The organism is Rubrobacter sp. M3-4 (assembly GCF_059772285.1).
Genome location: NZ_JCBAJP010000005.1, coordinates 167,033 through 223,912 on the forward strand (window position 1 = coordinate 167,033; position 56,880 = coordinate 223,912).

General features: G+C 65.7%; 53 protein-coding genes, 1 pseudogene and 1 CRISPR repeat array (2 of these 55 only partly in view). Of the genes and pseudogenes, 28 read left to right on the top strand and 26 right to left on the bottom strand.

Annotated features, from left to right (window positions below; all coding sequences use genetic code 11):
* Positions 1–833 carry the 5' portion of an MDR family MFS transporter gene (locus AC6EKW_RS07725; RefSeq protein WP_498514082.1) on the bottom strand. Its footprint begins 706 nt before the window's first position, so only the first 833 of its 1,539 coding nucleotides appear in the window; its start codon is at positions 831–833; its stop codon lies off the left edge, out of view.
* Between the two features lie 112 nt (positions 834–945).
* Here AC6EKW_RS07725 and AC6EKW_RS07730 point away from each other — a divergent pair, with 112 nt between their 5' ends.
* Entirely contained in the window at positions 946–1,761 is an 816-nt protein-coding gene (locus AC6EKW_RS07730) for a dienelactone hydrolase family protein (RefSeq protein WP_498514083.1), read from the top strand.
* A gap of 45 nt (positions 1,762–1,806) precedes the next feature.
* On the opposite strand, the gene AC6EKW_RS07735 is transcribed toward AC6EKW_RS07730, so the two are convergent.
* The 3 genes from AC6EKW_RS07735 to AC6EKW_RS07745 all read right to left on the bottom strand — a co-directional run bounded on the left by AC6EKW_RS07735 (position 1,807) and on the right by AC6EKW_RS07745 (position 4,490).
* The gene (locus tag AC6EKW_RS07735) at positions 1,807–2,385 is read right to left on the bottom strand and encodes a peroxidase-related enzyme (RefSeq protein ID WP_273887969.1); all 579 of its coding nucleotides are present in this window, start codon (positions 2,383–2,385) and stop codon (positions 1,807–1,809) included.
* A 61-nt stretch (positions 2,386–2,446) separates the two neighbouring features.
* On the bottom strand, positions 2,447–3,433 hold the full coding sequence (locus AC6EKW_RS07740; RefSeq protein ID WP_498514084.1) for an aldo/keto reductase: 987 nt from the start codon (positions 3,431–3,433) through the stop codon (positions 2,447–2,449).
* A 70-nt stretch (positions 3,434–3,503) separates the two neighbouring features.
* Entirely contained in the window at positions 3,504–4,490 is a 987-nt protein-coding gene (locus AC6EKW_RS07745; protein ID WP_498514085.1) for a zinc-dependent alcohol dehydrogenase family protein, read from the bottom strand.
* 70 nt (positions 4,491–4,560) lie between these two features.
* On the opposite strand from AC6EKW_RS07745, the gene AC6EKW_RS07750 reads away from it, so the two are divergent.
* Together AC6EKW_RS07750 and AC6EKW_RS07755 are read left to right on the top strand one after the other, a co-directional pair.
* Positions 4,561–5,319 carry a helix-turn-helix domain-containing protein gene (locus AC6EKW_RS07750; protein WP_498514086.1) on the top strand — a complete coding sequence of 253 codons (759 nt, stop codon included), beginning with the start codon at positions 4,561–4,563 and terminating at the stop codon, positions 5,317–5,319.
* A gap of 68 nt (positions 5,320–5,387) precedes the next feature.
* Complete coding sequence (locus AC6EKW_RS07755; protein ID WP_273887964.1) at positions 5,388–5,753, top strand: VOC family protein; 366 nt, start codon at positions 5,388–5,390, stop codon at positions 5,751–5,753.
* A gap of 47 nt (positions 5,754–5,800) precedes the next feature.
* Here the strand turns inward: AC6EKW_RS07755 and AC6EKW_RS07760 are convergent, their stop codons facing one another.
* Positions 5,801–6,760: a helix-turn-helix transcriptional regulator gene (locus tag AC6EKW_RS07760; RefSeq protein ID WP_498514087.1), complete on the bottom strand. Its 960-nt coding sequence runs from the start codon at positions 6,758–6,760 to the stop codon at positions 5,801–5,803.
* Between the two features lie 104 nt (positions 6,761–6,864).
* Between AC6EKW_RS07760 and AC6EKW_RS07765 the strand changes: the two genes are divergently transcribed.
* Positions 6,865–7,068, top strand: coding sequence for a hypothetical protein (locus AC6EKW_RS07765; RefSeq protein ID WP_498514088.1), 204 nt, complete (start codon positions 6,865–6,867; stop codon positions 7,066–7,068).
* A gap of 73 nt (positions 7,069–7,141) precedes the next feature.
* Here AC6EKW_RS07765 and AC6EKW_RS07770 read toward each other — a convergent pair whose 3' ends face one another.
* Positions 7,142–9,670: an ATP-dependent Clp protease ATP-binding subunit gene (locus AC6EKW_RS07770; RefSeq protein WP_498514129.1), complete on the bottom strand. Its 2,529-nt coding sequence runs from the start codon at positions 9,668–9,670 to the stop codon at positions 7,142–7,144.
* A 366-nt stretch (positions 9,671–10,036) separates the two neighbouring features.
* On the opposite strand from AC6EKW_RS07770, the gene AC6EKW_RS07775 reads away from it, so the two are divergent.
* A complete protein-coding gene (locus tag AC6EKW_RS07775; RefSeq protein ID WP_273889305.1) occupies positions 10,037–10,687 on the top strand; it encodes a PRC-barrel domain-containing protein in 651 nt (216 codons plus the stop codon).
* Here AC6EKW_RS07775 and AC6EKW_RS07780 read toward each other — a convergent pair.
* From AC6EKW_RS07780 to mutS, 5 genes are all read right to left on the bottom strand, one after another.
* On the bottom strand, positions 10,684–11,652 hold the full coding sequence (locus AC6EKW_RS07780; protein ID WP_273889304.1) for an LLM class F420-dependent oxidoreductase: 969 nt from the start codon (positions 11,650–11,652) through the stop codon (positions 10,684–10,686). The genes AC6EKW_RS07775 and AC6EKW_RS07780 overlap by 4 nt on opposite strands.
* Before the next feature lie 61 nt (positions 11,653–11,713).
* Positions 11,714–12,118: a preQ(1) synthase gene (queF, locus tag AC6EKW_RS07785; protein ID WP_498514089.1), complete on the bottom strand. Its 405-nt coding sequence runs from the start codon at positions 12,116–12,118 to the stop codon at positions 11,714–11,716.
* 41 nt (positions 12,119–12,159) lie between these two features.
* The gene (ggt, locus tag AC6EKW_RS07790) at positions 12,160–13,752 is read right to left on the bottom strand and encodes a gamma-glutamyltransferase (RefSeq protein ID WP_273889302.1); all 1,593 of its coding nucleotides are present in this window, start codon (positions 13,750–13,752) and stop codon (positions 12,160–12,162) included.
* A 97-nt stretch (positions 13,753–13,849) separates the two neighbouring features.
* Positions 13,850–15,436, bottom strand: coding sequence for a DNA mismatch repair endonuclease MutL (gene mutL, locus AC6EKW_RS07795; protein ID WP_498514090.1), 1,587 nt, complete (start codon positions 15,434–15,436; stop codon positions 13,850–13,852).
* Positions 15,433–17,787 carry a DNA mismatch repair protein MutS gene (mutS, locus tag AC6EKW_RS07800; RefSeq protein ID WP_498514091.1) on the bottom strand — a complete coding sequence of 785 codons (2,355 nt, stop codon included), beginning with the start codon at positions 17,785–17,787 and terminating at the stop codon, positions 15,433–15,435. The genes mutL and mutS overlap by 4 nt, the downstream gene beginning before the upstream one ends.
* Before the next feature lie 91 nt (positions 17,788–17,878).
* Here mutS and AC6EKW_RS07805 point away from each other — a divergent pair, with 91 nt between their 5' ends.
* Positions 17,879–18,721 (top strand): NAD-dependent epimerase/dehydratase family protein, encoded by an 843-nt coding sequence (locus tag AC6EKW_RS07805; RefSeq protein WP_273844476.1) that lies wholly within the window; start codon positions 17,879–17,881, stop codon positions 18,719–18,721.
* A gap of 17 nt (positions 18,722–18,738) precedes the next feature.
* Positions 18,739–19,641: a nucleoside hydrolase gene (locus AC6EKW_RS07810; RefSeq protein WP_498514092.1), complete on the top strand. Its 903-nt coding sequence runs from the start codon at positions 18,739–18,741 to the stop codon at positions 19,639–19,641.
* A gap of 4 nt (positions 19,642–19,645) precedes the next feature.
* Here AC6EKW_RS07810 and AC6EKW_RS07815 read toward each other — a convergent pair whose 3' ends face one another.
* Positions 19,646–20,053, bottom strand: a complete 408-nt coding sequence (locus AC6EKW_RS07815) for an OsmC family protein (RefSeq protein ID WP_420541908.1) — start codon at positions 20,051–20,053, stop codon at positions 19,646–19,648.
* A gap of 10 nt (positions 20,054–20,063) precedes the next feature.
* Complete coding sequence (locus AC6EKW_RS07820) at positions 20,064–21,332, bottom strand: APC family permease (protein ID WP_498514093.1); 1,269 nt, start codon at positions 21,330–21,332, stop codon at positions 20,064–20,066.
* Positions 21,333–21,457: 125 nt separating this feature from the next.
* On the opposite strand from AC6EKW_RS07820, the gene AC6EKW_RS07825 reads away from it, so the two are divergent.
* The gene (locus AC6EKW_RS07825) at positions 21,458–22,249 is read left to right on the top strand and encodes a DUF427 domain-containing protein (RefSeq protein ID WP_273889297.1); all 792 of its coding nucleotides are present in this window, start codon (positions 21,458–21,460) and stop codon (positions 22,247–22,249) included.
* Position 22,250: 1 nt separating this feature from the next.
* Here the strand turns inward: AC6EKW_RS07825 and AC6EKW_RS07830 are convergent, their stop codons facing one another.
* Positions 22,251–22,655, bottom strand: a complete 405-nt coding sequence (locus AC6EKW_RS07830; protein WP_498514094.1) for a TIGR03667 family PPOX class F420-dependent oxidoreductase — start codon at positions 22,653–22,655, stop codon at positions 22,251–22,253.
* A complete protein-coding gene (locus AC6EKW_RS07835) occupies positions 22,652–23,587 on the bottom strand; it encodes an LLM class F420-dependent oxidoreductase (protein ID WP_498514095.1) in 936 nt (311 codons plus the stop codon). The genes AC6EKW_RS07830 and AC6EKW_RS07835 overlap by 4 nt, the downstream gene beginning before the upstream one ends.
* Before the next feature lie 138 nt (positions 23,588–23,725).
* On the opposite strand from AC6EKW_RS07835, the gene AC6EKW_RS07840 reads away from it, so the two are divergent.
* A complete protein-coding gene (locus AC6EKW_RS07840) occupies positions 23,726–24,616 on the top strand; it encodes an alpha/beta hydrolase (protein WP_498514096.1) in 891 nt (296 codons plus the stop codon).
* A gap of 18 nt (positions 24,617–24,634) precedes the next feature.
* Here the strand turns inward: AC6EKW_RS07840 and leuD are convergent, their stop codons facing one another.
* From leuD to AC6EKW_RS07855, 3 genes are read right to left on the bottom strand one after another with little or no spacing between them, the layout of a single operon-like run.
* Entirely contained in the window at positions 24,635–25,222 is a 588-nt protein-coding gene (leuD, locus tag AC6EKW_RS07845; protein ID WP_420542101.1) for a 3-isopropylmalate dehydratase small subunit, read from the bottom strand.
* Positions 25,223–25,224: 2 nt separating this feature from the next.
* The gene (gene leuC, locus AC6EKW_RS07850; RefSeq protein ID WP_498514097.1) at positions 25,225–26,628 is read right to left on the bottom strand and encodes a 3-isopropylmalate dehydratase large subunit; all 1,404 of its coding nucleotides are present in this window, start codon (positions 26,626–26,628) and stop codon (positions 25,225–25,227) included.
* On the bottom strand, positions 26,618–27,403 hold the full coding sequence (locus tag AC6EKW_RS07855; protein ID WP_273889292.1) for a class I SAM-dependent methyltransferase: 786 nt from the start codon (positions 27,401–27,403) through the stop codon (positions 26,618–26,620). Before AC6EKW_RS07855 ends, leuC begins: the two co-directional genes overlap by 11 nt.
* 67 nt (positions 27,404–27,470) lie before the next feature.
* Between AC6EKW_RS07855 and AC6EKW_RS07860 the strand changes: the two genes are divergently transcribed.
* The 16 genes from AC6EKW_RS07860 (at position 27,471) to AC6EKW_RS07935 (ending at position 46,139) form a co-directional block, all read left to right on the top strand.
* Positions 27,471–28,169 carry an IclR family transcriptional regulator gene (locus AC6EKW_RS07860; RefSeq protein WP_498514098.1) on the top strand — a complete coding sequence of 233 codons (699 nt, stop codon included), beginning with the start codon at positions 27,471–27,473 and terminating at the stop codon, positions 28,167–28,169.
* Positions 28,170–28,256: 87 nt separating this feature from the next.
* Positions 28,257–28,691 (top strand): PaaI family thioesterase, encoded by a 435-nt coding sequence (locus AC6EKW_RS07865; protein WP_273888951.1) that lies wholly within the window; start codon positions 28,257–28,259, stop codon positions 28,689–28,691.
* A gap of 235 nt (positions 28,692–28,926) precedes the next feature.
* Complete coding sequence (trpS, locus tag AC6EKW_RS07870; RefSeq protein WP_273888952.1) at positions 28,927–29,922, top strand: tryptophan--tRNA ligase; 996 nt, start codon at positions 28,927–28,929, stop codon at positions 29,920–29,922.
* On the top strand, positions 29,922–30,152 hold the full coding sequence (locus AC6EKW_RS07875) for a hypothetical protein (protein ID WP_273845334.1): 231 nt from the start codon (positions 29,922–29,924) through the stop codon (positions 30,150–30,152). The genes trpS and AC6EKW_RS07875 overlap by 1 nt, the downstream gene beginning before the upstream one ends.
* Positions 30,139–31,827 (top strand): ABC-ATPase domain-containing protein, encoded by a 1,689-nt coding sequence (locus AC6EKW_RS07880; protein ID WP_273888953.1) that lies wholly within the window; start codon positions 30,139–30,141, stop codon positions 31,825–31,827. Before AC6EKW_RS07875 ends, AC6EKW_RS07880 begins: the two co-directional genes overlap by 14 nt.
* Before the next feature lie 118 nt (positions 31,828–31,945).
* Positions 31,946–32,728 carry a CRISPR-associated endoribonuclease Cas6 gene (cas6, locus tag AC6EKW_RS07885; protein ID WP_498514099.1) on the top strand — a complete coding sequence of 261 codons (783 nt, stop codon included), beginning with the start codon at positions 31,946–31,948 and terminating at the stop codon, positions 32,726–32,728.
* 4 nt (positions 32,729–32,732) lie between these two features.
* Positions 32,733–34,706, top strand: a complete 1,974-nt coding sequence (locus AC6EKW_RS07890) for a TM1802 family CRISPR-associated protein (protein WP_498514100.1) — start codon at positions 32,733–32,735, stop codon at positions 34,704–34,706.
* Complete coding sequence (gene cas7b / locus AC6EKW_RS07895; RefSeq protein ID WP_498514101.1) at positions 34,703–35,710, top strand: type I-B CRISPR-associated protein Cas7/Csh2; 1,008 nt, start codon at positions 34,703–34,705, stop codon at positions 35,708–35,710. Before AC6EKW_RS07890 ends, cas7b begins: the two co-directional genes overlap by 4 nt.
* Positions 35,700–36,470 (top strand): CRISPR-associated protein Cas5, encoded by a 771-nt coding sequence (gene cas5 / locus AC6EKW_RS07900; RefSeq protein WP_498514102.1) that lies wholly within the window; start codon positions 35,700–35,702, stop codon positions 36,468–36,470. Before cas7b ends, cas5 begins: the two co-directional genes overlap by 11 nt.
* Complete coding sequence (gene cas3, locus AC6EKW_RS07905; RefSeq protein WP_498514103.1) at positions 36,467–38,803, top strand: CRISPR-associated helicase Cas3'; 2,337 nt, start codon at positions 36,467–36,469, stop codon at positions 38,801–38,803. Before cas5 ends, cas3 begins: the two co-directional genes overlap by 4 nt.
* Positions 38,800–39,297: a CRISPR-associated protein Cas4 gene (cas4, locus tag AC6EKW_RS07910; RefSeq protein WP_498514104.1), complete on the top strand. Its 498-nt coding sequence runs from the start codon at positions 38,800–38,802 to the stop codon at positions 39,295–39,297. Before cas3 ends, cas4 begins: the two co-directional genes overlap by 4 nt.
* Positions 39,294–40,289, top strand: coding sequence for a type I-B CRISPR-associated endonuclease Cas1b (gene cas1b / locus AC6EKW_RS07915; protein WP_498514130.1), 996 nt, complete (start codon positions 39,294–39,296; stop codon positions 40,287–40,289). Before cas4 ends, cas1b begins: the two co-directional genes overlap by 4 nt.
* 6 nt (positions 40,290–40,295) lie before the next feature.
* The gene (cas2, locus tag AC6EKW_RS07920) at positions 40,296–40,565 is read left to right on the top strand and encodes a CRISPR-associated endonuclease Cas2 (RefSeq protein WP_498514105.1); all 270 of its coding nucleotides are present in this window, start codon (positions 40,296–40,298) and stop codon (positions 40,563–40,565) included.
* A 158-nt stretch (positions 40,566–40,723) separates the two neighbouring features.
* A CRISPR array of direct repeats spans positions 40,724–43,384; the repeat unit is 30 nt; unit sequence GTTTTGAGCCTACCTATGAGGGATTGAAAC.
* A 109-nt stretch (positions 43,385–43,493) separates the two neighbouring features.
* Positions 43,494–44,351, top strand: a complete 858-nt coding sequence (locus AC6EKW_RS07925) for a putative RNA methyltransferase (protein WP_498514106.1) — start codon at positions 43,494–43,496, stop codon at positions 44,349–44,351.
* A gap of 68 nt (positions 44,352–44,419) precedes the next feature.
* Positions 44,420–45,469, top strand: coding sequence for a M42 family metallopeptidase (locus tag AC6EKW_RS07930; protein ID WP_273888965.1), 1,050 nt, complete (start codon positions 44,420–44,422; stop codon positions 45,467–45,469).
* 4 nt (positions 45,470–45,473) lie between these two features.
* Entirely contained in the window at positions 45,474–46,139 is a 666-nt protein-coding gene (locus AC6EKW_RS07935; RefSeq protein WP_273888966.1) for a TrmH family RNA methyltransferase, read from the top strand.
* Between the two features lie 4 nt (positions 46,140–46,143).
* Here the strand turns inward: AC6EKW_RS07935 and AC6EKW_RS07940 are convergent, their stop codons facing one another.
* The 6 genes and pseudogenes from AC6EKW_RS07940 to arsM form a co-directional block, all read right to left on the bottom strand.
* Positions 46,144–46,890, bottom strand: a complete 747-nt coding sequence (locus AC6EKW_RS07940) for a type 1 glutamine amidotransferase (protein WP_273888967.1) — start codon at positions 46,888–46,890, stop codon at positions 46,144–46,146.
* Positions 46,887–48,296, bottom strand: coding sequence for a MurT ligase domain-containing protein (locus AC6EKW_RS07945; RefSeq protein ID WP_273888968.1), 1,410 nt, complete (start codon positions 48,294–48,296; stop codon positions 46,887–46,889). The genes AC6EKW_RS07940 and AC6EKW_RS07945 overlap by 4 nt, the downstream gene beginning before the upstream one ends.
* A 20-nt stretch (positions 48,297–48,316) precedes the next feature.
* A pseudogene (locus AC6EKW_RS07950) lies at positions 48,317–49,305 on the bottom strand (nitrilase-related carbon-nitrogen hydrolase).
* Between the two features lie 16 nt (positions 49,306–49,321).
* Positions 49,322–49,474 (bottom strand): nitronate monooxygenase, encoded by a 153-nt coding sequence (locus tag AC6EKW_RS07955; protein WP_498514131.1) that lies wholly within the window; start codon positions 49,472–49,474, stop codon positions 49,322–49,324.
* A gap of 122 nt (positions 49,475–49,596) precedes the next feature.
* Positions 49,597–50,070 (bottom strand): ArsR/SmtB family transcription factor, encoded by a 474-nt coding sequence (locus tag AC6EKW_RS07960; RefSeq protein ID WP_498514107.1) that lies wholly within the window; start codon positions 50,068–50,070, stop codon positions 49,597–49,599.
* Positions 50,057–50,863, bottom strand: coding sequence for an arsenite methyltransferase (gene arsM / locus AC6EKW_RS07965; protein WP_420542091.1), 807 nt, complete (start codon positions 50,861–50,863; stop codon positions 50,057–50,059). The genes AC6EKW_RS07960 and arsM overlap by 14 nt, the downstream gene beginning before the upstream one ends.
* A gap of 144 nt (positions 50,864–51,007) precedes the next feature.
* On the opposite strand from arsM, the gene AC6EKW_RS07970 reads away from it, so the two are divergent.
* The 3 genes from AC6EKW_RS07970 to AC6EKW_RS07980 all read left to right on the top strand — a co-directional run bounded on the left by AC6EKW_RS07970 (position 51,008) and on the right by AC6EKW_RS07980 (position 55,047).
* The gene (locus tag AC6EKW_RS07970; protein ID WP_273888974.1) at positions 51,008–51,964 is read left to right on the top strand and encodes a S1C family serine protease; all 957 of its coding nucleotides are present in this window, start codon (positions 51,008–51,010) and stop codon (positions 51,962–51,964) included.
* Positions 51,965–52,373: 409 nt separating this feature from the next.
* Positions 52,374–53,798: a pyridoxal phosphate-dependent decarboxylase family protein gene (locus AC6EKW_RS07975; protein WP_273888975.1), complete on the top strand. Its 1,425-nt coding sequence runs from the start codon at positions 52,374–52,376 to the stop codon at positions 53,796–53,798.
* A 28-nt stretch (positions 53,799–53,826) separates the two neighbouring features.
* Complete coding sequence (locus AC6EKW_RS07980) at positions 53,827–55,047, top strand: MFS transporter (protein ID WP_498514108.1); 1,221 nt, start codon at positions 53,827–53,829, stop codon at positions 55,045–55,047.
* A gap of 401 nt (positions 55,048–55,448) precedes the next feature.
* On the opposite strand, the gene AC6EKW_RS07985 is transcribed toward AC6EKW_RS07980, so the two are convergent.
* Both AC6EKW_RS07985 and AC6EKW_RS07990 read right to left on the bottom strand, forming a co-directional pair.
* Complete coding sequence (locus AC6EKW_RS07985; protein ID WP_498514109.1) at positions 55,449–56,366, bottom strand: pseudouridine-5'-phosphate glycosidase; 918 nt, start codon at positions 56,364–56,366, stop codon at positions 55,449–55,451.
* A gap of 4 nt (positions 56,367–56,370) precedes the next feature.
* On the bottom strand, positions 56,371–56,880 hold the 3' portion of the coding sequence (locus tag AC6EKW_RS07990) for an ABC transporter permease (protein WP_498514110.1). Its footprint extends 414 nt past the window's final position; the window shows 510 of its 924 coding nt (coding positions 415–924); its start codon lies beyond the right edge, outside the window; its stop codon occupies positions 56,371–56,373.

Sequence of the window (56,880 nt, forward strand, 5' to 3'; positions counted from 1 at the left end):
TTCGCCCCGACGAGGAGCCGGCGCCCGAAGACCCAGGGCGGGAGCGTGGGCTCGGCGGCGCGGCGCTCGCGCCGGACGAAGGCAGCCAGGAGCAAAGCGGCGAGTGAGAACACCCCGACGATCTGGGGCGAGAGCCAGGGCCAGCCGACCCCGCCCTCGAGCAGCCCGAAGATGACGAGCCCCACCCCGAGCGCGAGGAGCGCCGCCCCCTGGTAGTCGAGTTCATGATGCGTCTTCTCGACGCTCTCCTTCAGATAGATCCCGACGACGAGCAGCGCCAGCGCGCCCACGGGGAGGTTTATGTAGAAGATCCAACGCCACGAGGCATACTCGGAGAGCAGCCCGCCGAGCGCCGGGCCCACGACCGCAGAGATGCCCCACACGCTGGAGAGAGCGCCCTGGATGCGGGCCCGCTCACGCACGTCGTACATGTCGCCGGCGAGCGTGGTGACCGTCGGCTGTATCGCCCCGGCCCCCACCCCCTGCACAGCCCGGAAGGCGATGAGCGCGGGCATGCTGAAGGAGAGACCGCACAACACCGACCCGAGCAGGAACACCCCGGTCCCGAAGAAGAGCACCGGCTTGCGACCGTAGAGGTCGGAGAGCTTGCCGTAGATCGGCACCATCACCGCCTGCACGAGCAGGTAGATCGAGAAGATCCAGGTGAAGAGCGAGAAGCCCCCGAGGTCGCGCACGATCGAGGGCACGGCGGTCGAGACTATCGTCGCATCCATCGCCGCGAGCCCCATCGCGAGCACGAGCCCGAAGAGCACCCGTCCCCTGTGCGGGTACCCGCCGGCAGCCTCCCTTTGCGTCCGTGATCCCGTATCCAATCCGCTCCTCGTACGCCGATGCGCTTACGTCCACAAATATTACTGTTCGTATACGTGCGCGTACGGGTTCCGGGGATAAAATCTTCACGGAGCTTCACGGGAGGTGAAAAGCTTGGCTTACGGCATCGAGGAGTCGCGGGTTTCCTTCAGGGGTGACGGCAGGGCTCTCGAGGCGTACCTCGCGGTCCCGGAGGGCGCGGGAGATGGGTTGCCCGCGGTCGTCGTGATCCAGGAGATCTGGGGCCTGGAGGAGCACATCAGGGACGTGGCGCGGCGTTTCGCCGCCGAAGGGTACGTGGCGCTCGCGCCTGATCTCTACACCGGGGAGTGGAACGAGAAGCTCACCCCGGAGCGCGTCGCGCGGGCGATGGGCTTCCTGCGGGGGGCTTCTCAGGAGGTCCAGCGCGACCCGGAGAAGCTCGAGAATGCGCTCTCGGAGAAGCCGCAGGAGGAGAAGGATGCGGTCATGATCCTGCGGCGCCTGCTCACCCCCGAGCAGCGGATGGCTTTCGCCCGGGATCTCGTCGGCGCGGTGCGCTACCTGCAGAAGAGGCCCGAGGTGGACCCCGGGCGCATCGGGAGCGTGGGGTTCTGCATGGGCGGGGGCATCTCGGCCGATCTCGCCGTGGTGTGCCCGGAGCTCGCGGCGGCGGTCATCTTCTACGGGCAGAACCCGCCGCTCGATCGGGTACCGGAGATAAACGCCCCGGTGCTCGGCATCTACGGGGAGGAAGACAAAGGCATCACCGGGGCCGTCCCGGAGCTGGAGAGGGCCATGAGGGAGGCGGGCAAGGACTTCCGCTACCACGTCTACCCCGGCGCCCCGCACGCCTTCTTCAACGACACCCGCCCCAACTACCGGAAGGAGGCCGCCGAGGACGCCTGGCGGCGCACGCTCGAGTTCTTCGGGGAGACGCTGGGCCGCTAACCCGAGGGATCGTCCCTCGTCGGGCTCTCGATCCCCGCACCGCCTTCAGCGAAACAGGGCGTGGTACTCCTCGTTCGGGATCATGCCGCAGGCGAGCGACATCCGGTTGGTGAAGTTGTACATCGCGGCGATCTCGGCCACGTCCCACACCTCCTCCAGCGTGAGCCCGTAGCCCTGCAGACGCTCGATGTCTTCCGGGGTGCACTCGAGCGGCTCCTTCGTTACCTTGACCGCGTAGTCGAGGATCGCCCGGGTGCGCTCGTCGAGCCCGGCCCGGCGGTAGTCGAGCGTGATCCTGTCGGCCGCAACCGGGTCTCCGAGCGCCCGCCGCAGCTCGGCGCCGTGCGCCACCAGGCAGTAGAGGCAGCCGTTCTCCATCGAGACGGCGACCGCGATCATCTCGCGCTCGGCCTCGCTCAGGTTGTCCGTGGGGACGTGGAGCTGTTTGTAGTGGTTGAACCACGCCGAGAGACGCTCGGGCCGGAAGCTGTACGCCCGGAAGACGTTGGGTACGAACCCCACGTTCTCCTTCGCCTTGCGGAAGAGCCCCTGCAGGTTCTCCGGCAGCTCGGATTCGTCGGGCACCGGGAACCAGCTTATCGGGACGCTGGTCTTCTGGGCCATCTCTCTAGCACCGCCTTTCTCCTCTCCTGCGACAGCGGCCCTATCTTACCCTCCCTAAACCTCAGCGGTTCACCGCGCGCATGGCGTCCTCGGGATAGCGCTCCCCGGCCGCGGCGCCCTTCGGAGCGACCTCGTCGATGCGCCGCAGATCCTCCTCCGTCAGCTCTATCTCGACGGCCGCGGCGTTCTCCTCCAGGTAGCGGCGGCGCTTGGTGCCGGGGATGGGCACGATATCCTCCCCCTGGTGCAACAGCCAGGCCAGCGCGAGCTGGCTCGCGGTGACGCCCTTCTCGTCGGCGATCTGCCTCACCCTGTCGACGAGCTGGAGGTTCTTCTTGAAGTTCTCGCCCTGAAAGCGCGGGGAGTTGCGCCGGTAGTCGCCTTCGGGAAGGTCCTCGAAGCGGCGGAACCGCCCGGTCAGGAAGCCGCGCCCGAGCGGGCTGTAGGCGACGAATCCTATCCCGAGCTCGCGGCAGGTGGGCAGGATCTCGTCCTCCGGATCCCGGCTCCAGAGCGAGTACTCGGTCTGAAGGGCGGTGACCGGGTGTACCGCGTGCGCTTTGCGGATCGTCTCCGGCGCGGCCTCGGAGATCCCGAGGTAGCGTACCTTGCCGGCCTCGACGAGCTCCTTCATCGCCCCCCAGGTCTCCTCTACGGGGGTGTCGGGGTCGACCCGGTGCTGGTAGTAGAGGTCTATGTGGTCGACGCCGAGGCGCTGTAGCGAGGCGTCGCAGGCCTTCCTCACGTAGTCGGGCTTGCCGCTGATGCCGAGCCGGGTCCCGTCCTCGGCGCGCACGTTTCCGAACTTGGTCGCGAGGACGACCTCCTCCCGCCGGCCCTTTATCGCCCGGCCGACGAGCCGCTCGTTGGTGAACGGTCCGTACATGTCCGCGGTGTCCAGGAAGTTTATGCCGAGGTCGAGCGCCCGGTGGATCGTGGCGATCGACTCCTCCTCGTCCGGGGTGCCGTAGAACTCGCTCATCCCCATGCATCCGAGCCCGATCTCCGACACGACGAGCCCCTGGCTGCCCAGAGCGCGTCTCTCCATATCACCCTCCTTCGAAAAGGCTTCCGCAAAACCAGGGTATGTTTTCCCGGGGTAAGCTCCTCCCGAAACCTCAGCCCACGGTGACGACCGCGGAGCCTTCGATCCTGCCTTCGCGGAGCGCATCGAGCGCCTCGTTGGTCCGCTCGAGCGGGAAGGTCTCCACGGTGGTGCGGATCGGGACCTTCGGCGCCAGCTCCAGGAACTCCTCGCCGTCGCGGCGGGTGAGGTTGGCGACCGAGCGCAGGACGCGCTCGCCCCAGAGTATCTCGTAGGGGAAGGAGGGGATGTCGGACATGTGGATCCCGGCGCACACCACCACCCCGCCCTTCGCCACCGCACGCAGCGCCGCCGGAACGAGGCTCCCCACGGGGGCGAAGATGATCGCGGCGTCGAGCTCCTCCGGCGGCCGCTCGTCCGAGCCTCCGGCCCACCCGGCTCCCAGGCTGCGCGCGAAGCGCTGCGCCTCCTCGTCCCCGGGTCGGGTGAAGGCGAAGACCCGCCGGCCCTGGTATACGGCGGCCTGGGCGATCATGTGCGCCGAGCTCCCGAAGCCGTAGAGCCCGAGCCTCTCCGCGTCCCCGGTCATCCTGAGAGAGCGGTACCCGATGAGCCCGCCGCACAGAAGCGGCGCGGCCTGCAGGTCGGGATAACCCTCGGGGATGGGGAAGCAGAAGCGTTCGTCGGCAACGGTGTACTCGGCGTAGCCGCCGTCTATCTGGTAGCCGGTGAAGCGGGCACCCTCGCAGAGGTTTTCCTGTCCCCTCCGGCAGTAGCGGCACTCCCCGTCGGTCCACCCGAGCCAGGGCACCCCTACCCTATCCCCCTCGGAGAAGCGCCCGGTCCCCTCCCCCATCGCCACGACCTCCCCGACGATCTGATGCCCGGGGATGAGCGGCAGCTTGGGCCCGGTCAGTTCACCGTCGACGATGTGCAGGTCCGTGCGGCACACCGCGCACGCCCTGACCCGGATCAGAACCTGCCCCACCCCCGGCTCGGGAACGGCGACATCCTCCATCCGCAGCGGCTCGCGCTGCCTCTCCAGGACCATCGCGCGCATATCTTTAGTCTACTACGTACCTCCGGAACCGCCTCTGGGAAGAGCCTGCAACCGGCCGTACAATCCCTGGATGGAGGAGGTTCGTGTAGAGGGCGCCCACGCGGTGGAGCGGGTGATCGCACGGATGCGGCGGGTGGAGGACGGCCCGCTCTCGCTGGAGGAGATGGCCGGGATTGCACACCTCAGCCCCTTCCACTGCTCGCGCCTCTTCAAGCAGGTCACCGGCGTCCCGCCCGGCACGTTCATGGCAGCCCTGCGGCTGGAGCGGGCCAAGCGGCTGCTTCTGACCACGGAGCTGGACGTCGCGGAGGTCTGCTACGAGGTCGGCTACGAGAGCCCCGGGACGTTCGCCACGCGTTTCTCGCGCCTGGTCGGCGTCTCTCCGGGGCAGATGCGCCGCCTCCCCGAGATGCTGGAGGGAGCGACCGAACGCCTCCGGGTGCCCGCGCTCCCGCCCGCGCCGGGGGGTGTGGTCTTCCGGGTGGGCGGAGAGCTCCCCGCCGGGGCGCTCGCCTTCGCCGGGCTCTTCCCCGCCGCGATCCCGCAGGGCCGCCCCGCAGCGTGCACGTTGATCGGAGGACCGGGCGAGCACCATATCCCACCGGCCCCCGACGGGCTCTACCACCTGATGGTCGCCGCGCTGCCGCCCCATACATCACCTCTGGAGATGCTGCTCCCCGGCCCCGAACTGCGCGTCGGGCACGCTCCGGTGGCGGTGCGCAGAGGTTCGTCCGCCAGCCCCGCAGACATCGCGCTGCGCCCGACCCGGCCCACAGACCCTCCGCTGCTCCTCGCGCTCGCTGCGCGCCTGCTGAAGAGAGCAAGATAGGAGAGGTCGAGGCGGCGTGCGGCGGCTATCTTCCTTGAGTACAAGGCAGGTCGGACGAAAGGAGAGCCGTGATCACGAAGGCGTATGTGGTGAGCGTGCACGTGGGCGACCAGGAGAGGGCGCTCGATTTCTACACGAACGCTCTGGGCTTCGAGAAGCGCTCCGACGAGCCGATGGGCGAGGGTGCGCGCTGGCTCACGGTGGCCCCCGAGGGCGCCGAGACCAGCATCTTCCTCGAGCCTGTCGGCTCCGAAGGCCGCGCCGGAGGCTGGGCGAACGTGATCTTCGAGTGCGACGACATCCACGCCACCTGCAATAAACTCCGCGATAAGGGGGTGGAGTTCTCCGAGGAGCCCACCAGGCAGCCGTGGGGGATGTGGGCGCGGTTCAGGGACCCCGACGGTAACGAGTTCGGGCTCTACGGCAGCAGGTAGAAGGATTCCCCCTCCCCCGGCGGGTCCCGATGCCGGGGCCCGCCTTTCTACCTGCGCCGGGCGAGCGCGGCAAGCTCCACGGCCCTCTCCTCCAGCGCGGATCTCAACTCCTCCGGAGCGCGAACGATGAAGGGGCAGTCGAGGGCGGCCAGCACGCGCGCCATCCAGCCCAGATCGGGCGTCGAGCACCGCAGGAGCGTACCCTCCTCCACCTGATCTAACGAAATTCCTATCGGCGGAAGCTGCCTGCGTGCTTCGCCCGGCTCCGTCTCGAGCAGCACCTCGACCGACCACTCCTCTCCCGGCGCGGCGGCCACCGCGTCTAGCAGCGCCTCCGGTGAGTCCAGCCCGGTCGGTGTCTCGAAGCCCTCTTCGAGCGGTCTCGCCTCCAGCACCCTATCCACCCGAAACAGGCGCAGCCCCCGCCGCAGGTGGCAGTATCCCGCCGCGTACCAGTATCCTTCCCGGTAGAAGACCCCGTAAGGATCGAACTTTCGCTCCGTCGTCCCCGACGAACCGGAGCGGTAGCGCATCCAGACCCTCCTCTCGCCTACGGCGGCGGCGAGCGTCAGGAGCGCCTCGCTCCTCGCAGATACGGCGGGTCTGTCTATCGCGATCGAGAGGGCCCGCTGCAGGGCACCGACCCTCTCCCGCAGCCCCCCGGGCATCACCAGCTCCAGCTTGGCCAGGGCGCCCTCCGCGGCCGGCGCCGCTCCCGAGAGCCCGAGCCTGCGAGCGGCCAGCAGCCCCAGCACGAGCCCCAGCGCCTCCTCATCGGTGAACATCATCGGCGGCAGCCGGTAGCCGGGCTGGAGCACGTAGCCCCCGTAGCGTCCACGCTCCGCTTCGACCGGGACGCCCATCTCCCGGAGCATCGCCGCGTAGCGCCGCACCGTCCGCTCCCCGACCTCGAGCCTCCTCGCAAGCTCCGGGCCCCCCATGCGCCCGCGGGATTGCAGGATCTCGAGCATCGAGAGCAGCCTGGTGGTCGGCCGGTAACCGTACACGACTTTCTCCCTTCCAGAAATTCGCAGAAGATTCTACCCGAAACAGGAACGCCACTGACCTGTTTCGGACGTATCTTCAGCCGGCAGGCGAAAACGGGAGGATCATGTACGGAGCATGGTACGGCGAAGCGCTGGCAAGAGAACGGCAGGAGCGACTTCTCGAGGAAGCACAGGAATGGCGGCTGGCGCGCATGGTCGCGGGGCCGGGACTGCGGGCGCGGGCGGCGCGCTGGCTCTTCGGGCTCGCACTCCTGCTGGAGCGGCGGGAGACCTGGCGGGCCGTGTGGGAACGCCTGGAGGCACCGTGATGAGAAGAAAGAAGAATCCCCTCCCGATGGCGGGAGGGGATTCTCTCCTGTTTCCGGTTTCAGCCTCTCCGGCTCAGGAGGCGGCGTGGACCTTCGTGGTGAAGGAGAGCTCCTCGCCGGAGCGGTCCACGAGGACGGTATCGCCCGCGGAGAACTCGCCGCCGATGATCCCGCTGGAGAGCGGGTTCTCGATGTAGCGCCGGATCGTGCGGGCGAGCGGACGGGCGCCGAACTTCTGGTCGTAGCCGCGCTCGGCGAGGAACTCCTTCGCCGCCGGGGTGACCTCGACCGAGACCTTCTGGTTCTCGAGGTTCCTGTTGAGCCGTCCGAGCATGATGTCCACGATCCTGAGCACGTCCTCCTTGGTGAGCGGCTGGAAGACGATGATCTCGTCGATCCGGTTCAGGAACTCGGGCCGGAAGGTGCGCTCGAGGGCGTCGCGGGCACGCCGCTCCATCTCCCGCGCGTCGATGCCCTCGCGGGCCGTGAACCCGAACTGACGCTCGGAGACCAGGTGCTGGCTGCCGACGTTCGAGGTCATGATGACGATCGTGTTCTCGAAGGAGACCGTTCGGCCCTGGGCGTCGGTCAGCCGTCCGTCGTCCAGCAGCTGAAGCAGCGTGTTGAACACGTCCGGGTGGGCCTTCTCGATCTCGTCGAAGAGGACCACGCTGTACGGGCGGCGCCGGACGGCTTCGGTGAGCTGGCCGGCCTCCTCGTAGCCGACGTACCCCGGCGGAGCCCCGACGAGCCGGCTCACGGTGTGCTTCTCCTGGAACTCGCTCATGTCGATGCGGATCATGGCGTCCTCCTCGCCGAAGAGGTACTCGGCGAGCGCCCGGGCGAGCTCGGTCTTGCCGACGCCCGTGGGCCCGAGGAAGATGAAGCTCCCCACCGGCCGCTTGGGGTCTTTGATCCCGGCGCGCGAGCGCCTTATCGCCTCGGCGACGGCCTTCACCGCCTTGTCCTGGCCGATGACCCGCTCGTGCAGCACGTTCTCCAGGTTCAGCAGCCGCTCGCGCTCCTCCTGGACGATGTTGGTCGCGGGCACGCCGGTCCACTCCTCGAGGATGCGGGCGATGTCCTCCCTCGTGACCTCGGGGGCGTTGGACTCGCGGCTCGTCGCCCAGCCCTGCTGCTGCTCGCGCAGCTCGGCCTTGAGCTGCTCGATGCGCTGCTTGAACCCGGCGGCCTTCTCGTAGTCCTCGGCCCGGACGGCGTCCTCCTTCTGGCGCTCGAGCGAGGAGATCTCATCCTCTATCCTCTTAACGTCCACCGGCGGGACCGTCGAGCGCAGCCGCACCTCGGCCGCCGCCTCATCCAGCAGGTCTATCGCCTTGTCCGGCAGGAAGCGGTCGGTGATGTAGCGGTCGCCGAGCTGCGCCGCACCGATGATCGCCTCGTCGGAGATCCTCACGCGGTGGTGCGCCTCGTAGCGGTCCCTGAGCCCGAAGAGGATGCCGATGGTCTCTTCGACCGTGGGCTCGCCGACCATCACCGGCTGGAAGCGGCGCTCGAGCGCGGTGTCCTTCTCTATGTTCTTGCGGTACTCGTCCAGCGTGGTCGCCCCGACGACCTGCAACTCGCCGCGGGCGAGCGCGGGCTTGAGCATGTTCGAGGCGTTCACCGCCCCCTCGGCGCCGCCGGCCCCGACGATCTGGTGCAGCTCGTCGATGAAGAGGATTATGTTCTTCTCCTCGGAGCGCAGCTCGCGCAGCAGCTGCTGCATCCGCTCCTCGAAGTCGCCGCGGAAGCGGGTCCCGGCGACCAGGCTCCCGACGTCGAGCGCGACGACCCGCTTGCCCTTCAGCGACTCGGGCACGTCCTCGGAGACGATGCGCTGCGCGAGCCCCTCGGCGATCGCGGTCTTCCCGACGCCGGCCTCCCCGATCAGAACCGGGTTGTTCTTGGTGCGGCGGCTGAGGATGCGGATGACCCGCGCGATCTCACCCGCCCGCCCGATGACCGGGTCGAGCTCCCCATCACGCGCCATCTGGGTGAGGTCGCGGCTGACCTGGTCGAGCGTGGGCGTCCGGCTCTGGCCCTGCGGACCGCCGGGGAACCCGCCGCCGGCGCCGCCGGCGCCCATCCCGGCGCCGGCACCCACGCCGGGGCCCATCTGCTGCCCGCCGCGCTGCTGCAAAAGACGCAGGATCTCCCGCCGCAACGCCTCGGCGTCCCCGGCACCGTTCTGCGAGAGGATGCGGTACGCGTTGCCATCCCCCTCGCCCAGAAGCCCGAGCAGCAGGTGCTCGGCACCTACCTGGCTCGCGCCCATCTGCCTCGCCGCGGTGAACGAGAGCTGCAGCGCCCGCTTGGCGCTCGGCGTGAAGGTGTACACCCGGTTCCCGGGGTCACCCCGCTGCTCCTCGAAGCGCCGCCTCATCCCCTCGACATCCGCCCCGGCTCGCCGGAGCGCCTCGGTAGCGACGTTCTCCCCCGAGACCACCCCGGCGAGCAGATGATCTGTGCCGATCGCGTCGGTCTCGGTCGTCCCCGCGGCGACCTCCCGGGCGCGCATGACGGCCTCCTGCGCCTCCTGCGAGAGCGCCTCGAAAAGTCCCGCCGATTGACTGTGCTGCTGGATCAAATTCTGCAACATCTCAAACGGTCCGAACCCGCCGCCCGACCCACCGAACATCCCGAGCTGCCTGGCACACTGATTGCACAGGTAGGTCGTCGTGCGGCGGTCCCCACTCTGCTGAAATACCTGCACGCTCGCGGGCCTCACCCCGCAGTTCTCGCATATCATCGATACAACGCCTCCAGACCTGTGTGCGAACCAAAACCCTTCTTATCTTCCCCGTTCCGGGGAAACCATAACCGTCTAGCAAGATCTAAGCCTGTCACGCTCATATTTTATTACTATGTCTCAGTAGATCAAGTAGATGTGCGAAGGTTCGGGGGGTGGTCGGGTGGGTAAGAAACGTTCCCGATGGCAGAGCGAAGAGAGGGAGGTTCTCAGGGCATGGAGGCGCGGGACACGATAGGTCTGGAGGCGCGGACGGCCGACGGGACGGGGATCGGCAGGGTCTCCGATGTTCTCTACGACGAGGAAAGCGGCGCGGCGACCCACCTGGTCGTCGAGCGCGAAGGGGAGAGCTTCGAGGTCCCCATCTCCGGGATATCCCTCGACGAGGAGGCGGACTTCGTCACCCTCCGGACCGACCGCCCGGACGCGGAGCCAGCCGGCCGGGTGGGGCAGGAGGAGTACGCCCCGGACGAGTCGGACGAGGAGGACCACCCGCACGAGGGTCAGTTCGTCACCGAGCCGCAGAGCGAGCCGGAGGCGCTCTCTCCCGAGGATCTGGCGCGCGAGGACTGGGAGGACGAGACCTACACCCCGGACTCCGGCTACCCCAGGAACGACGTCTACATAGACCCGGACACCGGCGAGGAGGTCACCGACCCGTACCTGGAGGACAACCGGGACCTCGGGGACGACGTGGAGGACCTGCTCGAGGACACGGAGCTCACGGTCCGCTCCGTGAAGGAGGGCGTCGTCGAGCTCTCGGGGAGGGCAGCCTCGCAGCAGGACCTGGAGGATACGATAGAGGAGATCATGGGGCTCGAGGGCGTCCGGGAGGTGGACGCGACCGACGTCGAGGTCTCCGGCTAGCGCAGCCGGGGGACGACCTCCTCGGCGAAGCGGTGGAGCATCGAGTGGTCGTAGGCGAGGCGCGGCAGGTAGACGATGATGTAGTCCGCCCCCGCCTCGACGCACCGCTCCAGACGTGATGCGACCTCGTCCGGGGTGCCGACGACGAACTCTTTGGCGTACTCCTCGTAGCTGCGGCCCATGCGGGCCTTCCCGGTGGCCCGCTCGGGGTCCTCGCCCTCCTCGAGGAGGTGGACGTTCACCGAGGTGGAGCGTGTGATCTCCTCGAAGTCGCGCCCCTCGCGCTCGCAGTGGCCGCGCAGGACGTCGAGCTTGTGCCGGATCGCCTCCGGGTCCCCCCCGCCGACGTTGCAGGCGTCGCCCCAGCGGGCGACCAGGCGCAGCGTCACCCTCTCGCCGCCGCCCCCGATCCAGAACGGCGGGTGCGGCTTCTGCGCGCTCTTGGGCTCGTTGATCGGGCGGTCTATGTGGTAGAACTCGCCGTCGAAGACGACGTCGTCCTCGGTCCACAGGCGGTGGATGATCTCGCACGCCTCCCGGAAGGCGCGCATCCTCTCGGGGACTTCGGGGAAGCCGTAGCCGTAGGCACGCCACTCGTGCTCGTACCAGCCCGCCCCGAGCCCGAAGAGGAGCCTGCCGCCGCTCATCACGTCCGCGGTGGAGGCCATCTTCGCCAAGAGCGCCGGGTTGCGGTAACCGTTGCAGGTGACCATCTGCCCGATCTTCACCCGCCTCGTGTCGCGGGCGAGCCCGGCGGTGGACATCCAGCACTCGAAGACGGTGTTCTTCGTCGGCTCGGGTACGGTGTGGAAGTGGTCGTAGAGCCAGATCGAATCGAACGCCCCGCTCTCCTCTGCGGCCCGGGCGACGGAGGTCATCGCTTCGTACTGCTCGACCGGGTCCTCTATCTCGACGAGGTCCATCCTCCACCCCTGCGGCACGAAGACGCCGAACTCCACCGGCATGAACACCCCTCTCTCTCGCTCCTGCAACCAGGGAAGCATAACCCCCGGCGGGGCGTAAAGTCTAACCCCTGCGGTCCGGGTAGCGGGCGACGGTCCGGATCTGCAATCCCCCGCGCACCCGCTGGGTGAGATCGACGGTCATCTCCTCCGGTCCGCAGGCGCGGACCAGATCCTCGAGGAGCGTCGCCGCGAGTTCCTCGGCGAAGATACCCCGATCCCGGAAGCCCCACAGGTAGAGCTTGAGGGATTTCGATTCGATCAGGCGCTCCCCCGGACGGTAGCTGAGCTTCAGGTCGTAGAAGTCCGGCTGGCCGGTCACCGGGCAGAGGGCCGTCAGCTCCTGCGTGGTGAACTCGACGGTCGCGTCGGTCGCGCCGTGGCTCCAGGGTACGGTATCCAGCTCGTCGGCGCCTATCGGGCCGCGCACGTCCCGCCCGAGCACCCGCCTGTCCGCAGCGTCGGACAAGGTCAAAACCTCCTCTGTTCGCCTCTTCCGGCGGACAGATGTTACTGCGCGAGCGCGCAGCCGTCCTTGCGCGGGTCGCTCCCGCAGGCCCTCACTCCTCCTTCGAGGATCCTGATGACCTGCGCCCCGCCGGTGGGAACCGCGTAGTCCGGCCCCACCTCGACCGCATGCCCCATCCGGCGCAGCTCCTCAACGGTCCTCTCCGGGTAGCGGCCCTCCAGAAGAAGGGTCTCGCCGTCGTGGAAGTGGCGCGGATGGTCGGCGGCCTCCTGCGGGCTCATCCCGTAGTCGAGGAGGTCGGCGAGGAGCTGGGCGTGTCCCTGCGGCTGCATCGGCCCGCCCATCACCCCGAAGACGGCCCAGAGCGCACCCTCTCTGGTGGCGAGCGCCGGGATGATCGTGTGCAGCGGACGTTTCCCGGGCGCGAGCTCGTTGGGATGCCCCTCCTCGAGGGTGAAGCACGCCCCCCGGTTCTGCAGGCAGACCCCGGTCCCTCCGGCGACGATGCCGCTCCCGAAACCTTTGTAGAGGCTGTTTATGAAAGAGCAGCCGTTCCCCTCCTCGTCCACCGCGCAGAGGTAGGTGGTGTCGCTCCCGAGGGAGAGCTCTCGAGAGACTCCCGCGGCCCGCTCCCGGGAGATCTCCTCCCGCAGGCCGGCCGCGTACTCCTTCGAGAGCATCCGCTCCACCGGCACCTCGCAGAAATCCGGGTCGCCCACCCTCTCCCGCAGATCTCTGAACGCGAGCTTCTTGGCCTCGACCTCGAGGTGGACGCGCCCGGCGCCGAGGGGGTCGAGCTCCGCCAGCTCGAAACCCTCCAGGATGCCCAGCATCTCGAGCGCCGCTATCCCCTGGGTGGGCGGCGGGATCTCGTAGACCCTCACCCCGCGGTAGTCGGTCGAGATGGGCTCGACCCATTCGGTCTGGTGCTCCGCGAGATCCCCCTCGGAGAGGAATCCCCCAGCCTCCCGCACCGACCGGGCGATGCGCCGGGCGATCTCACCCTCGTAGAAGGCGTCCGCCCCGCCCTCGCAGAGGACCTCGAGCGTGCGGGCGAGGTCGGGCTGCAGGAACCTCTGCCCGGCCCGGGGCACCCTCCCACCGGGAAGGAAGCAGCGCGCGGCAGCCTCGTCCTTGCGCAGCAGCTCCCCGGCCGTCTCCCAGTAGCGACCGACCACCTCGGCCACGATACACCCTTCCCTGGCGTAGCGGAGCGCGTTCTCGAGCAGCCGCCCGAGCGGCAGCCGCCCGAGCTCCCTCGCGGCATCCTCCCACAGCCTCACCGCCCCGGGCACGGTCACCGTGAGCGCCCCACGGTCGGGCATCCGCGAGAGGCCCATGTCGCGCAGCTTCTGCGCGTCGATCCCGCGCGGGGCACCACCGGCGCCACAGGCCCCCACCACCCTGCCGCTTTTGGCCTCGTAGAAAAGGAGGAACGCGTCCCCCCCCATCCCGGTGGTCATCGGCGCGACGACGGCCAGGGTGGCCGCCATCGCGACGCACGCATCGACCGCGTTCCCCCCCTCCTCGAGTACCCGGATGCCAGCCAGGGCCGCCTGCGGGTGCTCGCAGGCCACCGCCCCCCGCATCCCGTAGACCGTCGATCTCCCCCCAGCATCTGGTCGTATCGGCATCTCTACCCCCTCTCCCGATGGTAATACCAATTATACGCCCCTCTCAGGCGCCGCGGGGTCCGTGGGTACGGGGCGCATGCGGCGTATCCGAGAGGGACTAGCGCCTGAACTCGCGCAGAAGCTCCGCGAGGTTGATGCGCTTCACTATCGGGCGTCCGTGCGGGCAGACATCCCCGAACTCGCACGACGCCCACTCTTTCAGCAGCCGGGCCATCTGGTCCTGGCTGAGTCTCTCTCCGAACCTCGTCGATCCGCGGCAGGCGAGGGCTTTCGCCAGATCCTCGCCCCCCGCGAGCGTCTCTATCGCGGCGAGGAAAGCCTCGGCCGCATCAGCGGTCCCTTCGGGGACGCTCGTGAGCTTCACCGCGTCCGTCCCGAACGTCTCGAACCGGAAGCCGAGCGCCTCCAGCTCCCCCTCGAAGCCCCAGACCTCAGCCGCAAGGCCCTCCGGAAGGTGCACCGGGACGGGCTCTCGCAGCGGCGTGGGATCGCGCCTGAGGTCCCTCTGCAGACGCTCGTAGAGGATGCGCTCGTGCGCCCCGTGCTGGTCGAGGACGAGGAGCTCCTCCCCCCTCTGGGCGACGATCATGCGCCCGGCGAACTGACCCAGGAGCTGGAGATTCGCCGGTCCGTCCTCCCCCCGTCCGGCGCCCCGCTCGCGGCGCTCGAGGGAGAGGGCGCCGCGGATCGCGCCGACCACCAGCGGGTACACCGATCGTCCGCCGCGCAGCCTCACCGCGCTCTTGGCCGGATGGACGTTCACGTCCACCTCGCCGGGGCCGAGCTCGAGCCGCAGGAAGGCCGCCGGGTGGCGGCCCTTCGGCAGCAGGTCGGCGTAGGCCCGGAAGACCGCCGGAGCGAAGGAGTCCGGCTCGACGACCCGTCCGTTGACGGCGACGTGCAGGTAGCGCCGGGTCGGGAAGCTCACGTGCAGCGGGCTCACCAGGCCCCCGACCACCTCGTCGTCGAGCGGGACGAGGCTCCCCGCCAGCCCGAGACCGTAGAGCTGGGCGACCCGTTCCCGCAGGTCCGCGGCGGGCGGCAGCGCGAGCGCCCCGCGGCCGTCCGAGCGCAGGCAGAACCCCACCCCGGGCCATCCGAGCGCGAGCGAAGAGACCACCGAGACGACCGCGCTCGCCTCGGCCCGCGGGCTGCCCAGAAAACCCCGGCGCACCGGCAGGTTCAGGAAGAGGTCGCGCACCTCGACCGTCGTGCCCGGTGGGTGCGCGGCGGGGGCGGAACGATGCACCTCCCCGCAGAACGCCTCCACCCGCCAGCCCCGCCCGCCGCACCTCGAGGTGGTGAGCGAGAGCGAGGAGACCGAGGCCATCGAATGCAGCGCCTCGCCCCTGAAACCGAGGGAGGTTATGCAAGAGAGATCCTCCGGGCGTTCGATCTTGCTCGTCGCGTGCGAAAGCAGCGCCCTCTCCGCGTCCTCCGGGGACATCCCCTCCCCGTCGTCCTGGACCCGGATGAGGGAGGTCCCGCCGCGTTCCACCTCTATCGAGATCCTGCAGGCCCCGGCGTCGAGCGCGTTCTCGACGAGCTCCTTCACGGCGGAGGCCGGCCGCTCTATGACCTCCCCGGCCGCGATCCGGCGCGCCACCTCGGGAGGCAGGATGCGCACCCTCCCGCCGTAGGGAGCCGTCCCCTCGCGGAGGACCGCCTCCGGCAAGACCCTCACCCCGCGAACCCCTTTATCCCCTCGGCCTCCAGGCGCGAGAGTATCTCCCCGGCCCGCTCGACGACCGGCCGCGGGAGCCCGGCGAGCCGCGCCACGTGCACCCCGTAGGAGGAGGACTCCGAGCCCTCCTCGATCCTGTGCAGGAAGACTATCTCGCCGCCGACCTCCTCGACGGTCGCCTTGAGGTTGCGGCAGCCGGGGAGCGTGTCGGCCAGACGGGTCAGCTCGTGGTAGTGGGTGGCGAACAAAGTGAGCGACTGCACCTCGTCGTGCAGGTGCTCGGCGATCGCCCAGGCGAGGCTCATCCCGTCGTAGGTCGAGGTCCCGCGCCCGACCTCGTCCAGGATCACGAGCGAGCGCGAGGTCGCCGAGTTGAGGATCGTCGCCGCCTCGGTCATCTCGACCATGAAAGTCGACTCCCCGCTCGCGAGCCTGTCCTCCGCGCCGACGCGGGTGAAGATCCTGTCCACCACCCCCAGAGACGCCTCCCCGGCCGGCACGTACGAGCCGGACTGGGCGAGCAGGACGATGAGCGCGGTCTGCCTGAGGTAGACGGACTTTCCGGCCATGTTGGGTCCGGTTATGATCTGCAGGCGCGAGGAGCCGTCTATGCTCACGTCGTTCGGGACGAAGGGGGTGTCGGTGGCGTGCTCGACGACCGGGTGCCGTCCGGCCCTGATCTCGATCCCGCGCCCCTCGGTGATGCGCGGCCGGCAGTAGCGCAGCTCGCTGGCCGCCGCGGCGAACGAGGCCACGACGTCGACGACCGCGACCGCCCGGGCCAGCCGCTGGAGGTCCGGGGCAGCCTCCTTGACGGCGGCCCGGATCTCGCCGAGGATCCTGCGCTCCAGGCGCTCGACCTCCTCGCGGGCCCCGAGCATCCTGGACTCGTGCTCCTTGAGCTCGACGGTGACGTAGCGGGCGTTGTGCTTCAAGGCCTTGCGGTGCTCGTAGTGCGGCGGGACCTGGTTCGCCTCCCTGCCCGCAACCTCGATGAAGTACCCTTCTCCGTCGCGGTAGCCGACCTTGAGCGACTTGAGCCCGGTCTTCAGGCGCTCCTCGGCCTCGAAGCGGGTGAGCCACTCGTGCGCCCCGTCGCGGAAGGAGCGGGCCTCGTCGAGCTCCTCCGAGTAGCCGGGCTTGATGATCTCACCCTCCTCCTCGCTGATCGCGGCCTCGATCAGCCCGCGCACCCCCGGCGGCTCCTCCATCGCACCGAGCGCCCGCGCGAGCAGTTCGCTCCCCTCAGCGGCGGGGCCGAGCGCCTCCCTCAGGGGGCCGACGGCCGCGAGCGCGTCCCGGAGCGAGAGCAGATCCGAGGGCGAGGCGGAGAGCCTCACGATGCGGGTCGCGATCCGCTCGATGTCCGGGATGCGCCCGAGGATCTCCCTCACCCCCTCCCTCAGCATGTAGTCCGAGGCGAGGGCGTCGACGGCCCGCAGACGCTGCTCGATACGCCCCGCGTCGAGCAGCGGCCGCTCGAGCCACCGCCGGTGCGCCCGCCGGCCCATCGGGGTGCGGGTGCGGTCGACGGTCTCGATGAGCTCCTCGAGCCCCAGATTACGCCGGGTCGCCGCGTCGAGCACCATCCCCGAACCCGGCGAGTAGGGCCGGAAGGTGACGATCTGCTCCGGCGGGCTCCCCCCGCGCAGCGTGGAGAGGTAGTGGATGAGCGCCCCGGCCGCCCCGACGAGCGCCGCCCGTCCTTCGAGCCCGTAACCCTTGAGGCTCTGCACCCCGAAGTGCCGCCTCAGCGCCTGCTCCCCGGCCGAAGGCTCAAAAGTCCAGCGCGGCGCGGGGCTCACCGCAGCCCGCACCTTCGGGAGATCCTCCGCGGGCGTCCTCTCGGGGACGACGATCTCCCGCGGGGACCACCGCTCGAGCTCGGAGGCCACCTGATTCGCGGGAACCTCCGTCCCGGTGAACTCCCCCGTCGAGGCCTCGGCCACGGCGATCCCGGCCCTCTCCCCGCGCACGCAGACGGCGGCGAGGTAGTTCGCCTCCCCGGCGGAGAGGACGTTGTCCTCTATGACGGTTCCGGGGGTGAGGATGCGCGAGATCTCACGGGTGAACTGCCTGGGTTTGGTCGGGTGCGGCCGTTGCTCGGCGACCGCGACCGAGTATCCCTTCTTCAGGAGCAGCGCCAGATGCTCCTCGAGCGCGTGCCCCGGGACGCCGGCGAGCGGCACCCGCCCCTCACCCGCGGCCTCCCGGCTCGTGAGCCGCAGCGAGAGCTCGCGGGAGATGGTCTTCGCATCCTCCTCGAAGGTCTCGAAGAAGGTGCCCACCTGGTAGAAGAGGATCGTACCCGGCGGAAGCTGTGCCTTGAGCTCTGCGTATCTCCCCAGCATGCAACCATTCTACGGCCCGACGCCCGACACGTCAGCCCCGGAGGTCTATCATTGACGCTGGAACGCCGGCGAAACATCGGAGGTGCGAAGGATGAGGAAGGTGCTGGTCACCGGGGGGAGCGGCAAGGCGGGCCGGGCGGTCGTCCGGGAGCTCATGGAGCACGGATACGAGGTGCTCAACGCAGACGCCCTCCCCCCGAGAGAACCCGCTTCGGAGTTCATCCGAACCGACCTCACCGACCTCGGCCAGACCATCGAGGTGATGTCCGGCTGCGAGGGCGTCGTCCACCTCGCCGCCATCCCCGCCCCCGGCCTCCAGCCCGAGGGGAAGACCTTCGAGAACAACACCTTGAGCACCTACAACGTCTTCTCCGCCGCCGTCGCGCTCGGCGTGGAGCGGGTGGTGTGGGCCTCGAGCGAGACGACGCTCGGGCTGCCGTTCGAGCGGGAGAAGCCGGCCTACGCCCCGATAGACGAGGAGCACCCGCTCTACCCGGAGTCGAGCTACGCGCTCTCGAAGGTGATCTCCGAGGAGATGGCCCGTCAGATGAACCGCTGGAGCGGCATCCCCTTCGTGGGGTTGCGCTTCTCGAACGTCATGGAGCCCCCGCACGACTACGAGATCTTCCCCTCTTTCCAGGACGACCCCGAAATACGCCGCTGGAACCTCTGGGGCTACGTCGACGCAAGAGACGTGGCCCAGTCCTGCAGGCTGGGCCTGGAGGCCGACATCTCCGGAGCGGAGGCATTCATCATCGCCGCCGCCGACACCGTGATGGAGCGCCCGAGCACCGAGCTCATGGCCGAGGTCTACCCGGACGTGCCGCTGAAGAGGGAGCCCGCGGGCAACGAGACGCTCCTCTCGATCGAGAAGGCCCGCAAGGTGCTCGGCTACGAGCCGCGCCACTCCTGGCGCGAGGAGGTGTCGAGATAGTCCCCGTCATCCTGGACATGGACCCGGGCCACGACGACGCCCTCGCGCTGATGCTCGCGCTGGGCTCCCCGGGCCTGGAGGTGCTCGCGGTCACCACGGTCGCCGGGAACGCGCCGCTCGAGAAGACCACGAACAACGCGCTGCGCCTCCTCTCCTTCCTGGGGAGGGGGGACGTTCCCGTCGGGGCCGGAGCGAAAAGACCGCTCTCGGGACGTCTGGTGACCGCGGAGTCCATCCACGGCCCGAGCGGTCTCGACGGGCCGGAGATACCCCCCGCCGGCTTCGGCCCGGACCCGCGCGGGGCGGTGGAGCTCATCGCAAAGACGCTGAGGGAGGCGAGGCGGCCGGTTACCCTAATCCCCACCGGACCCCTCACCAACGTGGCCACGCTGCTGCGCGAGCACCCGGAGGCGAAGAAGAAGATCGCACGCATCTCGCTCATGGGCGGGAGCATCGGACCCGGCAACACCACCCCCGCGGCGGAGTTCAACGTCTACGTCGACCCGGAGGCGGCAAAAGAGGTCTTCGGGTCGGGGCTCCCGGTCACGATGTGCGGCCTCGACGTCACCCACCAGGCGAGGGTCACGCCGGAGCGGAGGGAGATCCTGCGCCGTACGGGACGCGCCGGTGAGCTCGCCGCGGACCTCATGGAGTTCTACGCCTCGACCTACAGGAAGACCTACGGGCTCGACGCCCCGCCGCTGCACGACCCGGTCGCGGTCGCCGCGGTGCTCGCCCCGGAGCTCGTCGAGACCCGCCGGATGCGGGTGGACGTCGAGTGCCGGGGGGAGTTCACCCGCGGGGAGACCGTCTGCGACCTGCACGGCGTCACCGGGCGCGAACCGAACGCCGATGTCGGGGTGGGGCTGGACGAGGAGGGGTTCTTCGATCTGCTGCGCACGGCCTTCGAGAGGCTCTAGGAGCTTACTCCAGCAGGACCGCCTCGCTCTCGATCTCGCAGTCGAGCGTCGCGGCGACCGAGCAATATTTCTCGTGCGAGAGCGTGACCGCTCTATCGAGCACCTTCTGCGTGATCCCTTCCCCGCGCACGAGGTGGCGCACGGTTATGCGGGTGTAGCGCCGGGGATGTTCCTCAGCCCGCTCCCCCCGGAGCTCGATGCGGTAGCTCTCCGGTGGGGTGCGGCGCTTGTGCAGGATCTCCACCACGTCGAACGCCGTGCAGGTTCCCAGGGAGACGAGCAGAGCCTCCATCGGACGCATGCCCAGGGAGAAATCCTCACTGCCGTCTATCAAGAGTTTGTCACCCGAGGGGTTCACCCCGGCATAACGCTGCCCGCCCAGGTGGTGCACTGTGACCTTCATCTCAGCCATGATCATTACTCTACACCCTCCGGGACCCCGCGGCGTACAACAAGAGGCCGGCGGCGAGAGCACCGGCGGTCGCCAGCAGGTTCACGGCCGGCTGTCGGGAGAGGAGGAACAGGCAGAGCATCCCGGCGACGGCAGGGATCGCCGGCCCGAACGGCAGCCGGAACGCGCGAGGCGCCTCAGGCTCACGTAGGCGCAGTACCCCGGCCGAGATGCAAACCATCAGGTACTGGTACAGTCGAGCCGCGACGTTGAGCAAGATGAGCGAGGAGACAGAGCCGCTGACGGCGAGGACCGCCACCAGAACACCCGTCACCCAGATGGAGACCACAGGCGTCTTGAATCGGGGGTGAACGCGGCCCAGGACCTCGGGGAGCATCCCCTCCCGGGCCAGAGAGTAGAGTGTGCGCGGAGCGAGGAGCACGACCCCACTCTGGGTGCCGAAGATGGAGACGAGGGCACCCACGGTGAGCAATGCGAGCCCACCGGAGAAAGCCGCCTCCCCGGCGGAGGCGAGCGGGGAACCGGCCGAGGCGAGGTTCGGCTCTATGCGCAACGCGGCGTACTGGACGAGCATGTAGAAAGTCGTGACCGCCGCGAGCGTGCCGAGCACCGCGACGACCACCGCTCGCCGTGGATTCACCATCTCCCCCGCCGGTATCGCCGTTCCCTCGAAACCCCCGTAGGCGAAGACGATGATCAGGACCGCCCCGAGAAAGCTCCCCCGACCGCCCGGGACCAGGCTCAGGTCCGCGTTTCCGACCGCTCCGGCGAAGGTCAGGCCGGCGAAGACGAGCACCGCGAGCGGCACCAGCTTGGCGATGGTGAAGAGCTGCACCACGCGGGCTCCCAGCCGCACCCCGACCGTGTTCAGCAGGCAAAGAACGAAGATGAGCGCCGGCACGATCCAGACCTCGCCGTCCTTCGCCGCCGGCCACAGCGATCCCAGATAACTCACGAAACCATCGGAGAGTGCGGCCAGCCCGACGAGATAGGTCAACCATACCGCCCATCCCACGGTGAAACCAGCGGTGCGGCCCAGCGCCGCTCGTGCGTAGAGGATCGGACCACCAGTGCGGTCGAACATCGTAGAGAGCTCGGCGAAGCACAGACCGATCAGGCCCACCACGATCCCCGCCGCCAGATAGGCCCACACCGAGGCCGCTCCAGCCTGTGCGGCCGCCTGCCCGGGGAGAAGAAAGATGCCCCCTCCGACCACGGCGTTTATCCCTACGAACAACATCTCGGGTGTCCTAAGTACCCGGCGTAAATCCTCGTTCATGACATGCGCCTCGAATCCCTCGGCTTCTACACACAACAGGCGGATAGCATACTTCACACGTCTCCACCTCCACGCTGGGGTACCATTACCTCATCGGCCCAGAGATCCAGAGGAGGCAGGGAGTCATGTCGCTCACGATGGGAACGGGTCCCTTCGGCCCCAAGCGGAGCGGAGAGTTCAACTTCGACACCTCTATCCTCAAGCCCCACACCCTCTACTTCGAGGACTGTCCCAAGCGGGTGCGTACGTTCTTCGGCGGCGAGACCGTCGCCGACAGCCGCCGGGTGAAGGTCCTGCACGAGACCGGGCTCCTGCCCGTCTACTACTTCCCCGAGGAGGACGTCAGGACCGATCTGCTGGAGAAGACCGACCACAGAACGCGCTGCCCGTTCAAGGGCGAGGCCGTCTACTTCTCGGTGCGGGCGGGAGGCAGGCTGGCCGAGAACGCGGTCTGGAGCTACCCGGAGCCGCTCGAGGACGCCCCGCCGCTCTCGGGGTACCTGGCCTTCTACCACGACCGGATGGACCGCTGGATGGAGGAGGAAGAGGAGACGATCGGACATCCGCACGACCCCTACCATCGGGTGGACGTGCTCCAGAGCTCCTTACACGTCAGGGTCTCGGTGGGCGGCGAGGTCGTCGCCGAGACTAGGAGACCGCTCGTCCTCTTCGAGACCAGCCTCCCACCACGCTACTACATCCCACCCGAGGACGTGCGCGAGGATCTTCTGGTTCCGAGCGACACCCATACGGTCTGCCCTTACAAGGGGGTCGCGTCCTACCGCTCGCTGAAGGTCGGGGACACCCTCATCGAGGACGCCGCCTGGCTCTACCCCGATCCTCTCCCGGAGGCGCAGAAGGCGAGGGGGTACCTGTGCTTCTACGAGGAGAAGGTCGAGCAGGAGGTAGAGGGTTAGCCTACCAGCTCTGCCAGCGGTCGGGCGTGACGCGCACGGCCACGGAGTAGTCGCGGGCGAAGCCCTCCGGGTCGTAGCCGATGCGGGAGATCGGCTCCCGGTACTTCTCCAGATACTCCGGGACCTCCGTCGCCGGCGGGAAGCCCTCCAGGATCCCGGCCCTCCCTTCGATCCGCACCACCCCGCCTCCGTGGGCGTCGCTGTTGAGGTTGAGCGCGACGCGGGGGTTGCGGGCGATGTTGCGCAGCTTCTGCCGGTCGGGCTGCGAGTAGATCAAAAACGTCTCCCCCTCCCACAGAAACCACACCGGGACCGGCTGCGGCTGCCCGTCGCGGCGCACGGTGGTCAGCCAGATCACCTCCTCCGTCCGCAGCCTCTCCTCCACCCTTCGATCCGGTCCGCTCATCGATCCTCCCTTCCCCCGAGCTGCGGCAGCACCGAGCCCGCGAGCGCCTCGAGGCCGTCTATGTCGTCGGCTTCGAGCCACTGCAGCATCACCCCCTGCGCCCCGGCCTCCGCGAGCCGCCCGAGCTGCTCGACGAACTCCGGGGCGGTGCCCACGACCGCCCCCTCCCGCCGCAGCTCGTCCGCGCTCTGCCCTCCGAGTTTGCGCCGCACCTCCCCATCGGTGCGGCCGAAGACCGCGCGGGTCATCAGCGTGCGGCGCACCTCCTCCGGCGGACGGCCCGCCTCCTCCAGGAGCTCGTCGAGGCGGCGGTTGAGCCGGGAGAACTCCTCCAGCGTCGGGAAGGTCGCGTTCCACTCGTCGGCGTAGCGGACGGCGAGCGGCAGCGTCCTGCGGGGACCGTTGCCCCCGATGACGATCGGGGGACCGCCGGGACGGGGCGAGCGCAGCTTCAGCTCGGCGTCGTGCAGCCGGTAGAAGCGGCCCTCGAAAGAGGCCGGCCCCTCCCCCCGCAGCAGGCGGGTCACGACCTCAAGCCCCTCCTCGAAGCGGGCGAAACGCTCCGGTACGTCGAGCAGGTCGAACCCGAAGGCCTCGTGCTCGCGCTCCTGCCAGCCGGCCCCGAGCCCGAGCCTGAGTCGCCCGCCGGCCAGGTCGTCCACGGCCGCGGCCTGCCAGGCCGTGATCACGGGGTGGCGGAACGAGACCGGGGTCACGAGAGGCCCGAACTCGATGCGCCCGGTGTTGTCCGCGACCCAGGCGAGCGAGGACCACAGCTCGAGCGACTCCAGCACGGGTCCGGAGGGGTTCGTGAAGTGGTCCGAGCGGAAGATCCCGTAGAACCCGAAGTCCTCCGCCGCCCGTACCAGCCGCTTCCAGCGCTCCCAGCTGATCCCGTTCTGCCCCTCGACCATTATCGCAACGTCGAGCATCCGCCCTCCTCTCATAAGATCATGCCCATCGTATCGCCGCCTCAAAGCTACGACAAAAGTCATGCCAATCACTATACAAATTCATGTAGCATGAATTATTTCTGATATATTTTGATTGTATTTGGGAAAGGAGGTACGGTGCGAAGGAACGTGGAGTTCGAGAGCGGGGGGCTGACATGCCGGGGGTGGCTATACGCGCCGGACGATTCCGGCGACGAAGGAGCGCCCACGATCGTCATGGCGCACGGGTTCAGCGCGGTCAAGGAGATGTACCTGACGCGTTTCGCTGAGCATTTTGCGAGCGCAGGTTTCACCGTACTCCTCTTCGACTACCGCTACTTTGGAGACAGCGATGGGGAACCCAGGGGACGGCTCTTCCCGTGGGAACAGATCGAAGACTACCAGAACGCCATAACCTTCGCCCGCCGACAACCCGAGGTGGACGGGGAACGCATCGGCATCTGGGGCACCTCATACAGCGGCGGTCACGTACTGGTGGTCGGAGCGCTCGACCGGCGGGTGCGCTGCGTCGTGGCTCAGGTGCCGCTCATAGACGGCTGGAAGAACCTGCACCGCATAGTGGTGGACGAAGACGTGGCCGCCCTACTCAAGGCCCTGGAGCAGGACCGCGAGCGGCGCTTCACCTCCGGTGAGATCAACTACGTGCCGGTGGTCGCCGAAGACCGCAACTGCGCCCTCCCCACTGCTGATTCGTACGAGTGGTTCACCCGGACCCACGAGGAGATGGCTCCAAACTGGGAGAACCGGGTTACCCTGGAGTCCATAGAACAGTTTATCGCCTACAGCCCGGAGGCGTACATCCGGCGGATCTCACCGACTCCCCTCCTGATAGCGGTCGCCGAGAACGACATCCTGACGCCTACCGACCTCGCGATCGAAGCCTACGAGCAGGCGCTGGAACCGAAGAAGCTCGTGATCCTGCCCGGGGGACACTTCGACGCCTATACCACGGGGTTCGACGAGTCCGCCGGAGCCGCTCTCGACTGGTTCCAGCGCCACCTCTCGTAGAAGTCCAAGGTCCGTGAGCTACCTGATACTCGGCATGTACCCCGGGCGGTGCTTCTCGTAAGCCTCGATGTCCTCCTCGTGCTGCAGGGTGAGCCCGACGTCGTCGAGGCCGTTTAAGAGCCGGTAGCGGACGAAGTCGTCGACCTCGAAGCTCTCCTCGAGGCCGGGCCCCTTCACGGTGCGGCTCTCGAGGTCGACGGTCACCTTCGCCTCGGGGTCTTCTCTCACCGCTTCGAGCAGGGCCTCGACCTTCTCTTTGGGGAGCTCGATGGTGAGGAGGCCGTTCTTGGTGCAGTTGTTCTTGAAGATGTCGGCGAAGGAGGGTGCGATGACGGCCCCGAAGCCGTAGTCCTTTATGGCCCAGACGGCGTGCTCGCGGCTCGAGCCGCACCCGAAGTTCTCCCCGGCGATGAGGACGACCGCTCCTTCGTGCTCGGGTTTGTTGAGGACGAAGTCGGGGTTCTCACGCCACTCGGAGAAGAGGAACCTGCCGAAGCCGGTGCGCTCGATGCGCTTGAGGGCGTCGGAGGGTACGATCTGGTCGGTATCCACGTCGGAGTAGCCCAAAGGGAGCGCCTTGCCCTCGACCTTCTTCACCGGATCCATCATCACACTCCTTCCAGTACGCCGAGCTCGCTCGGGGAGGCGAAGCGCCCCATCACCGCCGTGGCCGCCGCGACGACCGGGCTCACCAGGTGCGTCCGGCCGCCCTTGCCCTGCCTCCCCTCGAAGTTGCGGTTGGAGGTCGAGGCACAACGCTCGCCGGGGGAGAGCTTGTCCGGGTTCATCCCGAGGCACATCGAGCACCCGGCGGCCCGCCACTCGAAGCCGGCCTGCTTGAAGATCTCGTCGAGCCCCTCCTCCTCGGCCTGCTTCTTGACGCGCATCGAGCCGGGGACGACCATCGCCCGGATGCCTTCCTTGACCTTGTGTCCTTCGAGGACGCGAGCGGCGGCGCGCAGGTCCTCTATCCGGGCGTTGGTGCACGACCCGATGAAGACGGTGTCGACCTCGATCTCTCTCATGGGCGTACCCGGTTTCAGGCCCATGTACTTCAGGGCCCGCTCGTGGGCTTCGTTCTCGGGCTCGGGGACGACCCCGTCGAGCGGGACGGTCTGCGCGGGGGTCGTGCCCCAGGAGACGTAGGGCCGGAGCTCGGCGGCGTCGATGACGACCTCCTTGTCGAAGGTCGCTCCCTCGTCTGTCGGCAGGGTCTTCCAGTACTCGACGGCCTCCTCCCAGGCCTCACCCTTCGGCGCGTACTCGCGGCCCTCCAGGTACTCAAAGGTCTTCTCGTCCGGGGCGATCATGCCGGCACGCGCCCCGCCCTCGATGGACATGTTGCACACGGTCATCCGGCCCTCCATCGAGAGCGAGCGGACCGCCTCGCCGCGGTACTCGATGATGTGCCCGACCCCGCCGCCGGTCCCGATCCTGTTGAGGATGCCGAGCATGAGGTCCTTGGCGGTCACGTCCGCCGGAAGCTCTCCCTCGACCGTTACCGCCATCATCTTCGGCCGGCGCTGCGGCAGCGTCTGGGTGGCCAGGACGTGCTCGACCTCGCTCGTGCCGATCCCGAAGGCCAGCGCCCCGAAGGCGCCGTGGGTGGCGGTGTGCGAGTCGCCGCAGACGATGACCATCCCGGGCTGGGTGAGGCCCATCTCCGGCCCGATCATGTGCACTATCCCCTGTTTCGGAGTGCCCCACGCCTCGAGCTCTATCCCGAAGTCCCGACAGTTCTTCTCGAGCGCCTCCATCTGCTTGGCGGAGATCCTGTCTTTGACCGGGAGCCCCAGACCCTCGGTCGGGACGTTGTGGTCCATCGTGGCGAGCGTGAGGTCAGGCCTCCTGACCTTCCGCCCGGCGAGCCTCAGGGCCTCGAAGGCCTGCGGGCTCGTGACCTCGTGCACGAGATGAAGATCCACGTACAGCAGGTCGGGCTCCCCCTCGCCGCTCCTCACCACGTGCCGCTCCCAGACTTTCTCCGCGAGCGTCTTCGGCCTACTCATCATCTGCCTCCTTCTTCCTCGCCAGCATGTTGAGGCGAACGTAGTCGATCTCGAGCCCCTCTTCTTTGGCCATCCTCCCCGCCACGGCCTGCGCGAAGGGACGGCGCATCCCGCGGGGTAGCCGCATCAGGTGGGCGCGCAGGATGACCGCCTCCAGATACCGCGCGAGCGCCTCCTCGCCCGCAAAAGGCGTCGGCTTCTCCAGGAGCCGGGCCTCGACCTCCACGAACCCGCTCTCTTGGAGCAACGCCCGCTCTTCCTCCGGGGCCGGGTAGTGCTTGGTGTCCTCCCAGCCTTCGAAGTACCCCCGGAACGGCTCCTCCTCCATGACCCCCCGCAGCGCCCTCCCGACCCGCGAGATGTTGCCCGCCCCGCCGCACTGCGCGGCGAGCGTCCCGCCGGGCTTCAAATTGCGCGCGAGGGCGCGGAAGAGCCTGGCGTGGTCCGGGATCCAGTGAAAGGTCGCCGTCGAGAAGATGACGTCCGCCTCCTCCCCGATATCCAGCTCCAGCAGATCCTGCCGCAGAACCCGCACCCTCCCCTCCCCAGCAAAGCGCCTCCCCGCAGCCTCGACCATCTCCCGCGAGGCGTCTACCGCGACCACCCGCCCCTCCGGCAGCCGCCCCAGAAGAAGCTCCGTGACACGCCCGGTCCCGCACCCGGCGTCCACGACCACCTCGTCCCCCCGCAGCGCGATCCCCCCGAGAAACTCCTCCCCCCAGCGCGTCATCGGGTCCGCCAGCGCCTCGTAGGAGGCCGCGTCCCACTCAAGCGCCACCGCCGGCCCTCTTGATCCGTCTCACATAATGAGATAGTCTGTCCATCACATGGACAGTTTAGAGAAGGTGGTTGGAGAAAGCAAGAGCGGGGTCGGGGTTCTGGACCGGGTGGTGGCGATCCTGAGCTTCCTTTCGGAGGAGGGACCGGCGAGCCTCGCCGGGGTGGTCGGGGGGACGGGTCTGCCGCGACCGACGGCGTACCGGCTGCTCTCGGCGCTGGAGGCGCACCATCTGGTGGTACGCGAGGAGGGGCGGTACGCTTTGGGGATGCGGCTCCTCGGGTGGGGGAGCCGGGCGGTGGGGAGCGTCGGGCTGGTCGAGGCGGCGGGGCCGGTGCTCGCGAGGCTGCGGGACGAGACGGGGGAGAGCACGCAGCTCTACGTGCGGGAGGGGGACCACCGGGTGTGCGTGGCGGCGGCCGAGCGGGAGAGCGGGCTCAAGGATGCGGTGCCGGTGGGGGCGGTTTTGCCGCTCGGGCGGGGCTCGGCGGGGAAGGTGCTGCTCGCGTGGTCGGAGGACGGAGAGAGGTATAGAGAGGCCGGCGAGCTCGCGGAGGTTCGGGAGCGCGGGTGGGCGGAGAGCACGGCCGAGCGGGAGGAGGGGGTGGGGAGCGTGAGCGCGCCGGTCTTCGGGGAGGGGGGCAGGCTGCTCGCGGCGGTGTGCGCGAGCGGCCCGCTCTCGCGGCTCGGGGAGCGGCCCGGGGAGCGGCTCGCGGGGTCGGTGGTTGCGGCGGCGCGGGAGATCGCGGCGTCGCTCGGGGGGTAGGCCTCCTGCAGGCCGGGGTGGTTTCTGGTATATCCGGACGGGCTGGTTTTCGAGGAGAAGAAGCTTTTTCGAAGAGAAGGTGTATCGGTGGCGCAAGAGTACAGGACCTATTCTCCGGCGTACTGCTTCGGGTGCGGGGCCGAGAACCCCATCGGGCTGCACCTGGATATAGAGTTCGAGGAAGGAGGGGTGGCGCGGGCGCTCTTCACCCCGGAGAAGCCGCACTCGGGCTATCCGAACATGGTGCACGGCGGGATCGTGGCGACGCTTCTGGACGAGGTGCTGGCGCAGGCCGTCTACAACGAGCGGGAGGGTGCGGTGACGGCGAAGATGGAGACCACCTTCCGCCGGCCGCTCGAGCCCGGCGAGACGGTGGAGGTCAGGGGGTGGGTCGAGAGCAGCCGGGGGCGCAGAATAATCTCGCGCGGCGAGATCCGGCGGGCGGAGGACGGGGCTCTGATCGCCGAGGCGCGCGGGGTCTTCATGAGCCTGAGGGGCGGAGATACGCCCGGACAGGGATGACGCTGAGGCCGGCCGAAGTTATACTCGTGTGCTGCACGCTCCGCGAGAGTTTCGAGGAGGACGTTTTGGATCCGACCCCGCCGAAAGACGAGAGGCACCCGCGCCGGTGGCCGCGCTAGCGGCCGGTCATCCCACACCTCCGAAGGAAGAAGTCTCATCGAAGAGGGAGCGCGAACGTCCACGGCGCTCCCGGTGAATCCGTAGAACAGAACACTTGGAGCACTCTGGAGAGAAGATGGAGCGGGAACGGAGAGCGCGGGTCTTCAGCGGGATACAACCGAGCGGGAACCTCCACATCGGCAACTACCTGGGGGCGCTCAAGAACTGGGTCGCCATCCAGGACGACTACGAGAACTACTTCTGCATCGTCGATCTGCACGCGCTCACCGTGCCGCAGGACCCCAAGGAGCTCAGGAGGAAGATCCGGGAGGTCGCCGCGATATACCTGGCGGCCGGGCTCGACCCCGAGCGGTGCGTCATCTTCCGGCAGAGCAGGGTCCCGGCGCACGCCGAGCTGTGCTGGCTGCTGAACGGCATCGCGCGCTTCGGGGAGCTCTCGCGGATGACCCAGTTCAAGGACAAGACCAGGAAAGAAGGGACAGAGAGCGCGAGCGCGGGCCTCTTCGATTACCCGGTGCTCATGGCCGCGGACATCCTGCTCTACAACGCCCAGCTGGTGCCGGTCGGCGACGACCAGAGGCAGCACCTCGAGCTCACCCGCACGCTCGCCCGCAGGTTCAACCACCTCTACGGCGAGACCTTCGTCGTGCCGGAGCCGATGATCATGAAGAGCGGGGCGCGGGTGATGGCGCTCGATGATCCGACCGAGAAGATGAGCAAGAGCTCCCCGCGGCCGGGGAGCTACATCTCCATCCTGGACGAGCCGGATGCGATCCGGCGCAAGGTCCGCCGCGCCGTCACCGACTCGGGCAGCGAGATCAAAGCGTCCCCCGAGAAGCCAGCAATAACCAACCTCCTCGACATCTACTCGGCCACGACCGGCCGCCCGGTCGAGGAGATCGAGGATGAATACCGGGGCAGGGGCTACGGCCAGTTCAAGCAGGATCTCGCCGAGGCCATCGTCGAGGTCCTCTCCCCGGTGCGCGAGAGGGCGCTCGCGCTGCTCGACGATCCGCGCGGGCTCGATGAGTTGCTCGAGCGCGGGGCGGAGAAGGCCCGGGAGGTCTCCCGTCCGATCCTCGCGAGCGCGCAGGCGAAGATGGGCCTCTGATGGCGGGGGACGTCAGGGGCAAGATCCTGCAGGTGCTGCGGGCCATCCCCAAAGGCGTGCTCTACTCGACGACCGACTGGCACAGGATCACGGGTGAGGACAAGCGTGAGATCCGACGCACGCTGGACGACCTGGAGCGAGAAGGCGTGATAGAGCGGCTCGAGAGCGGACGTCCGGACAAGCCGCTCTACCGGCTCAAGGGAGGCTCAGGAGGAGATGAACCGGCTTAGGAGCATACTCGACCGGATAGACCGCAGAGGGTACGGGGCCTACAAGGACCTGCAGGGCTCCTACGACTTCGAGCGGTTCACCCTGACGATAGACAGGGTACAGCGCGACCCCTTCGCCCCGCCCTCGCTCATCCGCGTCCGCACCCGGGACAACCGCTTCGACCCGGCGCTGTTCTCCAACCCGGTGCGCAAATTCGCCCTGGAGGACTTCCTGACGCGCAGGGTGGACGCGGCCATCCGCAAGATCGTGCGCGGGAACCGCGGCTCGGGCGGTAGCGGCCGGGTCGAGATACAGCGCCCCTCGCAGGTGGTGCTGCCGCGCACCTCGATGGTCGTGCACAGAGACTACGTGGAGGCGCGCATGGCGGTGGGCCTCCCCGCGCGCGGCCGCACCGTCGACGCCCGCGCCGCCCGTGCGGTCCTGCTCGACGAGCTCCCCAAGGTGGTGGGAGCCTCGCTCGTCCCGGCCGGGGTGGACGAGGAGGCGGCCCGCTTCCACGTCGAGACGATAGAGGACGCCGAGCGCCTGCGCGGCATGCTCCCCTCCCTCGGGCTCGTGGCTTTCGTCGCCGACGGGGCCGTACTGCCGCGGGAGAGCGGGGCGAGCGACAGGCCGCTCACCGGCGGCGCCGTACCCTTCGAAAGCCCGGAGGAGCTCAGGGTGACCGTCGAGCTCCCCAACCGCGGCGAGATCACCGGGATGGGCATCCCGGAGGGGGTCACGCTCATCGCGGGCGGGGGTTTCCACGGCAAGAGCACGCTGCTCGAGGCGCTCTCCTGGGGCGTCTACGACCACGTCCCCGGTGACGGGAGAGAGCTCGTGGTCACCCGCGAGGACGCGGTGAAGATCCGGGCCGAAGACGGCCGCAGCGTCGCCGGGGTGGACATCTCCGGGACCATCGGCGAGCTGCCCGGCGGGCGCACCACCGAGAACTTCTCCACGCCGAACGCCTCCGGCTCGACCTCCCAGGCGGCGAACATCGCCGAGGCGCTCGAGGTGGGAACCTCGCTGCTTCTGGTCGACGAGGACACCAGCGCGACGAACTTCATGATCCGGGACGAGAGGATGCGCGAGCTGGTGCGCAAGGAGCCCATAACCCCCTTCGTCGACCTGGCGCGCCCGCTGTACAACACCCTGGGCGTCTCGACGGTCGTGGTCATAGGCGGCGTCGGGGCGTACCTCGACGTGGCCGACCGCGTGATCCTGATGGAGGATTACCACCCCCACGACGCGACCGACCGGGCGCGCGAGGTGACCGAACGCTTCCCGGTCAAGATCGAGGGCGACGGACACGTCTCGCTCCCGAAAGGTAGGCGCGTCCGGGCCACCTCCATAGACCTCAGGCGCGGCCGGCGCGAGACGGCGCGCGGCAAAGGACTCTCCACCATCGAGCTCGGCCGCGAGCGGGTCGACCTCTCCTACGTCGAGCAGCTCGCCGAGCCCGGCCAGACCGAGGCCATAGCACGCATCATCGGAGAGTTCGCCTCCTCCGGCAAGAGCCGGGCGGTAAGGGAGGTCGTCGAGGCGGCGATCACGGGCCTTGAGACCGGAGGACTCGATTCCCTGGGCGGCTTCCGCGGCCACCCCGGCCAGATGAGCCTCCCCCGCCCGCAGGAGATAGCCGCGGCGATAAACCGTATCCGCTCGCTCGAGGCCACGACCGAACGACACTGAACCCCTGGCCACCTGGCCATTTTTCCCGCCGCACCCCGCAAAACCTCTTGTGCGGGGTGCTCCGTTACGCATAATTACCGGTAAATAAATAGTTTGACTCCCAAAGAGGAGGGGGCTTTTGAGACTCAAGATTGCTCTTTCGCCTGAAGATGGCATCCTGTGCCTTCCCCTGCAGTACAACAGCACCCTGCAGGGGTTCATCTACGCTAACCTCGACCGGGCCCTCTCAGGCTGGTTGCACGAGGAGGGACACGCCTACGAGAAGCGACGCTTCAAGCTCTTCGTCTTCTCCCGGCTCTTCGGGAAGCGTGAGATCTCGAAGGGCAAGGTACGCTTCTTGCGGGGAGCCCATTTCTACCTCTCCTCGGCCGACCCGGACGTGCTCTGCTCGCTGGGGGAGCACCTGCTGAGGAAACCATCCGTGGAGCTCGGCAGGAGGAGTTGCCTCGTGGAAGAGGTCGCCGTGGAGCCCGAGCCAGAGATGAACGGGGGGAAGCCCGTGATCGTCAGGGCCCTCTCCCCCATCACCGCCTACACGACGCTCGCCGCACCCGATGGCAAAAAGAAGACCTATTACTACTCACCTTACGAAGAGGAGTGGCGCAAGTCCCTGGTGGACAACATCAAACGCAAGGTTTTGGCGCTGGGCTGGGACACAGACCCCGAGGAGGATCTGAAAGAGGCGAGCATCAGGCCGTACCGGGTGCGGAGCGCGGACCAGAAGGTCCTGCGCTTCAAGGGCACCGTCGTCAAGGGTTGGATGGGCCTCTACGAGCTGAAGATGCCCCGTCCGTACCTGCAGCTCGCCTACGACACCGGCTTGGGAAGCAAGAACTCGGCGGGGTTCGGGATGTTTGAAGTGATCAAACGGAACAACCAGGAGGACAAGAGGATTGCTTGAAGCCATGAGCCGTATCGCGCTGGATTACCTGCGCGAACGCTTACCCTACGACAAAAACGAATCCGAGCCGTGGGAATGGTATCTGCGTGTGCGCAAAAAGAATCCGGAGCTTCTGTTTCCGTATCTCATAGAAGCGGCGCGCGATTCGATGTCTCCCAACTTCTACGTGCTCAGGCCGGATCCCTGCGATTCGCAGGTATCCGTTCTGGAGCAGCGCGAACGCAGAGAAGGAGACGAACTGCGCCTGCCCTTCGTTCAATCCACCGGTTCACAATCGGGTGCGTTGGGCCCGGTGATCAAACGCACCCACGACAAATCCAAAGGCCCTGGTCCATCACAGAAGATCAACGACACCACGCTGAAGGACTTCCGCGAAATAGCGGATTCGGGTGAACCGTGGGCCGACTACTTCAAATACGTGACCACGGTCCTCTCGCGACCCAAGCTACGTTTCCGGGGAGTAGTGTTCGAGGACGGTACCCACGCTCTCGGCCTGGCGATCCGTGAGATTCCGGAGCGTCAAACCTGCTTCCTCAGCGTATTGGACCCCGAAGGAAGGCTTCCCGGCGAGGTCGACGCGTACATCGAGTACCTGAGATCCATCCTGGCAAGAGAGAAGTACTCGACCGGCAAGCTAAAGCCCGTGGACGACGGACGGTGCGCGCTGAGCAACATGCGCGGGACGGTCTACCCCAACGCCCTGGCCGGTGCCGGGCTGAACCTGAGCAACGCGGATCGCCTCGGCGTTTTCCCGGGCCTCGACGATGGAGCCGCGTGGAAGAAGTTCGCGCTCTCTGCGGAGGTCGCAGATCTACTGTACGTATTTTCCTACCACGTGCGCGACCGCTTCCTGGCCCGTGTCGCCGGGGAACGCGCCCTGCTCGTGCCCTATACCACCCTGGACCCTGATAAACGCCTGAGATTCATACGATGGGTCGAAGACAACTACGTCCCGAAAGTCAGCAAGGGAGAACCACTTGTCCGTCAGGAGAGGAAGCTCGAAAGCATGGCGAACGAGGAGGACGTGGTCACGAGCATAACCATCCTGTGGGCGGACTTCGGACAGAAGCTGGAGAACGTGCGCGGGATGGTTACGGACGTATTACCCTCACGGCTGCGGGCCATCTCCGAGGTGGTCAACGAGGTGAACAAAGACCGGTCTGCACCGTTTCCCGAGCTCGAGTACGGAGAGCAGCTGAGGCTGGACGTCGCTTTCAACTACCTGAACGAGCTGCTGAAACACCCCGGTGGCAAACGAACCGAGAAGGCCAACAAAGGCTCAAGGCTCTTCGAGCTCAAGAGAGACACGGCAGCCGCGGCTTACCACAGCCGTCAGGTTCCGGTCGAGAGGTTCTGGGAGGAAGTCCGAGACATCTCCGAAGCGTATCTGTTGGATGCGCTGGAGCGAGGTTCTTACGGTCTGATCAACGAAGGGAGGAGCAAGAAGGGAGATGCCTACCTCACGATGGCCGGCTGGGTGCGACACCTGTGTCGCTTCATCTACTTCCTGCGAAGACTGGGGGTGTACCCGATGATGGATGGATGGCGGTACGAGCCGCAGACCGAACGGCTCCGCGGGTTCTTCGCCGATGCCGACGGGCGCACCGGCATAGACACGCCAGAGAAAGCGTACGCGTTTCTTCTGGGGGCGTTGTTCGGGAAGCTCATGCAGGTCCAGGCCGCGCGCGGGGTCAACGTCGGAGCCAACGCTCTACCCTGGCTCAAGCGCTTCACCCTGACCGGCAGAGACCTGCCCGAGCTGTACGTCAAAATCCGGGAGAAACTCCTGACCTACGGCACCGAGTCGAGCCCCGACGTTCGAGACATAATCGAGGAACTGGGACACCTGGGCACCATCCTCGGCACCGACATAAAGCTGAACCAGACCGAGACCGGTTACTTTCTGCTGCTCGGCCAATCGCTGAGCAGGACATTCATGCCGACCAGGACCAGCGACGAGAGAGAGGAGATCGCGTGATCGCGCAAGACACCCTTACTTCCCGACGGGAGTTCCTTTTCTGCTACGACATCCGCATGGGCAACCCGAACGGCGACCCGGACGAGAACCGCCCGCGCATCCTGCCCGACGGCACCTACTACGTCAGCGACGTGCGGCTCAAGCGTTTCGTCCGGGACTTCCTCAAGATGCAGGGCCACGACATCCTCGTGGACAGCATCGAGGGCCGGACGACCAACCTTACCGGGCGTGTCGGGGCCTACCTGGAGCAGAAGGGGAAGCGGGAGGCGGACGGACAAGAGTTGGTGCAGATCATCCTGGATTCTTTCATCGACGCCCGGATGTTCGGCAGCACGCTGGCCTTCAAGAAAGGCGAAGAGAAGGAGGCGGGCGTCAGGCCTCGTGAATGGAAGCCGGAACCCAAAACCCTCACGGGCGCTGTTCAGATCGAACAAGGAGAAGTGATCCATCCAGCCCAGGAAGTGGACATCCGCGGAACCAGCATCTTCGGTAGCGCCGAGGAGAAACGGCAGGGTACCTTTACCGAGAATTTCGTGTTGCGCTACGGCCTCATTGGCTTCAACGGGATCGCCAACGAGCACAGCGCCGCGAAGTCGCTCTTCACCGACGAAGACTACGCAAAGCTGCTGCACGCCCTGTGGAAGGGCGTACGCTCCGCAGGCAACACCCGCACGAAGGCCGGCCAGGTGCCCCGGTTGCTGGTGAACATCGTATACAAGCCCGGCTCGGAGTTTCAGCTCGGCAGACTGCTGGATTACGTAAGGCTCGAGGCTGTAGACGGCCAGAAGGCACCCGAATCGTGGAGCAGTCCGCTGGATTACGTCGTGGATCTCGCGCTCCTGCGGGATCGTCTGGAAGAATATGCGCACCACGTCGAGCGGGTAGAGTACGATGTACATCCCGATCTGCAACTCACACCCGGGGACGAGGACTTTCTCAAAGGTTCTGCAAGTTTTGAGGTGAGGCACATCAACTTCGACGGCCCGGGAGAAGATGATCGATAGCCAGGACACCAGGCCGGTTGTTGTCCTCAAGTATACGGGGCGGTTCGGTCACTTTCTGAGGGCCGAGGCGAGCGCCAGCGCCCTGAGTTATCCGGTGCCACCCCGTACAGCGTTGCTCGGCATGATCGGTGCGGTCCTGGGGCTCGAGAAGGATACGCCGCAGGTCGAGTTGAAGGACGCGATGATCGCCGTTTCGGGGCGCATCCCACGAACCCACTGGCACCGGGTAAAACTTCGCAAAGACCCGCCGGCTCTGCTGCCCAGAAAGGTAAAGGCCGGAGCCAAAGGCAGCTCCACCGGCGAGAAGGCCACCTTGATCAAGCAGGAGTGGCTCCTCAACCCCGCTTACACCGTAACGGCCTGTCTACCCGAAGAGCATCACGAGGAGTTCGTGCTCCGGATGCGAGAGCGCCGCTGGCACTACTCGCCCTGCATGGGCCTCAGCGAGATGATCGCCCGGCTCGAGTTCGTTGCAGAGGGAACGGCCCGCGCTTTGCCGGCAGGCAGCGAGATCCTTTGTTCCAGCGTAGCCAGAAGAGAAGGCGCGACCCTGGACGGTCGACGGATGCTCGAAGCTTCAACCAACGGAGAGCCCATGGCAATCCTGCCCCTTCGAATGCCGCGCGCGGTCACCGAAGACCGGGTCTTCACACATGCAGAATACCTGATCGAAAGGTCCGGCCTCCCCATCCCGGTGCGTGCCGATGAAGCCTACGAGGTGCGCACCCCCCGAGAAACCAAGACGGTGATATTCCTGTGACAGAGAAGCGCGCCCAGGAATTTCTATCTCACCCAGACAAGCTACTGTCCGAACACGTCGCGGAGGTGAGAGAGGCGGCGAGGTCAATACTTTGTCTGCACGCACCCGACCCTGCGCGTGAGCGATTGATCTCGGAAATCGTAAGCCTGCACGACCTCGGCAAGGCCAGCCCTGCCTTCCAGGAGTACATCCGAGCCCCTGAAGGTTACCGTGGCGAACGCAACAAGAAGGCCCATACGCCCGTCGGGTTCGCCGTGACCCTATTGCTGGGAGATGGCATGGGTCGCGACCCGTTCTGGACGCTGTGCGTGGCCGCGGCAGTGCTCGGCCATCACTCGGGTTTTCCGAACGCCCACCGCCTCACCGACCACTTCCTGCTGAGCGACGAGTGGGCGGAAATAATCGAAGAGCAGGCGGCCGGGATACCGGCTCGGGAAATCTCTGAATTCACGGGCTTTTCACTAGAAGAGATACTGGGCAACCCAGGGCTCTGCGATGATGCTTATGACGTGGCGGAGAGGCTCATCGAAAACCTGCGGGAAAAAGCACGCACGCATCTTCGGGAAGCGGTCGCGGACCGGTTGAAGATGCAGTTCGCGTTCAGCGTCTTGCTGGAAGCGGACAAGGCCTTTCTGGTACTGTCCGCCGACAGAAAAACCGATTACAGGAGCGTCCCAAAGGAATACCTGCCTCCCACGCTGGTGAACGACTATCTGCGAGGCTCTGGGGAATCACCGATCAATGCTCTGCGCTCACAGGCTCGAGAGGAAACCTTGAAGAAGATCCGCGAAAATCCCCATCAGCGCTTGTGGACTCTGGCTTTGCCCACGGGTCTGGGCAAGACGTTGACGGCGGCGAGCCTGGCCCTGAGCCTGCGCGAAGCTGCCGCATCAGAAGGTCGAGCCCGGCGCATCTTCGTGGTTCTGCCCTTTCTCTCGATCATAGATCAAACAGCGCAGGTCTACGGCGAGCTACTCGGGCACCCTCCCCCTTCCACGTTAATGCAAAGCCACAGCCTCAGCGAGCGCATCTACGACACCGAGAACGAGCGAGATGCCGAGTTCTTCCTGGACACCTGGAACTCGGAGATAGTCATCACGACCTTCGATCAGTTTCTTCTTTCCCTGTTCGACGACCGCACCAGATATCAGATGAGATTCCACAACCTGGCGGATGCCGTGCTCGTCTTCGACGAGGTGCAGACCCTACCCACGCAACTGTGGGATCCACTCGACCACGCGCTGCAAGGTCTGACACAGCATCTGAACAGCACCGCCATCCTCATGTCCGCCACACAACCAGGCTTCGTAACGGGAACCGAGAACCTGATCGAAGATCCCACTCTCTACTACAGGGCTTTCGGCCGCTACCGTCTATCGCTCAAACACAAACGCTCTATGACCCTGAACGAGTTTGCAGAGAGCTTACTCGCACGTCAGAACGAACTGGAAGAGGAACGTGTTTTGATCACGCTGAATACAAGAGCCAGCGCTCGAGATCTCTGGAAGATCCTCTACGAAGAATGGAAGACCCCAATCCATCTACTCTCCGCAGACATAACGCCGAAAGACAGACTCGCCGTCATAGAAAAAATAAAAAGTTCGCGAGATCCCTGCCTGGTCGTTTCCACCCAGGTCATAGAGGCCGGGGTGGATATAGACATGGGATTGGTGATGAGGGACTTCGCGCCGCTGGACAGCCTGATCCAGGTCGCGGGCCGTTGCAATCGGAACGGGGCCGAGCCGCGCAAAGACGTGGAAATATACCATCTGACCAACGACGCGCACCGACCTTTCGCCGAGATGGTGTACACGGTGGGCCGCGGTAGCCCGGACGTGAGGCTCGATGAAACGCGCAGTGTTCTCGAACCTTATGACAGCATACTCGAAGAGGATGTGCTCTGTGTATGTGAAGAATACTTCTCGCGATTGCGAAGTGGGAAGAACCTCGGGTCGACACATACCCTTAACTGGGCCTCTCTGGCCAAGCAACAACCCAACATACAGGTTCTTCTGCGAGGTGAGAGGGACTGCCAGGTACGTCTGATCGTGGCAGAGAGAGACGAAGGCGACCTGCAATCAGAGCTGGAAGAAGCACTGAAGATCAAGGACCGCTGGGAACGTCGCCGCTCGCTACGCAAGCTTGCCGGACGAATCGCCCGGGTTACGGTATCGGTCTGGGCAAGAAACGACTGGCATCCGGGTGAAATAGCCGAACCCATCGGCAACTACAATCCAGATGAACCGTACTGGAGACATCCATGGTGGATCGTCCGCCCGGGCAACTACGATCCCGAGACCGGACTGATCCTGGAGGGAGACATCTTCGTTTGAAAGCCGAGATCACAGGCACGCTGGTCTGGTACTACGAGATTTGTCCACGCGAGGCCTGGTTGATGGCTCATCAACTGGAGCCGGAGAGGGAGTTCGAGCTTCTATCCGAAGGGAGACTCAACCAGCTCGAACACTACGAGCGCTCGATGAAGGAATTGAGCCTTCCGGGCATGAAGCTGGACCGGGTCCGCAGGGAGGGAGACCGGCTCGTCGTCTCCGAGGTGAAGAAGTCTTCCCGCTACCTGTCCGCAGCCCGTTTGCAGCTCGGCTACTATCTATGGCGTCTGTCCCGGCAGAACATGGTGGTTTCGGGAGAGATCCTCATCCCCAGTGAACGCAAGAGGGAAGTGGTCGAGCTGACGGACGAACTGATTGCAAGGATCGAACGCACGCTCTCGGAGATAGAGGAACTGCTCGAAAAACGAACACCTCCTCCAGCCAGGAAAATCCCGTTCTGCAGAAGGTGCGCATACGCGGAGTACTGCTGGTCGTGAGGAAGCCAATCTACATCTTCAACGCCGGAGAGCTGCAACGTCAGCAGAACACGCTGCGCTTCACGCTGGCGGACGGAGGCAGGCGATTCGTGCCGGTGGAGACGACGGGTGAGATCCACGTCTTCGGCGAGATCTCGGTGAACACGAAGCTCCTGGTCTTCCTCTCGCAGAACGCCATCCCGCTGCACGTCTACAACTACTACGGCTACTGGTCAGGCTCGTACATGCCGCGCGAGCAGTATTCCTCGGGATACATGACGCTCCAGCAGGCCTCCCACTACCTCGATCCGGAGAAGCGCATCGAGCTGGCCCGAACCTTCGTGCGCGGGGCGATATCGAACATGGAGCGGGTGCTCGGCTACTACGCGCGGCGCGGCGTACAGCTGGAAGACGCCCTCTCCGGGCTGGCGGCGAAGAAGGAGGCTCTCCCGCTGGCTCTCACGACGGAGGAACTGATGGCGCTCGAGGGCGGTTGCCGAGATCTGTACTACGGTTGCTGGGACGAGATCGTAAAGAGCGGAGACTTCCGCTTCGAGAAGCGCACCCGCCGCCCTCCGGCGAACAGGATCAACGCGCTCGTCTCCTTCGGCAACAGCCTGCTCTACGTCACCGCGCTCTCCGAGATATACCGCACACACCTCGACCCGCGCATCGGGTACCTGCACACCACCAACCAGCGCCGCTACACGCTCAACCTCGACGTGGCCGAGATCTTCAAACCCATCATCGTGGACCGGGTGATCTTCTCCCTGCTCAACCGGGGTACGATACAGGCAAAGCACTTCCTGAAGGGAACGGAAGGGGTCTTTCTGAACGAAAACGGACGCAAAACGTTCATCGAAGCGTACGAGGCGCGCCTGAAAGAAACCATCAAACACCCGAAACTCGGTCGCCCGGTCTCCTATCGGCGCCTCATACGGATGGAGCTCTACAAACTCGAGAAACACCTGATGGGTGACGAGCCTTACGAGCCGTTCGTAAGCCGGTGGTAGGAGCGCGTGTACGTGATCATGGTATACGACGTCAACGTAAAGCGCGTGGTCAAAGTGCTCAAGATTGGCCGCAAGTACCTCGAGCACGTCCAGAACTCCGTCCTCGAAGGTGAACTCAGCCCCGCACAGTACAAGAAGCTCAAGCACGAGGTGAGCAAGGCCATAGACCCCGAGGAAGACGCCGTGCGCTTCTACCTGCTCCGCAGCACGAGATATCTCTCCACCGAAGAGCTCGGACTCCCCTCCCGCTCAGAGCAGGAGACCAGCTTCCTGTAGTCGCGTCGACCTCCGATAGCGCATCACCCTCCGGAGATCGACGCACGAAGATCTGGCTTACCCAAGCGCTTTGCTCTATAATCAGGTTTAAGAGCAAGAAAGTCGCGGGAGAAAGGAGGAATCCGCAAAATAGCTGCAAAACCGGCATTTGGGCGTTGGTTTTGAGCCTACCTATGAGGGATTGAAACCGGTGGACGAGAGGACGTGTCTTTCCATCGACCACGAGGTTTTGAGCCTACCTATGAGGGATTGAAACGGTGGTATCCGCCGCGACGGAGACCTTCTGGAACGGACGTTTTGAGCCTACCTATGAGGGATTGAAACTAGCGGTCCCAGGCGCCCACGGCCCGGAGCGTGGCCCGTTTTGAGCCTACCTATGAGGGATTGAAACGAAAAGCTCTCCTCGCGCGTCCCTGTCCTCCCCTCTCGCGTTTTGAGCCTACCTATGAGGGATTGAAACTGTACTCGTCCTGGCCCACCACCTCCTTGAGCTTCGTTTTGAGCCTACCTATGAGGGATTGAAACGAGTCCCGGAGGATATCAGGACCTGGCCCGGAGACGAGTTTTGAGCCTACCTATGAGGGATTGAAACTAGAGCGTGAGGATCCCGCTGCGCGGATGATAAACCGCGCGTTTTGAGCCTACCTATGAGGGATTGAAACCGGCGTGGACCGTCACGGCGGGGCAGGCCATCATCGCCGTTTTGAGCCTACCTATGAGGGATTGAAACCGGATGCCACCGGCCGGATCAAGGCCGTGAACGAGGCGTTTTGAGCCTACCTATGAGGGATTGAAACGAAAAGCTCTCCTCGCGCGTCCCTGTCCTCCCCTCTGTTTTGAGCCTACCTATGAGGGATTGAAACTAAGAGACTGCAGATACTCTTTCGCTGCTTCCCCCGTTTTGAGCCTACCTATGAGGGATTGAAACCGGTGGTATCCCATCCCCGTGTCCACCGCTGGCGCGGGGTTTTGAGCCTACCTATGAGGGATTGAAACTGTGGCTCACCTCACCGCCACAGGATGAGCCAGAGGACGACTAGTTTTGAGCCTACCTATGAGGGATTGAAACTCTGAAATAATGCGGGCGCTCGCAAGAAGATTGGCCACGTTTTGAGCCTACCTATGAGGGATTGAAACTCTGCACCTCGAACTCAGGCTCCCTGGCGGAAGCCTGTTTTGAGCCTACCTATGAGGGATTGAAACCGGATGATGTAGCCGGCTCCCCGAGCGACGATCTTGTTTTGAGCCTACCTATGAGGGATTGAAACAGGCGGGTTGCTCTTCCACGAGCCGGGGATCTGATCCCGTTTTGAGCCTACCTATGAGGGATTGAAACCCGGTGATCTCGCTCCACGCCGGCACGTACGACGCAGTTTTGAGCCTACCTATGAGGGATTGAAACACTTCATACCCTTCGTACACGCGAAGTTCCGTGACGGTTTTGAGCCTACCTATGAGGGATTGAAACCCTCCGCTGGCTGCCCTTTCCGTCGCGGTCCTGGCGCTGGTTTTGAGCCTACCTATGAGGGATTGAAACGTGAACCGGAGGGCCCGGCGCGGAGGGCGGGGCCGGGTTTTGAGCCTACCTATGAGGGATTGAAACAACAGCGCGGGGCCGGGGCCGTGGTCGGATGCCGTCGTCGGGTTTTGAGCCTACCTATGAGGGATTGAAACGCAGTCGCTTCATCGTCTCTTCTCCTCCCTTCTCGGTTTTGAGCCTACCTATGAGGGATTGAAACCGATCGCCGGTCTCATCGCCATACTCTCTCCGCTTGCGTTTTGAGCCTACCTATGAGGGATTGAAACTCGGAATAACGCGAGCCTGGCGGATGAACGTATGGGTTTTGAGCCTACCTATGAGGGATTGAAACTCTGCGGGGGGAGGGGCGGTGATCCGGGAGCCGAACCGCAGTTTTGAGCCTACCTATGAGGGATTGAAACAACGACTTGAACGCGAGGAAGCCGTAGCGGTCACCCGGCGTTTTGAGCCTACCTATGAGGGATTGAAACTCGTATGCATAGACTACGCCGAGCGTGTAGTCGGCGGTTTTGAGCCTACCTATGAGGGATTGAAACCAGCCATAGTCGTCCTTTCTTTTTCAGGGAACATTCCTGGTTTTGAGCCTACCTATGAGGGATTGAAACCGATCGCAATCGGGGCCATCGCCGGCCTGGTGGCGGTCGGTTTTGAGCCTACCTATGAGGGATTGAAACGAGACGCCGGCTGGGACGGTCTCATCGGGTGATGCGGTTTTGAGCCTACCTATGAGGGATTGAAACTCGGCCGGGCGCGTAGTGGTCCACGCCGCACCATCCGTTTTGAGCCTACCTATGAGGGATTGAAACCCGTAGGTCTTCCTGAGATCGTCGATCTTCTTCAGGAGTTTTGAGCCTACCTATGAGGGATTGAAACCGCTCAAAAGGCAGCACGCCAGGCTTCCCGGATATCATGTTTTGAGCCTACCTATGAGGGATTGAAACTCGCGCGGTAGGGGAGAACCTGCTTGCGCCACAGCTTCGTTTTGAGCCTACCTATGAGGGATTGAAACTTCGGGGAAGACCCGGCAGGAGGCATACCGGAAGATGGGTTTTGAGCCTACCTATGAGGGATTGAAACCCTCCGCTGGCTGCCCTTTCCGTCGCGGTCCTGGCGCTGGTTTTGAGCCTACCTATGAGGGATTGAAACGTGAACCGGAGGGCCCGGCGCGGAGGGCGGGGCCGGGTTTTGAGCCTACCTATGAGGGATTGAAACCGGCTCCAGCCCAGAACGCATATCGTGCGCTCTCGAAGTTTTGAGCCTACCTATGAGGGATTGAAACAGCTCTGCTATGAGCTCGCGCGTGCGGGGCGCGAGCTCCCGTTTTGAGCCTACAAAGCATTCTACTTTCTGATAGATGGTTGTCGTCTTGTATCCTGTGGAAGGACGAGATGCTCGATACGGTGGTACACTTGCTGCGCTGTCCGGTCTGTCACGGGCCGCTTTGCGGTGGCGAAGGCGTTCTGTACTGCGGACTCGGGCACAGCCACGACGTGGCCCGGCAGGGTTACGTGTCTCTCTTCGCCCCGCCGGGGCGCGTGCACACGGGGGATTCGGCGCGCATGATCGCGGCGCGGGAGCGCTTTCTGGGGTCGGGGTTCTACGATCCCATCGCGGAGGCCGTGGTCTCCGAGGCGCTCGGGGCGCTCGGCCTGCGGAGAGGTAGAGAGGGATGTGTCGTGGATCTCGGGGCGGGGACGGGGTACTACCTGGCGAGGCTGCTCGAGGCGCTGCCCGGATGGAGGGGGCTCACGCTCGACGCCTCTGCGGCGGCGCTGCGTCGGGCCGCCCGGGCGAATCCCAGGATCGGAGCCGTCGGCTGCGACGTCTGGAGAGAGCTCCCGGTCGCGGACGGCGCGGTAGCGCTCGTCCTGGACATCTTCGCCCCGCGCAACGCGGCCGAGATCTCGCGTATCCTGGAGCCCGACGGCGTGCTCATCGTCGTGACGGCGCGCAAGGATCACCTGCGCCCCCTGAGCTCGCTTCCGGGCATGCTCTCTGTGGAGGAGGACAGGCCGGATCAGATCGAAGCCTCTCTCTCGAAATCCTTCGATCCGCTGCGCAGGCGCAGCCTGGATTTTTACATCCACACCGGCCGCGAGAGCGCCTTGGACGCCGTCATGATGGGGCCCTCCGCCCGACACGTCGAGGAGGAAGAAGTCCGGCGTCACCTGGGGAGCATGCCGGAGCCGTTAAAGGTCGAGGTCTCGGTCGAGATCATGACGCTGCGCCGGGCGGAAGCCCTTTGACGGTTCGTGGCGGCGCTGCTAGGCTCTCTTCCGGCCCATGACCGGTCGGACAAGAAGGAGAAGGATAGATGCCGCTCGACGAGGAGCTTTTCAGACGCCTGATCGAGACGCCCTCCGTGCCGGGGCGCGAGGAAGAGCAGCGCGAGATAGCGCGTGAGGTGCTGGGAGGGCTGACCGACGAGGTGAGAACCGACCCGCTCGGCAGCGTCATCGGGACGAAGAAGGGCCGGGAGGACGTGCGGGTGATGGTCGCGGCGCACATGGACGAGATCGGCTTCCTCGTCAGGCAGATAGACGACAAGGGGTTCCTCCGGCTGCAGCCCGTCGGCGGCCATGACCCGGCGAACATGATCTCCCAGCGGGTGATCGTTACGACCCGGGAGGGAGAACGGCTGCGCGGGGCGCTGCAGCCCGTCCGCAAGCCGCCGCACGTAGCGGGCGAGGAGGCGAACCGGCTGCCCAAGCTGCAGGAGTTCTTCGTCGACCTCGGGATGGCGGCGGAAGAGGTGCGAGGCAAGGTCCGCATCGGAGACTACGTGACGATGGACCGCACCCTCGAGAAAGTCGGCGGCTGCTACATGGGCAAGGCGATGGACGACCGGGTGGGCCTGCTGGTCATGTACGAGGCGCTCCGGGCGATGAGGTCGAACGAGGCCACGGTGCACGCGGTGGCGACCGTGCAGGAGGAGGTCGGCCTGCGGGGGGCCGCAGCGAGCGGATGGGGCCTCGAGCCGAGCGTGATCGTCGCGCTCGACATCACGCTCGCGCTCGACGTGCCCGGGAGCGCGGAGGAAGATCGCGTCGCCGAGCTAGGCAAAGGCGTGGCCATAAAGATCATGGACTCCTCCTTCATCTCCAACCCGAAGCTGGTCGAGCACATGAGGAGGATAGCCGAGCGCGAGGGCATCGATCACCAGATGGAGATCCTGCCGCGCGGCGGCACCGACGCAGGGGGCGTGCAGCGGCTGCACGGGGGCATCCCCGCGATAACGCTCTCGGTCCCGGCCCGCTACGTCCACTCGCCGAACGAGATGGTGGCCGCCTCCGACGTCGAGGCCGCCTTCACCCTGCTCGCCCGTTACCTGGAAGAGGCGCACACCGGCGACTACCGTCTCTGAGGAGATGGACGAGCACCTCAGGGAGGTCTTCTGGAGCATGCTCAGCCCCCGCCGGGCCCGGCGCATGCTCGAGGTGCTCGAGAACCGCACCCGCTACGTAACCGTGCTGCTCGAGGCGGTCGACGACGGGCACAACCAGGCGGCCGTGCTGCGCTCGGCGGAGGCCTTCGGGGTGCAGGACGTCTCGGTGGTCGAGGGTGAGAAACCATTCTCCCCCAGCCCCGGGATCACGCAGGGCTCGGACAGGTGGCTCACGATCCACCGCCACCGCAGCATCGAGGAGGCCGCATCCTTCCTGCGGGAACGCGGATACCGGCTCTGGGGGAGCCGACTCGACGGGAACGCCGTGCCCCTGCAGGAGGTCGACCTCTCCCGCCCAGCCGCCTTCCTCTTCGGCAACGAGCACGAGGGGCTCTCCGGGAGGGCGCTGGAGCTGGTCGACGGCACCTTCGTCGTCCCCATGCGCGGCTTCGTCCAGAGCCTCAACATCTCGGTCGCCGCCGCGATAACGCTCTTTCACGCCACGAACCGGGCCCGTGCCGAGGCAAGAGAGGACTACCCGCTCGACGAAGCCGCCCGCAGGGAGGTGCTGATGCGCTGGATCTCGACCACGAACCCCCGCGCCCGACGGGTGCTCCGGGTGCTCGAAGGGAGGGGTGGAGGACGCTAGAAACTCACGCCCTTCCCGAGGTGATCCTTTCGGCCATAGCCCGGAAGGCTCTCTCCTCGAGCCCGTCGTCCAGGGGTTCGAGCTCGAAGGAGCCGTCCACCCTCCTCAAGGCGGTCGCGATGAGGTGGTCGGTGAACCAGGGGTTCTTGGGCAGGAGCGAGCCGTGGAGGTAGGTGCCGTAGGCGTTGAGACGGCGCGCCCCCTCGGTGCCGTCCTCGCCGTTGTTGCCGTATCCCGAGACGACCCTGCCGAGCGGTTCGACACCACCGAGATAGGTCCTCCCCCCGTGGTTCTCGAAACCGACCAGCTCCCGCTCCTCCCCGCCGAGAGAGGTGCGGACGAGCACGTTCCCGATGAGCCGGGCTTCGTCGGGGCGGCGCGGCCTGGTGTACAGGTCGAAGACGCCGATGCCGGGGAGCCTCTGCCCCTCGGGGGTTTCGTAGTGGTGGCCCATCAGCTGGTAGCCGCCGCACACCCCGAGCATCACGCCCCCGTCCTCGACGATGGCCCTCAGATCGGCACCCTTGCTGCCGGAGAGGTCCTCGGCCAGGAGCGCCTGCTCCCGGTCCTGGCCGCCGCCGAAGAGGAAGACGTCGCAGCCGGTCGGCCTCAGCTTCTCCCCGAGGTTCACCTCGACGACCTCGACCGGTATCCCGCGCCACTCGCAGCGCCGGACGATCGAGATCACGTTCCCCCGGTCGCCGTAGAGGTTCATCATCCGGGCGTAGAGATGGTGGACGGTGAGCTTCATCTGTCCTCCCAGAAAGGATGGGTGTAGCCCATGTCGCTCAGGGCCCTGCGGATCTCGAGCATCGCCGTGTAGGTGGGGAGCACGTAGAGCGTCTCGCCGGGCGGCGTCGCCCCGAGCGCCTTCTTCAGCGCCTCCCTGCGATCCGGGACGACCTCCCCTACCGGAAGGTCGGCGTACTTCAGGCGCACGGCCATGTCGTGGGCCCGGATCCCGCTCACCCGGAAAGGCGGGAGCCCCTCCCGGACGTCCCGGAGCATCTCGAAGTTCACGTCCCACAGCCAGGAGACGTCGCGCCCGTCGGCGTCGTTGTCGTTTATGGCGATGAGGACATGGGTGGCCTCGCCGGAGAGCATGAAGGTCCGCAGGATCTCGTCGAACCCCACCGGGTTCTTGATGAGCAAAAGGAAGACCTCCCTATCCTCGGCCCGCACCCGCTCGACCCGCCCGAAGGCCCCCCTGAAGGACTCCAGGCCACGCGTGATGTCCTCGAACCCCACCCCTACCTCGCCGGCGACGGCCGCGGCGGCGAGCGCGTTGTAGACGTTGTAGAGCCCCGGGAGCCTTATCCTGACCTCGCGCTCACCGGAGGGGGTGCCGAGGAGAAACCTGGTTCCCCGGGACCCCTCCAGCGCCACCCGGCTCGCCCGGTAGCGGACACCGGGGCGGGAGAAACCGCAGCCCGCGCAGCGGTAGAGTCCGACGTGGCCCATGTATACGGCCTCGTAATCCAGGTGCCTGCCGCAGACGGGACAGTCGCTCGAGTCCGCGATGTGCTCGAGCCTCCCGGTATCGAGCCTCCGGTCCTCGACCCCGTAGTAGACGGCCTTCCCCGCGGAACGCCCGAGGCTCGCCACCAGCGGGTCGTCGGCGTCGAGCACGACCGATCCCCCGGCCGGCAGGTGTTCGAAGGAGGATGCGATGACCTTCGCGGTGTAGGCGAGCTCCCCGTAGCGGTCGAGCTGGTCCCGGAAGAGGTTGAGCACGGCGAGGACCCGGAGCCCGGCCTCCGCGGCGACCTTCGGCACGCTCGCCTCGTCCACCTCGAAGAGCCCCAGCCCGGAGCGGGGACGTCCGAGAAGGTCGGCATCCGAGACCAGAGCGGCGGTCACGCCCGTGATGAGGTTGGCCCCCGTCGAGTTGTTCACCGCCCGGATACCGGCCACGCGCAGGATCTCCGCGACCATGCGCGTGGTGGTGGTCTTGCCGTTGGTCCCGGTGATGGCGACCGCGCCCTCCGGGAGCCGGGAGGAGAGCTCGCGCAAGACGCGCGGACAGACCCGGCGGGCGACAACCCCGGGGATCGTCGATCCTCCACCCCGTCCGAGCGCCCGGCTGGCCATCGCCGCTGCGCGGGCGGCGATGACGGCCGCCGGAAGACGCGGGTCTGCGGAAAGGTTCTCGTTCACCGCCCGGATTATATTTGCAATCAGCCGCGGGTGACGGGCGGCTTCGGGCTCTCATCGATGTAGAGCCGGAAGACGTCCGGACGGGAATAGTGGCCGACCACGTCGAAGTCGTACTTGCCGCGCGCTATCTCATCGAGGTCTATCCCGGCCGAGACGATCGTCTCCTCGCCGAAGACCGGCCCGGCGAGAACCTCCCCGAGCGGTGAGACGATCACAGAACCCCCGCGGCAGAGTACGGCCTCGGGATCTTTCTCTTCTATGGGATAGTCCTCCGGGTAGTCGCGACGGCGGGCGAACTGGTTGGCAGATAGCACGTAGCAGCGTCCCTCGCAGGCTATGTGGCGCATCGTCGAGATCCAGGTGTCGCGAGCGTCCGCGGTGGGGGCGCAGTAGATCTGGACGCCTTTGGAGTACATCGCCATCCGCATGAGCGGCATGTAGTTCTCCCAGCAGATAACCGCCCCGATCCTCCCTACCGGGGTCTCGAGGACCGGCATCGTCGAGCCGTCACCAAAACCCCACACCAGGCGCTCGGCGGCGGTGGGCATCAGCTTGCGGTGCTTGCCGAGCAGGGCGCCGTCGGGCCCGAAGAAGAGCACACAGCAGTAGAGCGTTCCCCCATCCCGCTCTATGACCCCGGCGACGAGGTACACCCCGTGCCTGTTGGTCATCTCCCCGATCCTCTCCGTGTCATCTCCCAGATCCTCTCCGTGGCCGGGCCGGGAACTTCCACCGAGGAAGCCCAGTAGCGCCGGAACCACTCGCGCCCCTCCGGGGTGCGGGATCCCACCACGGCCCCGAAGGTGATCCCGCGCGGGTACCCCCCGAAGAAAGCCTCGGGGAAGACCACGAGCTTCGCCCCTCCCGCCGCAGCCTTCTCCAGCAGCCTCTCGGCCTTCTCGAGGGTGGCCTCGAGATCGAAGGCTACCGGCGCAGCCTGCACCACGGCCGCACGAAAGGTGTTCTCCGTCCGGGCTCCCACCCGCCTGGATCCGGGCCGCGTCAACATGGTGCCATCCATCATCCTACCCCTCCTCTCCGATGACCCGGGCGGCTTCCCGCAGCCGCTCCGGGGCTCCGTAGCCGCCACCGACGAGCCCGAGAGCTCCAGCCTCGGAGACCGCCGCGGCGAGGCGCCCTCCGGAGACGCGGCCATCGGGGCGGAGACTATCGGGTATTCGAGGCCGAAGGCCCGGGTGAGTTCGGTAACGAAGGGCAAGTAACCTCCTCGCTCTTCTCCTTCGTTCCCCGTATTACCATCCGGCAGAAGCCGGGGTCAAGGATTGGCGAGGGAAAAACCTTATCCTGCGATGGGGTCAGGAGATGGCCGATGATCCGAAAAATCCTCTGCCCGCTCCCGATCCTGGCGGCAGTGAACGCGCTCCTCGCCCAAACCAGGATCCAGGTGAGAGGCCAGCTCACCGAGCAGAGCTTTTACCGCCTCCCGCTCTAGCGAGTAGAAGCGCCACCTGCCGCGTTTCTCCTCGCGGACGAGTCCCGCCCTCTTGAGCTTCGCGAGATGGTAGGAGACCCTCGACTGCCCCAGCCCGAAGTGCTCCTCGAACTCGCAGACGCAGATGCCCTCCCCATCGCCGTCCGCGGGCACCCCGAGGTCGGGCAGCCCGCAGCAGCCTCTACCCGCCGCGAGCATCCCGAGCATCTTCACCCTCATCGGGTCGGAGAGGGCCTGTCCCAGGGCGGCAAGTCTGGCGGCCCTTCCGGTCTCGGAAGGACGCACGCTCCGCTCCGGTACCCCGGTCTCACTCCCCGGCATCTGAAGCCTCCTCCCGCGCAGGCTTCCTGGCCCGGATGAAGGCGCTCGCCACGGGCACTTTCCTCAAAGCCTCGACCTCCTCGGGCCCCTCGAGCCCTTCCACGGCCTGCGGGTCGTAGACGTTCTGGACTTCCACGGAGACCTCCCCGAATCCGGCTTTCGCGAGCAGCTGCTCGTACTCGGCTCTCTCCAGGGCACCGGCGATACATCCGGTCCAGAGCTCCACCTTCTCGCGCACCGGCTCCGGCAACTCCGCCCTGCTCCCGAGAAACACCACGTCGGAGACCGCAAAGCGCCCGCCGGGCTTCAAGACCCGGTAAGCCTCGGAGAACACTTTAGGCTTGTCGGTGGAGAGGTTTATGACGCAGTTGGAGAGCACGACGTCTACATGCTCGTCGGGCAGCGGCAGGTTCTCTATCTCACCTCTCAAGAACTCAGCGTTCTCCAGCCCCGACTTTCGCAGATTCTCCCTGGCGAGCGCAAGCATCTCGTCGGTCATGTCCACCCCGTACGCCTTCCCGCCCGGAGAGACCCTTCTGGCCGAGAGCAGCACATCTATCCCGCCGCCGCTCCCGAGGTCAAGTACTACCTCTCCGGGAGAGAGAGTAGCCAAAGCAACCGGGTTGCCGCACCCCAATGAAGCACCAACCGCCTCCTCCGGAAGCTCCCCGATCTCCTCCGGCGCGTAGCTGCCGCACGCGAAGTTCGTCTCAAGTCCCCCAGAGCCGCAACAGCCTTCGCTCCGCACCCCGAGAGCAGCCCTCGCGTACTTCCGCCGGACCTGCTCCCTCATCTCATCGCCCACGCTCAGCACCTCCACACTTGGATCAAATTTTGTCGATGCAATATACAACAATATTTTTTGATCGGTCAAGCAAGAAACCTGACCCTTCGTCCGGTGTCCGAGCCGCGGAGGTGCGGTAAAAATTATCCAATCATGGAAATTTTTGAGAACCTGCAGGCAAGCTCCCGGCTCCCCCGGCCGGAGCTCGACGCGTACTCGAGGACCGTAAGGTACGTCACCGAGCGTCTCGAGCCCGCGGTCATCGGCGTCGCGACCCCCGAGGGGAGGGTCGGTGGTAGCGGCGTGATACTGGGTGTCAGCGGGACCGAGGCCACGGCCGTCACCAACAGCCACGTGGTGCGTGGTCTCTCGCGGCGTGGAGGCGGGGGGCTGCTCGCCGTTCTCTCCGACGGTGGCACGGCGCGGGTGCGGACAGCCGGCGACGATCCCGCGAGCGATCTCGCCGTACTGCGGTTCTCTCCTGAAACCGAGCCGAAAGTCGCGGAGCTGGGAGATGCCGGCAACCTCGTCGTCGGACAGCTCGTCGTGGCCATAGGCAACCCCTTGGGGTTCCAGCGGAGCGTGACGGCTGGTGTGGTGAGCGCGCTGGATCGTACGATCACCTCCCAGGAAGGTCGTCCGATCGAGAACGTCATCCAGACGGATGCGGCGGTCAACCCGGGCAACTCGGGAGGGCCGCTGGCCGATTCGACGGGTCATGTCGTGGGGATAAACACCGCGATCATCGGCCGGGCGCAGGGCATAGGGTTCGCGATACCGGTCTCCGCGGCCTTCCGGAGAATAGTGTTCTCGCTGGTCACAGAGGGGCGGGTGAGAAGGGCGTTCCTCGGCGTCACGGTCGGGACGCGCCCCGCCTCCGACGGGAGCCCCGGTGGTGCCGAAGTGACGAGCGTCGCCCCCAACAGCCCGGCGGAGAGAGCCGGGGTGAAGCCCGGCGACCTCATCGTAGGCCTGGGCGAGCATCGAGTGCGTTCGGTCGGCGAGCTACTCGGCCTTTTGGACGACTCGGCCATCGGCAGGGACCTCCCGCTGAGGATACTGAGAAGAAACGCCGAGATTACGCTCACGGTGCGCCCCGTGGAACACTGATCTCACCAGTCAGAAGAGCAGCTTCCAGTCAGAAGAGCAGCTTCCCGTAGCTGCATAGATCTCCGGTAACGCATTACGCTCGGAGGTCGACGCCGGACGATTTGGTTCACCCAAGGACTTGGCTCTATAATTACGTTGGGAAGGAAGGGGTCAAGGGAGAGGAGCCCGCAAATAACTGCAAACCGATATTTGAAGGTTGTGGTTTTGAGGCCGCCTATAGAAATTGAAAATGACGCTGAGACTCTTATCAGCAGGCCCCGGGGTCCGATCGCGGTTTCGCACCCACTATGAGGAATTGAAACGTAAAACAATTCCTGGCGAAGGTGTAGAAGCGGGGGTGGGGGAAACCGTTTCGAGCCCATCTATGAGGGATTGAAACTGAACATCGGCGCAAGGAGTGTGAGAACAGGTGCGAACCATTCCGGAACGCCCATGGACGGCGGAGCAAATCTTCGAGCAGTTGGAGAGGTATCGCACGAAAGACATGCGTGCAGAAGGGGGCCGTGTGTGGGCATACCTCTACGACAGCGGGTTACATCATGCGGAGGCTGTCGCTCGCGAGGCGTTTATGCGTTTTCAAGCGCTGAACGCACTCGACTTTACCGTGTTTCCAAGTTTGCTGCGGCTGGAAAATGAGACGGTGCAGATGACGGCCGCACGCTTTCATCCAGGTCCGGATACCGTCGGCAACTTCACGTCCGGTGGTACGGAGAGTATTATGCTCGCGGTGAAGGCGGCCCGGGACTGGTTTCGCGACAACAGGCCCGGCGTGGCTCAGCCGGAAATGGTGATCCCCGTCACCGCTCACGCTGCATTTCACAAAGCCGCACACTGGTTGGGTCTGCGGCTTCGCCTCCTCCCGGTCGATCCCGTTACCTTCACGGTGGACCCTGCCGCAGTGGAAGCAGCCATCACGCCAGAGACATGCCTTATCGTAGCGTCCGCGGTGAATTACTCGCACGGCGTGATGGATCCGATAGAGGACATAGGTAGGCTGGCTGAAAGCCACGGCGTATGGCTGCACGTCGACGCGTGCATCGGTGGCTTTTTGCTGTACGATTTCGCCCGTCTTGGGGAATCCATTCCCCCCTTCGACTTTAGGATTACAGGCGTCACATCGTTATCGGTGGACCTGCACAAGTATGCCTACGCTCCGAAGGGCGCCTCCGTAGTCCTATACAGAAGCATGGAATTCAGAAAATACCAATATTTCGCCTGCACGCGCTGGAGTGGATACCCGGTCCTGAACACCACGCTGCAGTCCACCAAGTCAGGAGGTCCGCTGGCCGGGACGTGGGCCATGCTGCATGCTATCGGGGATGCGGGCTACCTGCGCTTGGCAGAGGAGATTCTACGGATTCGCAAAACACTGGAGCATGAGCTGCCGCGTGTGGCTGACGTCAAGGTGCTCGGCCAGCCACAGGCGGGCTTGCTGGCGCTCGGCTCCGACACCGTCGATCTGTTCAGGCTAGCCGACGAGATGCGCCGTCGAGGTTGGTATGTGCAGGTACAGCCGGGGCGCCCCGAGTACGGGTTGGATCCCAGTTTGCATCTGACGGTGACGCCGGTCAACGGCGAGCAGTTGCAGGCGTTTATCCAGGATTTTCAGGCGTCGGTGGAGCAGACGAACACACTTCCGCAGCCGGACCTGAAAGGAATCCTGGAACAACTCAGTAGCGGGCACCAGGGTCCCGAAGCCGTGCTGGAGGCAGCGGGACTGGGAGAGAGAGGATTGCCGCAGGAGATGGCCACCGTCAACATGTTGCTACGCATCCTGCCTCCGGATTTGACTGAGCAACTGTTTATTCACCTCGCCAACACTTGGTTTCGATGAACGCACCTTCACGTAAAGAGGTGGGCGCATGAATCGGTGGTTGGCTCTGTTGGGTTTCGCCCTGCTCATCTGTGGTTCACAAATAGCCTGGCTCACTTTTGCTCCTATCACGACCAACGTCGCAGCGGTAATGCATGTATCTGTGGGTTTGGTGGGAGACCTATCGGCACTGTTTCCGCTAGTTTACATTCTCGTTGGGCTACCGGCGGGGCGATGGCTGGATGTTCACTTCCGCAAGGCTCTGGTGGCAGCCGCTCTTCTCATCGGAGTACCATCCGCGCTTCGCCTGGTGTGGCCCACCTCTTACGCTTGGCAGTTCGCGATGCAGCTACTGCTTGCCATTGGCCAGCCGTTTGTGCTCAACGCCATTCCGGCGTTTGCGGCACGCTGGTTTCCAGAGCCCCGCCGTCCCGTCGCGATCTCTCTCTGCAGCGTGGCGATGTTCGTGGGGATTGTCGCCGTGATGGTGGCATCTCCCCTCTTGTGGCCCAGAGGTGGCCTCGCTGCTGTGGAGTTGGGAAGCGCGGTGGTTCCGATCCTGGGCATGCTTGGCACGGTCTTGGCCGCGTCCGTCCCCCGTACATTCGATGCGCACAGGGAGATACAGGCGTCCTCCATGTCTCTTCGCGCAGCGCTTGGCCCGCTGCTGAGGGACACGACCTTCTGGTTGCTGACCGGTCTTCTCGCCATCGGCATCGGCTTGTTCGATGCGCTCAACACGTGGTTACAACCCATTTTGGCTGTTTACGGCCTGGGCTCCTTAGCCGGCCGTCTCCTGGCATGGATGACGGTAGTGGGCATTATCGGATCGGCCACGTTACCGCCGTGGGCAGCCGCGCGCGGGCGTCGGCGCGGCTTGTTGCGAGTGGCGGTGGGTATGACCACGCTGATGTTTGCGGCCATGATGATGTCCCACGCCATCTGGTGGCTGGCGGCGTGGATGACACTCGATGGTCTGGTCTTACTCACAGGTTACCCGGTGATTATGGAGTGGGTGGAACGGTATGTGGGATCCACCAGGCAGGGCCTCGCCGTGGGGTTCATGATGTTGACCAGTCACATCATGGGGAACCTGCTCATTTTCGTGGTTCAGTTCGCGCTTGATGTTCCTACCATTGCTCTCGCTATAATGGGGGCCGCCGCGCTCTGCGGCACAGTTCTGGCTTGGAGATTGCCAGACCGCATCACACCCCTCGTCCGTCAACCTGGCACGCGTGAGGATAGCGTCGGCGCCCTATCGTCGGAGTGACCACTCGATAGTCAAGAACAAAACTTCCAAACTTCTGCTGCCAGTCGATGATCTCTTCACAATATCTCTGCCTCCGGCACCCAGGCATAACTCATGGTGATATTTCTTGCCCGCACCAAGAGGTTGTGGCGCCGTTAAGATAGCCCTAACTACTGCCTTGCCACCTGCATTCACGCAGATTTCGAAATATGTGCCGTTGTTGTTCACATGTGCTCTTGACTACCTGGAAAGTGTTGAGGGCTTTCAAGAAGGTCGACATCGATGGTAGTGGTGCTGCATAGTTTGGGTTTTGAGCCCACCTATGAGGGATTGAAACGGTGAAGAAGATCGAAAGGGAGGTACAAGCACATAGCTTGAGCCTTACTTTTGGCTTACCAGACGTATTTTACGCGATGGGTCTCCTACACACCTGACGCGAGTACGACAGCGATGCGCGCGGCGAGGCGGGCGTTGTTCCTGACTATCTTCTCGTTCACCTCCAGGCTCCTGCCCCCGGTGACTTTAAGGAAGTGATCCAGCAAGAAAGGCGTGACCTCCCTGCCCCGCATGCCGTGGCGCTCGAGGGCCTCGAGGCCGCTCTTCAGCGCCTCGTCGTGTAGCTCCGGGTCGAGCTGGTCCTCGGGAGAAACGGGGTTCGCGATCACCAGCCCGCTGCGCTCGAGGCCGACGGCCGGGAGGTTCTCCATCAGGCGGGCGACCTGCGTCTCGTCGTCCAGAGACCAATCCAGCGAATATCCCGAGTCGGAGAGGTAGAAGCCGGGGAAGCGGTCGGTTCCGAACCCCACCACCGGAACACCGAGCGTCTCCAGATACTCCAGGGTCGCCGGGACGTCGAGGATGGATTTCACGCCCGAGCAGACCACGGCGACCGGCGTCCGGGAGAGGGCGGCGAGGTCGGCCGAGACGTCCCAGGACTCGCGCGCCCCGCGGTGCACCCCGCCGAGCCCCCCGGTGGCGAAGAGCCGTATCCCGAGGCGCGCAGCGAGATGCGCCGTGGCGGCGACGGTCGTCGCCCCGTGGATGCCCTTCGTCGCCGCGATGGGGAGGTCGCGCGCCGAGAGCTTGGCCACCTCCTCCGCGGTTGCGAGAAGCTCTATCTCGTCCGCCCCGAGCCCCACCCTGGGGACGCCATCGACGACGCCCACGGTCGCGGGAACCGCACCCTCATCTCGTACGATCTCCTCCAGCTCGCGGGCGACGCGCAGGTTGTCCGGTCGGGGCAGGCCGTGAGAGATCAGGGTGGACTCCAGCGCGACGACCGGACGGCCCTCCCGCAGGGCCTCCTCCACCTCCGGGCTGGCTTCGATCCTTGCTTTCAATGTATCACTCCTTGCGGTAGGGGCGACCGATCGCCGCCGGGGGGATCGCCCTGCCCCCGACGCCCGCGAGCACCAGGATCGTGAGTACGTAGGGGATCATCTGCGAGAACTCCACCGGGACGAAGCCCTGCCCGTAGCGGGTCGCGACGGCCTCCGCGAAGCCGAACAGGAGCGCGGCCAGGGTGGCGCCTATCGGGTGCCAGCGGCCGAAGATCATCGCCGCGAGCGCGATGAAGCCCCGCCCGCCGGTCATGTTCTCGGTGAACGCCGAGAGGAGCCCGGTCGAGAGGTAGAGCCCTCCTAGCCCGGCCATCAGCCCCGAGATCGCAACACCGTAGTAGCGCATCCGGCTCACGCTGATCCCGGCGACGTCGACCGATTCGGGGGACTCACCGGTCGCCCTGAGCCTGAGCCCGAAGCTGGTCTTGAAGAGCACGAAGTATGCCAGGGGGATGAGCAGGTACATGATGTAGACGATCGCGTCCTGATCGAAGAGGGCGGGGCCTACGAACGG

Bases quoted from the DNA above. Each gene is read 5' to 3' on its own strand.
- AC6EKW_RS07735 (WP_273887969.1), bottom strand. From the start codon at position 2,385: ATGGCCCAGAAGACCAGCGTCCCGATAAGCTGGTTCCCGGTGCCCGAC.
- AC6EKW_RS07740 (WP_498514084.1), bottom strand. From the start codon at position 3,433: ATGGAGAGACGCGCTCTGGGCAGCCAGGGGCTCGTCGTGTCGGAGATC.
- AC6EKW_RS07745 (WP_498514085.1), bottom strand. From the start codon at position 4,490: ATGCGCGCGATGGTCCTGGAGAGGCAGCGCGAGCCGCTGCGGATGGAG.
- AC6EKW_RS07750 (WP_498514086.1), top strand. From the start codon at position 4,561: ATGGAGGAGGTTCGTGTAGAGGGCGCCCACGCGGTGGAGCGGGTGATC.
- AC6EKW_RS07765 (WP_498514088.1), top strand. From the start codon at position 6,865: ATGTACGGAGCATGGTACGGCGAAGCGCTGGCAAGAGAACGGCAGGAG.
- AC6EKW_RS07770 (WP_498514129.1), bottom strand. From the start codon at position 9,670: ATGTTGCAGAATTTGATCCAGCAGCACAGTCAATCGGCGGGACTTTTC.
- AC6EKW_RS07775 (WP_273889305.1), top strand. From the start codon at position 10,037: ATGGAGGCGCGGGACACGATAGGTCTGGAGGCGCGGACGGCCGACGGG.
- AC6EKW_RS07780 (WP_273889304.1), bottom strand. From the start codon at position 11,652: ATGCCGGTGGAGTTCGGCGTCTTCGTGCCGCAGGGGTGGAGGATGGAC.
- ggt (WP_273889302.1), bottom strand. From the start codon at position 13,752: ATGCCGATACGACCAGATGCTGGGGGGAGATCGACGGTCTACGGGATG.
- mutS (WP_498514091.1), bottom strand. From the start codon at position 17,787: ATGCTGGGGAGATACGCAGAGCTCAAGGCACAGCTTCCGCCGGGTACG.
- AC6EKW_RS07805 (WP_273844476.1), top strand. From the start codon at position 17,879: ATGAGGAAGGTGCTGGTCACCGGGGGGAGCGGCAAGGCGGGCCGGGCG.
- AC6EKW_RS07810 (WP_498514092.1), top strand. From the start codon at position 18,739: ATGGACCCGGGCCACGACGACGCCCTCGCGCTGATGCTCGCGCTGGGC.
- AC6EKW_RS07815 (WP_420541908.1), bottom strand. From the start codon at position 20,053: ATGGCTGAGATGAAGGTCACAGTGCACCACCTGGGCGGGCAGCGTTAT.
- AC6EKW_RS07820 (WP_498514093.1), bottom strand. From the start codon at position 21,332: ATGAACGAGGATTTACGCCGGGTACTTAGGACACCCGAGATGTTGTTC.
- AC6EKW_RS07825 (WP_273889297.1), top strand. From the start codon at position 21,458: ATGTCGCTCACGATGGGAACGGGTCCCTTCGGCCCCAAGCGGAGCGGA.
- AC6EKW_RS07830 (WP_498514094.1), bottom strand. From the start codon at position 22,655: ATGAGCGGACCGGATCGAAGGGTGGAGGAGAGGCTGCGGACGGAGGAG.
- AC6EKW_RS07835 (WP_498514095.1), bottom strand. From the start codon at position 23,587: ATGCTCGACGTTGCGATAATGGTCGAGGGGCAGAACGGGATCAGCTGG.
- leuD (WP_420542101.1), bottom strand. From the start codon at position 25,222: ATGGATCCGGTGAAGAAGGTCGAGGGCAAGGCGCTCCCTTTGGGCTAC.
- leuC (WP_498514097.1), bottom strand. From the start codon at position 26,628: ATGATGAGTAGGCCGAAGACGCTCGCGGAGAAAGTCTGGGAGCGGCAC.
- trpS (WP_273888952.1), top strand. From the start codon at position 28,927: ATGGAGCGGGAACGGAGAGCGCGGGTCTTCAGCGGGATACAACCGAGC.
- AC6EKW_RS07875 (WP_273845334.1), top strand. From the start codon at position 29,922: ATGGCGGGGGACGTCAGGGGCAAGATCCTGCAGGTGCTGCGGGCCATC.
- AC6EKW_RS07880 (WP_273888953.1), top strand. From the start codon at position 30,139: ATGAACCGGCTTAGGAGCATACTCGACCGGATAGACCGCAGAGGGTAC.
- AC6EKW_RS07890 (WP_498514100.1), top strand. From the start codon at position 32,733: ATGAGCCGTATCGCGCTGGATTACCTGCGCGAACGCTTACCCTACGAC.
- cas5 (WP_498514102.1), top strand. From the start codon at position 35,700: ATGATCGATAGCCAGGACACCAGGCCGGTTGTTGTCCTCAAGTATACG.
- AC6EKW_RS07925 (WP_498514106.1), top strand. From the start codon at position 43,494: ATGCTCGATACGGTGGTACACTTGCTGCGCTGTCCGGTCTGTCACGGG.
- AC6EKW_RS07930 (WP_273888965.1), top strand. From the start codon at position 44,420: ATGCCGCTCGACGAGGAGCTTTTCAGACGCCTGATCGAGACGCCCTCC.
- AC6EKW_RS07935 (WP_273888966.1), top strand. From the start codon at position 45,474: ATGGACGAGCACCTCAGGGAGGTCTTCTGGAGCATGCTCAGCCCCCGC.
- AC6EKW_RS07940 (WP_273888967.1), bottom strand. From the start codon at position 46,890: ATGAAGCTCACCGTCCACCATCTCTACGCCCGGATGATGAACCTCTAC.
- AC6EKW_RS07960 (WP_498514107.1), bottom strand. From the start codon at position 50,070: ATGCCGGGGAGTGAGACCGGGGTACCGGAGCGGAGCGTGCGTCCTTCC.
- arsM (WP_420542091.1), bottom strand. From the start codon at position 50,863: ATGAGGGAGCAGGTCCGGCGGAAGTACGCGAGGGCTGCTCTCGGGGTG.
- AC6EKW_RS07970 (WP_273888974.1), top strand. From the start codon at position 51,008: ATGGAAATTTTTGAGAACCTGCAGGCAAGCTCCCGGCTCCCCCGGCCG.
- AC6EKW_RS07980 (WP_498514108.1), top strand. From the start codon at position 53,827: ATGAATCGGTGGTTGGCTCTGTTGGGTTTCGCCCTGCTCATCTGTGGT.